Annotated in this window: 57 protein-coding genes and 1 tRNA gene (1 of these 58 only partly in view); 36 read left to right on the top strand and 22 right to left on the bottom strand. The window is 72.6% G+C overall.

What is annotated here, in order from left to right; genetic code table 11:
• Positions 1-161, bottom strand: the 5' portion of a protein-coding gene (locus ABD993_RS23420; RefSeq protein ID WP_345422376.1) for a CoA transferase. The gene continues 1,108 nt to the left of window position 1, outside the view; the window shows 161 of its 1,269 coding nt (coding positions 1-161); the start codon lies at positions 159-161; its stop codon lies off the left edge, out of view.
• 74 nt (positions 162-235) lie between these two features.
• On the opposite strand from ABD993_RS23420, the gene ABD993_RS23415 reads away from it, so the two are divergent.
• The 3 genes from ABD993_RS23415 (at position 236) to ABD993_RS23405 (ending at position 3,169) form a co-directional block, all read left to right on the top strand.
• On the top strand, positions 236-442 hold the full coding sequence (locus ABD993_RS23415; protein WP_345422373.1) for a DUF3046 domain-containing protein: 207 nt from the start codon (positions 236-238) through the stop codon (positions 440-442).
• 226 nt (positions 443-668) lie between these two features.
• A complete protein-coding gene (gene recA, locus ABD993_RS23410) occupies positions 669-1,715 on the top strand; it encodes a recombinase RecA (protein ID WP_345422370.1) in 1,047 nt (348 codons plus the stop codon).
• Positions 1,716-1,717: 2 nt separating this feature from the next.
• A complete protein-coding gene (locus ABD993_RS23405; RefSeq protein ID WP_345422368.1) occupies positions 1,718-3,169 on the top strand; it encodes a regulatory protein RecX in 1,452 nt (483 codons plus the stop codon).
• 82 nt (positions 3,170-3,251) lie between these two features.
• Here ABD993_RS23405 and ABD993_RS23400 read toward each other — a convergent pair whose 3' ends face one another.
• A complete protein-coding gene (locus ABD993_RS23400) occupies positions 3,252-4,193 on the bottom strand; it encodes a LysR family transcriptional regulator (protein WP_345422365.1) in 942 nt (313 codons plus the stop codon).
• 77 nt (positions 4,194-4,270) lie between these two features.
• Between ABD993_RS23400 and ABD993_RS23395 the strand changes: the two genes are divergently transcribed.
• From ABD993_RS23395 to ABD993_RS23370, 6 genes are all read left to right on the top strand, one after another.
• Positions 4,271-4,993: a succinate dehydrogenase cytochrome b subunit gene (locus ABD993_RS23395; RefSeq protein WP_345422362.1), complete on the top strand. Its 723-nt coding sequence runs from the start codon at positions 4,271-4,273 to the stop codon at positions 4,991-4,993.
• Between the two features lies 1 nt (position 4,994).
• Positions 4,995-6,938: a fumarate reductase/succinate dehydrogenase flavoprotein subunit gene (locus ABD993_RS23390; protein WP_345422359.1), complete on the top strand. Its 1,944-nt coding sequence runs from the start codon at positions 4,995-4,997 to the stop codon at positions 6,936-6,938.
• Positions 6,935-7,690 carry a succinate dehydrogenase/fumarate reductase iron-sulfur subunit gene (locus ABD993_RS23385; protein WP_345422356.1) on the top strand — a complete coding sequence of 252 codons (756 nt, stop codon included), beginning with the start codon at positions 6,935-6,937 and terminating at the stop codon, positions 7,688-7,690. Before ABD993_RS23390 ends, ABD993_RS23385 begins: the two co-directional genes overlap by 4 nt.
• 205 nt (positions 7,691-7,895) lie before the next feature.
• Positions 7,896-8,696, top strand: coding sequence for a hypothetical protein (locus tag ABD993_RS23380; RefSeq protein ID WP_425569113.1), 801 nt, complete (start codon positions 7,896-7,898; stop codon positions 8,694-8,696).
• Positions 8,697-8,700: 4 nt separating this feature from the next.
• Positions 8,701-10,605 carry a fumarate reductase/succinate dehydrogenase flavoprotein subunit gene (locus ABD993_RS23375; protein ID WP_345422353.1) on the top strand — a complete coding sequence of 635 codons (1,905 nt, stop codon included), beginning with the start codon at positions 8,701-8,703 and terminating at the stop codon, positions 10,603-10,605.
• Entirely contained in the window at positions 10,602-11,348 is a 747-nt protein-coding gene (locus ABD993_RS23370; protein WP_345422350.1) for a succinate dehydrogenase/fumarate reductase iron-sulfur subunit, read from the top strand. The genes ABD993_RS23375 and ABD993_RS23370 overlap by 4 nt, the downstream gene beginning before the upstream one ends.
• On the opposite strand, the gene ABD993_RS23365 is transcribed toward ABD993_RS23370, so the two are convergent.
• Both ABD993_RS23365 and ABD993_RS23360 read right to left on the bottom strand, forming a co-directional pair.
• Positions 11,338-11,460, bottom strand: a complete 123-nt coding sequence (locus ABD993_RS23365) for a hypothetical protein (protein ID WP_345422347.1) — start codon at positions 11,458-11,460, stop codon at positions 11,338-11,340. The two genes, ABD993_RS23370 and ABD993_RS23365, sit on opposite strands and share 11 nt — an antisense overlap.
• Positions 11,461-11,630: 170 nt before the next feature.
• Entirely contained in the window at positions 11,631-11,954 is a 324-nt protein-coding gene (locus tag ABD993_RS23360) for a hypothetical protein (protein WP_345422344.1), read from the bottom strand.
• A gap of 114 nt (positions 11,955-12,068) precedes the next feature.
• Here ABD993_RS23360 and ABD993_RS23355 point away from each other — a divergent pair, with 114 nt between their 5' ends.
• Both ABD993_RS23355 and ABD993_RS23350 read left to right on the top strand, forming a co-directional pair.
• Positions 12,069-12,386, top strand: a complete 318-nt coding sequence (locus ABD993_RS23355; protein WP_345422341.1) for a hypothetical protein — start codon at positions 12,069-12,071, stop codon at positions 12,384-12,386.
• Between the two features lie 211 nt (positions 12,387-12,597).
• The gene (locus tag ABD993_RS23350; protein ID WP_345422338.1) at positions 12,598-14,538 is read left to right on the top strand and encodes a S9 family peptidase; all 1,941 of its coding nucleotides are present in this window, start codon (positions 12,598-12,600) and stop codon (positions 14,536-14,538) included.
• On the opposite strand, the gene ABD993_RS23345 is transcribed toward ABD993_RS23350, so the two are convergent.
• The 4 genes from ABD993_RS23345 to ABD993_RS23330 all read right to left on the bottom strand — a co-directional run bounded on the left by ABD993_RS23345 (position 14,539) and on the right by ABD993_RS23330 (position 17,819).
• Positions 14,539-15,429 (bottom strand): amino acid ABC transporter permease, encoded by an 891-nt coding sequence (locus ABD993_RS23345; protein ID WP_345422336.1) that lies wholly within the window; start codon positions 15,427-15,429, stop codon positions 14,539-14,541.
• 25 nt (positions 15,430-15,454) lie between these two features.
• Positions 15,455-16,102 carry an amino acid ABC transporter permease gene (locus ABD993_RS23340; protein ID WP_345422333.1) on the bottom strand — a complete coding sequence of 216 codons (648 nt, stop codon included), beginning with the start codon at positions 16,100-16,102 and terminating at the stop codon, positions 15,455-15,457.
• 80 nt (positions 16,103-16,182) lie between these two features.
• Positions 16,183-17,064: a glutamate ABC transporter substrate-binding protein gene (locus ABD993_RS23335; protein ID WP_345422330.1), complete on the bottom strand. Its 882-nt coding sequence runs from the start codon at positions 17,062-17,064 to the stop codon at positions 16,183-16,185.
• Positions 17,065-17,090: 26 nt separating this feature from the next.
• Positions 17,091-17,819 (bottom strand): amino acid ABC transporter ATP-binding protein, encoded by a 729-nt coding sequence (locus ABD993_RS23330; protein ID WP_345422407.1) that lies wholly within the window; start codon positions 17,817-17,819, stop codon positions 17,091-17,093.
• A gap of 164 nt (positions 17,820-17,983) precedes the next feature.
• On the opposite strand from ABD993_RS23330, the gene ABD993_RS23325 reads away from it, so the two are divergent.
• Entirely contained in the window at positions 17,984-18,655 is a 672-nt protein-coding gene (locus tag ABD993_RS23325; protein ID WP_345422327.1) for a response regulator transcription factor, read from the top strand.
• Positions 18,652-20,055 (top strand): sensor histidine kinase, encoded by a 1,404-nt coding sequence (locus ABD993_RS23320; protein WP_345422324.1) that lies wholly within the window; start codon positions 18,652-18,654, stop codon positions 20,053-20,055. The genes ABD993_RS23325 and ABD993_RS23320 overlap by 4 nt, the downstream gene beginning before the upstream one ends.
• Positions 20,056-20,206: 151 nt before the next feature.
• Here the strand turns inward: ABD993_RS23320 and ABD993_RS23315 are convergent, their stop codons facing one another.
• Positions 20,207-21,166, bottom strand: a complete 960-nt coding sequence (locus ABD993_RS23315) for a TAXI family TRAP transporter solute-binding subunit (protein WP_345422321.1) — start codon at positions 21,164-21,166, stop codon at positions 20,207-20,209.
• A 101-nt stretch (positions 21,167-21,267) separates the two neighbouring features.
• Between ABD993_RS23315 and miaB the strand changes: the two genes are divergently transcribed.
• Entirely contained in the window at positions 21,268-22,737 is a 1,470-nt protein-coding gene (gene miaB, locus ABD993_RS23310; RefSeq protein WP_345422318.1) for a tRNA (N6-isopentenyl adenosine(37)-C2)-methylthiotransferase MiaB, read from the top strand.
• On the top strand, positions 22,734-23,219 hold the full coding sequence (locus tag ABD993_RS23305) for an Rv2732c family membrane protein (protein ID WP_345422315.1): 486 nt from the start codon (positions 22,734-22,736) through the stop codon (positions 23,217-23,219). Before miaB ends, ABD993_RS23305 begins: the two co-directional genes overlap by 4 nt.
• Here ABD993_RS23305 and ABD993_RS23300 read toward each other — a convergent pair.
• Positions 23,216-24,835 (bottom strand): DUF349 domain-containing protein, encoded by a 1,620-nt coding sequence (locus ABD993_RS23300; RefSeq protein ID WP_425569116.1) that lies wholly within the window; start codon positions 24,833-24,835, stop codon positions 23,216-23,218. The genes ABD993_RS23305 and ABD993_RS23300 overlap by 4 nt on opposite strands.
• A 440-nt stretch (positions 24,836-25,275) precedes the next feature.
• On the opposite strand from ABD993_RS23300, the gene ABD993_RS23295 reads away from it, so the two are divergent.
• The 6 genes from ABD993_RS23295 (at position 25,276) to ABD993_RS23270 (ending at position 31,393) form a co-directional block, all read left to right on the top strand.
• Complete coding sequence (locus tag ABD993_RS23295) at positions 25,276-25,959, top strand: class III extradiol ring-cleavage dioxygenase family protein (protein ID WP_345422312.1); 684 nt, start codon at positions 25,276-25,278, stop codon at positions 25,957-25,959.
• On the top strand, positions 25,956-26,855 hold the full coding sequence (gene miaA, locus ABD993_RS23290; protein WP_345422309.1) for a tRNA (adenosine(37)-N6)-dimethylallyltransferase MiaA: 900 nt from the start codon (positions 25,956-25,958) through the stop codon (positions 26,853-26,855). Before ABD993_RS23295 ends, miaA begins: the two co-directional genes overlap by 4 nt.
• Positions 26,852-27,697, top strand: a complete 846-nt coding sequence (gene dapF, locus ABD993_RS23285) for a diaminopimelate epimerase (protein WP_345422306.1) — start codon at positions 26,852-26,854, stop codon at positions 27,695-27,697. Before miaA ends, dapF begins: the two co-directional genes overlap by 4 nt.
• Positions 27,694-29,151 (top strand): GTPase HflX, encoded by a 1,458-nt coding sequence (gene hflX / locus ABD993_RS23280; protein WP_345422303.1) that lies wholly within the window; start codon positions 27,694-27,696, stop codon positions 29,149-29,151. Before dapF ends, hflX begins: the two co-directional genes overlap by 4 nt.
• Positions 29,152-29,269: 118 nt before the next feature.
• Positions 29,270-30,316: an SdiA-regulated/phytase-like domain-containing protein gene (locus tag ABD993_RS23275; protein ID WP_345422300.1), complete on the top strand. Its 1,047-nt coding sequence runs from the start codon at positions 29,270-29,272 to the stop codon at positions 30,314-30,316.
• A gap of 246 nt (positions 30,317-30,562) precedes the next feature.
• Positions 30,563-31,393 (top strand): universal stress protein, encoded by an 831-nt coding sequence (locus ABD993_RS23270; RefSeq protein ID WP_345422297.1) that lies wholly within the window; start codon positions 30,563-30,565, stop codon positions 31,391-31,393.
• Between the two features lies 1 nt (position 31,394).
• Here the strand turns inward: ABD993_RS23270 and lexA are convergent, their stop codons facing one another.
• On the bottom strand, positions 31,395-32,096 hold the full coding sequence (gene lexA / locus ABD993_RS23265) for a transcriptional repressor LexA (protein ID WP_345422295.1): 702 nt from the start codon (positions 32,094-32,096) through the stop codon (positions 31,395-31,397).
• A 307-nt stretch (positions 32,097-32,403) separates the two neighbouring features.
• Here lexA and ABD993_RS23260 point away from each other — a divergent pair, with 307 nt between their 5' ends.
• From ABD993_RS23260 to ABD993_RS23245, 4 genes are all read left to right on the top strand, one after another.
• Positions 32,404-32,928, top strand: coding sequence for a hypothetical protein (locus ABD993_RS23260; protein ID WP_345422292.1), 525 nt, complete (start codon positions 32,404-32,406; stop codon positions 32,926-32,928).
• 158 nt (positions 32,929-33,086) lie between these two features.
• Positions 33,087-33,671: a hypothetical protein gene (locus tag ABD993_RS23255; RefSeq protein ID WP_345422290.1), complete on the top strand. Its 585-nt coding sequence runs from the start codon at positions 33,087-33,089 to the stop codon at positions 33,669-33,671.
• A 672-nt stretch (positions 33,672-34,343) separates the two neighbouring features.
• Positions 34,344-34,847, top strand: coding sequence for a transcriptional regulator NrdR (gene nrdR / locus ABD993_RS23250; RefSeq protein ID WP_345422287.1), 504 nt, complete (start codon positions 34,344-34,346; stop codon positions 34,845-34,847).
• 124 nt (positions 34,848-34,971) lie between these two features.
• Positions 34,972-37,857, top strand: a complete 2,886-nt coding sequence (locus ABD993_RS23245) for a vitamin B12-dependent ribonucleotide reductase (RefSeq protein WP_345422284.1) — start codon at positions 34,972-34,974, stop codon at positions 37,855-37,857.
• A 106-nt stretch (positions 37,858-37,963) separates the two neighbouring features.
• Here the strand turns inward: ABD993_RS23245 and ABD993_RS23240 are convergent, their stop codons facing one another.
• Positions 37,964-38,959, bottom strand: coding sequence for an alpha/beta fold hydrolase (locus ABD993_RS23240; protein WP_345422281.1), 996 nt, complete (start codon positions 38,957-38,959; stop codon positions 37,964-37,966).
• A gap of 89 nt (positions 38,960-39,048) precedes the next feature.
• On the opposite strand from ABD993_RS23240, the gene ABD993_RS23235 reads away from it, so the two are divergent.
• A complete protein-coding gene (locus ABD993_RS23235; protein WP_345422278.1) occupies positions 39,049-39,507 on the top strand; it encodes an NUDIX hydrolase in 459 nt (152 codons plus the stop codon).
• A gap of 3 nt (positions 39,508-39,510) precedes the next feature.
• Here ABD993_RS23235 and ABD993_RS23230 read toward each other — a convergent pair whose 3' ends face one another.
• Positions 39,511-40,314 (bottom strand): transglutaminase-like domain-containing protein, encoded by an 804-nt coding sequence (locus tag ABD993_RS23230; protein WP_345422276.1) that lies wholly within the window; start codon positions 40,312-40,314, stop codon positions 39,511-39,513.
• Positions 40,315-40,364: 50 nt separating this feature from the next.
• Between ABD993_RS23230 and ABD993_RS23225 the strand changes: the two genes are divergently transcribed.
• Positions 40,365-41,342 (top strand): pirin family protein, encoded by a 978-nt coding sequence (locus ABD993_RS23225; protein WP_345422274.1) that lies wholly within the window; start codon positions 40,365-40,367, stop codon positions 41,340-41,342.
• 78 nt (positions 41,343-41,420) lie between these two features.
• Here the strand turns inward: ABD993_RS23225 and ABD993_RS23220 are convergent, their stop codons facing one another.
• A complete protein-coding gene (locus ABD993_RS23220; RefSeq protein ID WP_345422271.1) occupies positions 41,421-41,633 on the bottom strand; it encodes a helix-turn-helix domain-containing protein in 213 nt (70 codons plus the stop codon).
• 172 nt (positions 41,634-41,805) lie between these two features.
• Here ABD993_RS23220 and ABD993_RS23215 point away from each other — a divergent pair, with 172 nt between their 5' ends.
• The 3 genes from ABD993_RS23215 to ABD993_RS23205 all read left to right on the top strand — a co-directional run bounded on the left by ABD993_RS23215 (position 41,806) and on the right by ABD993_RS23205 (position 44,121).
• On the top strand, positions 41,806-42,468 hold the full coding sequence (locus ABD993_RS23215) for a transglutaminase-like domain-containing protein (RefSeq protein WP_345422268.1): 663 nt from the start codon (positions 41,806-41,808) through the stop codon (positions 42,466-42,468).
• A 56-nt stretch (positions 42,469-42,524) separates the two neighbouring features.
• Positions 42,525-43,412: a right-handed parallel beta-helix repeat-containing protein gene (locus ABD993_RS23210; RefSeq protein WP_345422265.1), complete on the top strand. Its 888-nt coding sequence runs from the start codon at positions 42,525-42,527 to the stop codon at positions 43,410-43,412.
• A 220-nt stretch (positions 43,413-43,632) separates the two neighbouring features.
• Complete coding sequence (locus tag ABD993_RS23205) at positions 43,633-44,121, top strand: DUF3145 domain-containing protein (protein WP_345422262.1); 489 nt, start codon at positions 43,633-43,635, stop codon at positions 44,119-44,121.
• Between the two features lie 52 nt (positions 44,122-44,173).
• On the opposite strand, the gene ABD993_RS23200 is transcribed toward ABD993_RS23205, so the two are convergent.
• From ABD993_RS23200 to aceE, 7 genes are all read right to left on the bottom strand, one after another.
• Positions 44,174-45,412, bottom strand: a complete 1,239-nt coding sequence (locus ABD993_RS23200) for a beta-ketoacyl-[acyl-carrier-protein] synthase family protein (protein ID WP_345422259.1) — start codon at positions 45,410-45,412, stop codon at positions 44,174-44,176.
• 64 nt (positions 45,413-45,476) lie between these two features.
• Positions 45,477-45,719 carry an acyl carrier protein gene (locus ABD993_RS23195; RefSeq protein WP_181782669.1) on the bottom strand — a complete coding sequence of 81 codons (243 nt, stop codon included), beginning with the start codon at positions 45,717-45,719 and terminating at the stop codon, positions 45,477-45,479.
• A gap of 37 nt (positions 45,720-45,756) precedes the next feature.
• Positions 45,757-46,743, bottom strand: coding sequence for a beta-ketoacyl-ACP synthase III (locus ABD993_RS23190; RefSeq protein WP_345422253.1), 987 nt, complete (start codon positions 46,741-46,743; stop codon positions 45,757-45,759).
• Positions 46,740-47,651: an ACP S-malonyltransferase gene (locus ABD993_RS23185; protein ID WP_345422250.1), complete on the bottom strand. Its 912-nt coding sequence runs from the start codon at positions 47,649-47,651 to the stop codon at positions 46,740-46,742. The genes ABD993_RS23190 and ABD993_RS23185 overlap by 4 nt, the downstream gene beginning before the upstream one ends.
• 141 nt (positions 47,652-47,792) lie before the next feature.
• Positions 47,793-49,046, bottom strand: a complete 1,254-nt coding sequence (locus tag ABD993_RS23180; protein ID WP_345422247.1) for a PucR family transcriptional regulator — start codon at positions 49,044-49,046, stop codon at positions 47,793-47,795.
• A 200-nt stretch (positions 49,047-49,246) separates the two neighbouring features.
• Positions 49,247-49,453, bottom strand: a complete 207-nt coding sequence (locus ABD993_RS23175; RefSeq protein WP_181778994.1) for a cold-shock protein — start codon at positions 49,451-49,453, stop codon at positions 49,247-49,249.
• 267 nt (positions 49,454-49,720) lie between these two features.
• The gene (gene aceE / locus ABD993_RS23170; RefSeq protein WP_345422242.1) at positions 49,721-52,516 is read right to left on the bottom strand and encodes a pyruvate dehydrogenase (acetyl-transferring), homodimeric type; all 2,796 of its coding nucleotides are present in this window, start codon (positions 52,514-52,516) and stop codon (positions 49,721-49,723) included.
• A gap of 224 nt (positions 52,517-52,740) precedes the next feature.
• Here aceE and ABD993_RS23165 point away from each other — a divergent pair, with 224 nt between their 5' ends.
• From ABD993_RS23165 to ABD993_RS23140, 6 genes are all read left to right on the top strand, one after another.
• The gene (locus ABD993_RS23165) at positions 52,741-53,178 is read left to right on the top strand and encodes a DUF3052 domain-containing protein (protein WP_345422239.1); all 438 of its coding nucleotides are present in this window, start codon (positions 52,741-52,743) and stop codon (positions 53,176-53,178) included.
• Between the two features lie 80 nt (positions 53,179-53,258).
• A complete protein-coding gene (locus tag ABD993_RS23160; protein ID WP_345422236.1) occupies positions 53,259-53,717 on the top strand; it encodes a peroxiredoxin in 459 nt (152 codons plus the stop codon).
• Positions 53,718-54,127: 410 nt separating this feature from the next.
• The gene (locus ABD993_RS23155; protein ID WP_345422233.1) at positions 54,128-54,391 is read left to right on the top strand and encodes a hypothetical protein; all 264 of its coding nucleotides are present in this window, start codon (positions 54,128-54,130) and stop codon (positions 54,389-54,391) included.
• Positions 54,392-54,715: 324 nt separating this feature from the next.
• Positions 54,716-55,213, top strand: a complete 498-nt coding sequence (locus ABD993_RS23150) for a tyrosine-type recombinase/integrase (protein ID WP_345422230.1) — start codon at positions 54,716-54,718, stop codon at positions 55,211-55,213.
• A 398-nt stretch (positions 55,214-55,611) separates the two neighbouring features.
• Positions 55,612-55,887, top strand: a complete 276-nt coding sequence (locus ABD993_RS23145; RefSeq protein WP_345422227.1) for a hypothetical protein — start codon at positions 55,612-55,614, stop codon at positions 55,885-55,887.
• Positions 55,888-56,030: 143 nt separating this feature from the next.
• A tRNA-Val gene (locus ABD993_RS23140) sits at positions 56,031-56,103 on the top strand.
• A 90-nt stretch (positions 56,104-56,193) separates the two neighbouring features.
• On the opposite strand, the gene ABD993_RS23135 is transcribed toward ABD993_RS23140, so the two are convergent.
• A complete protein-coding gene (locus tag ABD993_RS23135) occupies positions 56,194-56,460 on the bottom strand; it encodes a helix-turn-helix domain-containing protein (protein WP_345422224.1) in 267 nt (88 codons plus the stop codon).
• Between the last annotated feature and the right edge of the window lie 213 nt (positions 56,461-56,673).

The raw sequence follows: 56,673 nt of genomic DNA, 5'->3' as shown, positions 1-56,673 counted from the left end.
ACGGGGCGGTCGGTGGCGGCCAGCAGGGCCGCGCCGATGGTCGCGGTGCCGAACGCGGTGACCGGGAAGCGGCTGGCCAGGGTGTGCGCGGGACCGGTCGTCGTCAGCCGGGGGAGCTCGGCGGGGTCCCCGCCGAGGGCCGCCCAGACCTGCTCGATCACGGAGACGGATGCTACGCCGCGCCGTCGGTCCGGCCCTCCGTCGTGTCCGTCGGGCGGTGACTACCCTCGACCGGGTGCGACTGAGTCATTTCCGGTCCCTGCTGCACGACGAGTTCGGCGAGGCGCGCGGCAGCTCGCTGGCCCGCGACCACGTGTTCGCCGAGCTGGGCGGGCGCAGCGCCGAGCAGGCGATCGAGGCGGGGATCGACCCGAAGCGGGTCTGGGACGTCATCTGCACGGCCTACGACGTGCCCGCGGACCGGCGGCTGGGGCGGGACTAGGAGGTCCCCTGCCGCTGGGCGCGGGAGGATAGCCGATCGGCGTGTCGGACTCGGCCTCGAACACGTGTTCGTATAGCCTGCGTCCACAGAAAGCCTCGCCTGTGGATGGCGGGGACACGATTCCGAAAGTGTCGGTGGGACCCCATACGGTTCACCCGTGGCTCCCCGGAAGTCGTCGAACACGTCAACACAGACCCGCACCACCCCGACCGAGCGAGGTACTCAGATGGGCACTCCCGACCGCGAGAAGGCGCTCCAGCTCGCCCTCGCCCAGATCGAGAAGAACCACGGCAAGGGCTCGGTGATGCGCCTCGGCGACGACACCCGTCCGCCGATCGGTGTGATCCCCACCGGGTCGATCGCGCTGGACGTGGCGCTGGGCGTCGGGGGTTTCCCCCGCGGCCGCGTCGTCGAGATCTACGGCCCGGAGTCCAGCGGTAAGACCACCGTCGCGCTGCACGCGGTGGCCTCCGCGCAGGCCGCGGGCGGCACCGCCGCGTTCATCGACGCGGAGCACGCGCTGGACCCGGAGTACGCCAAGGCCCTCGGCGTGAACACCGACGAGCTGCTGGTCTCCCAGCCGGACACCGGCGAGCAGGCGCTCGAGATCGCGGACATGCTGATCCGCTCCGGCGCGCTGGACATCATCGTCATCGACTCGGTGGCCGCGCTCGTGCCGCGCGCCGAGATCGAGGGCGAGATGGGGGACAGCCACGTCGGCCTGCAGGCCCGGCTGATGAGCCAGGCGCTGCGCAAGATCACCGGCGCGCTGAGCACCTCCGGCACCACGATGATCTTCATCAACCAGCTCCGCGAGAAGATCGGCGTGATGTTCGGGTCCCCCGAGACCACGACGGGCGGCAAGGCGCTGAAGTTCTACGCCTCCGTCCGGCTGGACATCCGCCGCATCGAGACCCTGAAGGACGGCACCGACATGGTCGGCAGCCGCACCCGGGTCAAGGTCGTGAAGAACAAGGTGGCCCCGCCGTTCAAGCAGGCGGAGTTCGACGTGCTCTACGGCGTCGGCATCAGCCGCGAGGGTTCGCTGATCGATGTCGGCGTGGAGCAGGGCATCATCCGCAAGTCCGGTGCCTGGTACACGTACGAGGGCGACCAGATGGGGCAGGGCAAGGAGAACGCCCGCAAGTTCCTCAAGGAGAACCCGGACATCGCCGCCGAGGTCGAGAAGCGGATCAAGGAGAAGCTCGGCATCGGCGCGGTGCTGGACGCCGACGCCGCCGTCGAGCCGGTGCCCGCTCCGGTCGACTTCTGAGCGTGGCCCCCCGCACGACCCCCGGCAGGGTCGGCGAGGCGGCGCCCGCCCGGCACCGCCTCGCCATGGAGGACCTCGACCCGGCCCCCTCGGCGGAGGTCGTCGTCGCGTCGTTCGGGGACGATCCGGCCGGGCAGGACCGCTCCGGTCCCGGGACCACCCCGGGGGAGACCGAACCCCCCGCCGTCGCGGACTTCACCGACTTCCCCGTCCCTGCGGGCGGCGGCGGGACCGCCGCCTCCGCCGCCCCGCTCGACGCAGGTGGTGCCGGGGGTGGGACGAGTGCCGGCGACGGGGCCGGTTCCGCGAACGCCGCGGAGTCCGTGGCGGTGGCGGGAGTCGGTCACCCCGTCGGGCTCGGTGACCTCGCCGCCGTCGGCGGTGCGGTCGAGGGCCCGGGGCCTGCTGGGGCCGTCGGCGAGGCGGCCGTCGGTGAGGCGGCCGTCGGCGAGGACACCGAGGAAAGCGAGGACACCGAGGACCGCCGTCCCGGAGTCGCGGACTTCGACGGGCTCGACGCCGCCCCGGACCGGCAGCCGCCTGCCGAGCTGGGCACCCTCGGCGCGCCCGCAGGGGAGTCCCCGCAGCTCACGATGGACGACCTGCGCTTCGGACGCCGCGGCGCGCGCACCGACCGTCGTGCGCGCACCGACCGTGAGCTCCGAGCGGAGCGGGCGCGGGCTCGGGAGCGCCCCGGCCGCGCCGCCCCCGCGTCGGCAGGGGGATCGGGCGTCCGGGGCGGGACGGCGGAGCCGCGGTCGGAGCGCCTCCCGGACGACGCTCCCGCGCTGGACACCGCCGCCGCTGCCTGGGAGGCGGGGGAGTTCACCTCGATCGGCGCGGATCCGGAGCGCGCCGACCGGGCCCGGCCCCGGGGTCGCGAGCGGGGTCGCGCCCGACGGGCCGTGCCGGAGGAGCCCACCGAGGACACCCGCACGCCCGAGGAGCTGGAGGCCGCGGCCAGGGAGATCTGCCTGCGCCTGCTCACCGATCGCGCCCGCACGAAGCACGAGCTCGCCGCGCGGCTGCGGCAGAAGGGCATCCCGGACGAGGTCGCCCAGGGTGTCCTCGACCGCTTCGACGAGGTCGGCCTGATCGACGACGAGGCCTTCGCCGGTGCCTGGGTCCGCTCCCGACACACGCAGCGCGGGCTCGGTCGCCGCGCGATCGCGCAGGAGCTGCGCCGCAAGGGCGTCGCCGAGGAGATCGCGGACGAGGCGCTCACCGAGGTGGACGACGAGGCCGAGGCCCGGCGGGCTCGCGAGCTCGTCGACCGCAGGCTCCGCACCGTCACGCTGCGCGGCCCGGACGACCGCCGCAAGGTCGCCCAGCGCCTGGTCGGGATGCTCGCCCGCAAGGGCTATCCCGCAGGCATCGCCTACGGCGTGGTCCGCGCCGCCCTCGCCGAGCACGGCGCGGACGAGGACGAGCTCGGCCCGCCGGACCTCGACTGAGCCGTGCGGCACCCCGATCCACCCGGATCCATGATCACCACACCCCCACGCGGCCTCCGCGGTCCGGAACGCGGCGGATCGGTCAGGGGGAGGGGGCGCGGTGCAGCACCTGCACGTCCGCGGACATCCCACCCGCCGCGTCGACCGTGCTCACGTAGCTGAGCAGGACGTCGATGAAGGACTGGGCGGCGTGGGTGGGGGCGATGTCGGTGCGCCTCGCCAGCGCGACCGTGCGGTAGAGCGGCGGGGTCAACACCGTGCGGCGCAGGCGGGGCCGCCCCGCGAACACCAGGTCCGGCACCACCGCCACCCCGGTGCCCGCCTCCACGAGCCGCAGCACCGCGTCCATCTCCCCGCCCTCGACCGCGAACCGCGGGGTCACGCCGGCCGCGTGGTACGCCTGCAGCGTCACCTCCCGCAGGTCGTAGCCCTGCCGGACCATCACCAGCGAGCGACGGGACAGCTCGGTGATCGTCATCGAGCCACGCGAGGAGGGCGGGCGGCCCGAGCGGGGGGAGGCGACCGAGAGCCGTTCGCGCAGCAGCGGCAGCGTGTCCAGCGTCGGGTCGATCCCGGACGGCGGCACGACCACCAGTGCCACGTCCAGCGCGCCGCGGGCAAGCGAGCGGACCAGCGACTGAGACCCGTTCTCGGCCAGCTCGAGGTGGATCTCCGGGTAGCGCTCGTGGAAGAGCCGCAGCACCTCGGCGAACCAGCCGATACACATCGACGGGGTCGCGCCCACCCGCACCCGCCCCGTCCGCAGGCCCACCAGCTCCGCCACGGACTCCCGGGCGAGGTCCATGTCCGCCAGCATCCGACGGGCGAGCGGCAGCACCGCCTCACCGGCGGGGGTGAGCGTGACCGACTTCCCCCGATTGACCAGGGGGGCACCGAGATCGTCCTCCAACGCGCGGAGCTGGCGGCTGAGGGTGGGCTGGGCGACACCGGTCACATCCGCCGCACGAGTGAAGCTGCGCACGTCCGCGACCGCCACGAAGTACGCAAGCTGCTGAAGTGTCACAGGTATAGTCTACGTGCATAGATCATGGCGTCTCCATGCATTGGACGACACAACTCCTGAGTAGTGCACTGACGTCCGTGGCGACACAGGTGTCTACGAGGGGGAAGTCCCCCGCGACCCCGGCACGGCCCAAGCGGCCGTTGATCCCGGCGGTCCTGCTCAAGTTCGTGATGGCGCTGACCGGCGCCGTGCTGGTGCTGTACCTCGTGGTGCACATGATCGGCAACCTCCAGATCTTCTGGGGGCCCACGGCGCTCAACGGCTACGCGGAGTGGCTCCGCACGCTGCTCGAGCCCGTGCTGGGCTGGGAGGGCTTCGTCTGGGTCGTGCGGGTCGCGCTCACGGTGAGCGTCGTCGGCCACATCTGGGCCGCCACGCTGCTGGCCCTGCGGGCGAAGCGGGCCCGCCCGGTCAAGTACGCGGCAGGCAACAAGGTGAAGGGCAGCTACACCGCGCGCACCATGCGCTGGGGCGGCGTGATCGTCCTGCTGTTCATCATCTGGCACATCCTGGACCTGACCGCAGGCGTCGTGAACCCGAACGGCGAGCACCTCAAGCCGTACGAGAACATCACCGCCGACTTCACGCCGGACCGGTGGTACATCACCCTCTGGTACGTCCTGGCCCTGGTCGCCATCTGGTTCCACCTGCGGCACGGTCTGTGGAGCGCGATCCAGACCCTCGGCAGGTCGAGCAACCGCCGCGAGAAGACCCTGAAAGCCGGCGCGACGGTGTTCACCACCGTGCTGATCGTCGGTTTCCTGATCGTCCCGATCTCCGCCACGTTCGGATGGATCTGACATGAGCTACGCCGACTACTCCGTCGGGACCCCCGTCGTCGACAAGGCCGCTCCCGACGGTCCCATCGAGACCCGCTGGGAGCGCCGCAAGTTCAGCGTCAAGCTGGTCAACCCGGCCAACAAGCGCAAGGTCAAGATCATCGTCGTGGGCACCGGCCTGGCCGGGGGCGCGGCGGCGGCGACCCTGGGCGAGGCGGGCTACCACGTCACCAGCTTCTGCTACCAGGACAGCCCGCGGCGCGCGCACTCCATCGCGGCGCAGGGCGGCATCAACGCGGCGAAGAACTACCGCAACGACGGCGACAGCGTCTACCGGCTGTTCTACGACACCGTGAAGGGCGGCGACTTCCGCGCCCGTGAGTCGAACGTGCACCGCCTGGCCGAGATCTCCCGGCAGATCATCGACCAGTGCGTGGCGCAGGGCGTCCCGTTCGCCCGCGAGTACGGCGGCCTGCTGGACACCCGCTCGTTCGGTGGGGTGCAGGTCTCCCGCACCTTCTACGCCCGCGGCCAGACCGGCCAGCAGCTGCTGCTCGGCGCCTACCAGGCCCTCGAGCGCCAGATCCACGCCGGCACCGTGAACATGTACCAGCGCCACGAGATGCTGGAGCTGATCGTGGTCGAGGGCCGGGCGCGCGGCGTCGTGGTCCGGGACATGGTCACCGGCGAGATCTCCTCGCACCTGGCGGACGCCGTCGTCCTCGCGACGGGTGGCTACGGCAACGTCTTCTACCTGTCGACGAACGCCAAGGGCTGCAACGTCACCGCCAACTGGCGGGCGCACCGCAAGGGCGCGCTGTTCGCGAACCCGTGCTTCACCCAGATCCACCCGACCTGCATCCCGGTCTCCGGCGACCACCAGTCGAAGCTGACCCTGATGTCGGAGTCGCTGCGCAACGACGGCCGCGTCTGGGTCCCGAAGCAGCTCGGCGACACGCGCAGGCCGTCGGAGATCCCGGAGGCCGAGCGGGACTACTTCCTCGAGCGCAAGTACCCGAGCTTCGGCAACCTGGTCCCGCGCGACATCGCCTCGCGCGCGGCCAAGGAGGTCTGCGACGAGAAGCGCGGCGTCGGTCCGTCGGGCCTCGGCGTCTACCTGGACTTCGAGGACGCGATCACGCGCCTGGGCCGCAAGGCCGTCGAGGCCAAGTACGGCAACCTGTTCGAGATGTACGAGCGCATCACGGGGGAGAACCCCTACGACACGCCGATGCGCATCTTCCCCGCCGTGCACTACACGATGGGCGGGCTGTGGGTCGACTACGACCTGCAGAGCACCATCCCCGGTCTCTACGTGGCGGGCGAGGCGAACTTCTCCGACCACGGCGCGAACCGGCTCGGCGCCTCGGCGCTGATGCAGGGCCTGTCGGACGGCTACTTCGTCCTCCCGGTCACGATCGGCGACTACCTGGCGTCGAACACGCTGCCGGAGGTCCCGGCGGACGCGCCCGAGGTCCTCGAGGCGGAGACCGCGGTCAGGGAGCGCATCGAGAAGCTCCTGTCGATCGACGGCAACCGCACCGTCGACTCGTTCCACCGCGAGCTGGGCCACATCATGTGGGACTACTGCGGCATGGAGCGGACCGAGGACGGCCTGCTCAAGGCGATCGACCTGCTCGCCGAGCTGCGGCGCGAGTTCTGGAGCAACGTCAAGGTCCCCGGCGTGGGGGCGGAGCTCAACCAGAGCCTCGAGAAGGCCGGCCGGGTCGCCGACTTCATCGAGCTCGGCGAGCTCATGTGCCTGGACGCCCTGGCACGCCGCGAGTCCTGCGGCGGCCACTTCCGCGCGGAGAGCCAGACGGAGGACGGCGAGGCCCAGCGGGACGACGAGAACTTCTCGTACGCCGCCGCGTGGGAGTACACGGGTGCGGGCTCGGCCCCGGTGCTGCACAAGGAAGAGCTGAACTTCGAGTACGTCCACCCGACCCAGCGGAGCTACAAGTGAAGGTCAACCTGCGCGTCTGGCGCCAGAAGGACCCGGTCGACAAGGGCCGCATGGTCGACTACACCGTCGACGACGCGTCCGAGGACATGTCGTTCCTCGAGCTCATCGACGTGCTGAACGAGAAGCTGATCCTGTCCGGCGAGGAGCCGGTCGCGTTCGACCACGACTGCCGCGAGGGCATCTGCGGCATGTGTTCGATGGTGATCGACGGCCAGCCGCACGGCCCCGAGCGCTCCACCACCACCTGCCAGCTGCACATGCGGAAGTTCAACGACGGCGACACCATCACCGTCGAGCCCTTCCGTGCGGGCGCGTTCCCGGTGATCAAGGACCTGATCGTCGACCGGAACGCCTTCGACAAGATCATCCAGGCGGGCGGCTACATCTCGGCCAACACCGGCTCGGCCCCCGAGGCGCACTCCACCCCGGTGCCGAAGGCGGCGGCGGACCGCTCGTTCACCGCGGCGGCCTGCATCGGCTGCGGCGCGTGCGTGGCGGCGTGCCCCAACGGCTCGGCGTCGCTCTTCCTGGGCGCCAAGCTGACCCACCTCGGCGAGATGCCCCAGGGCCAGCCGGAGCGCTGGGACCGCGTCGTGAACATGGTCGAGACGCACGACGACGCCGGCTTCGGCGGGTGCACCAACACCGGAGCCTGCGCCACGGCCTGTCCCAAGGAGATCCCGCTCGACGTGATCTCCCAGCTCAACCACGACTACCTCAAGGCGACCGTCGGCGGGCGGCGCAAGAAGTAGCCGGAGGGATCCACAACTGCACAAGGCGAGCCCGGTTCCCCCTGGTGGGGGCCGGGCTCGTCGTGTTGCGTGAGTGAACGGGTACGCAGTGTGACCTACGTCTCGACCGGCCGATTGTTCCTGACCTGACACACGTCACGTGTGACCTCCGTCGTACGCTCCGTGTGATCCGCACGACAGGCAACGACGCCGAACGAGGGACTACGTGTCATCCACCACTGACATGGGTGCCGGCCGCGCACAGATCGCGGCCCGGACGCTCCGTACGGACCGCTGGTGGCTCCCGCCCCTGCTCAACGTGGCAGGGCTCGGGGCCTGGGTGCTCTATGCGACGGTCCGCGCGTTCATGCAGAACTGGTACTTCGTGCCGGAGTACAACTACCTCACGCCGTTCTACTCGCCCTGCGTCTCGTACGGGTGCGTGGAGCAGGCGGCCCACCTCGGCCGGTTCGTGCCGGACGTCTGGTTCCTGCCGTACGCGCTGATCAGCCTGCCGTTCCTGTTGCTGTTCCGGCTGACCTGCTACTACTACCGCAAGGCCTACTACCGGGCCTTCTGGGGCAGCCCGCCCGCCTGCGCGGTCGCCGAGCCGCACGGCAAGTACACCGGCGAGACCCGCTTCCCGCTGATCCTGCAGAACCTGCACCGCTACTTCTTCTACGCGGCGGCGCTGATCTCGATCCTGAACACCTACGACGCGGTGATCTCGTTCATCAAGTCCGACGGCTCCTTCGGCCTCGGTCTCGGTAACATCATCATCGTCGCGAACGTGGTGCTGCTCTGGCTCTACACCGCCTCGTGCCACTCCTGCCGCAGCATCATCGGCGGGCGGCTCAACCACTTCTCGAAGCACCCGGTGCGCTACAGGGCCTGGGGCTTCGTGACCAAGCTCAACGGCAAGCACATGCAGCTGGCCTGGACCACGCTCGCCAGCCTCGCGATCACCGACGCGTACATCATGTGCGTGTCCGCGGGCTGGATCTCCGACCTGCGGATCGTGGGGTGATCTGATGACCGAGAACATCGAGACGCACGAGTACGACGTCGTCGTGATCGGCGCCGGGGGTGCGGGCCTGCGGGCGGCGATCGAGGCCAGACTGCAGGGCAAGCGGGTCGCGGTCATCTCGAAGTCGTTGTTCGGCAAGGCCCACACCGTGATGGCCGAGGGCGGCTGCGCGGCGTCGATGGGCAACGTCAACCCGAACGACAACTGGATGGTCCACTACCGCGACACCATGCGCGGCGGGAAGTTCCTCAACAACTGGCGGATGGCGGAGCTGCACGCCAAGGAGGCCCCGGACCGCGTCTGGGAGCTGGAGACCTACGGCGCACTGTTCGACCGCACGCCGGACGGCAAGATCAGCCAGCGGAACTTCGGCGGGCACACCTACCCGCGGCTCGCCCACGTCGGCGACCGGACCGGGCTGGAGCTGATCCGCACCCTGCAGCAGAAGATCGTCTCGTTGCAGCAGGACGACTACAAGGTCACCGGCGACTACCAGTCCCACCTGCGCGTCTTCCACGAGTGCACGATCACCGAGCTGCTCAAGACGGACGGCCGGATCGCAGGCGCCTTCGGCTACTTCCGCAACGACGGCCGGTTCGTCCGCTTCGACGCGCCCGCGGTCGTCATGGCGACGGGCGGGGTCGGCAAGAGCTACCAGGTCACGTCGAACTCCTGGGAGTACACCGGGGACGGACACGCCCTGGCCCTGCGCGCAGGCGCCACGCTGATCAACATGGAGTTCCTGCAGTTCCACCCGACGGGCATGGTCTGGCCGCCGTCGGTGAAGGGCATCCTGGTCACGGAGTCGGTCCGCGGCGACGGCGGTGTCCTGCGGAACTCCGAGGGCGAGCGGTTCATGTTCTCCTACGTCCCGGACGTGTTCAAGGAGCAGTACGCCACCACCGAGGAGGAGGGCGACCGCTGGTACACCGACCCAGACAACAACCGGCGCCCGCCGGAGCTGCTCCCGCGTGACGAGGTCGCGCGCGCGATCAACTCGGAGGTCAAGGCGGGCCGGGGGTCACCGCACGGCGGGGTGTTCCTGGACATCGCCTCCCGCAAGACGCCGGAGGAGATCCTCAAGCGGCTGCCGTCGATGTACCACCAGTTCAAGGAGCTGGCGGACGTCGACATCACGAAGGAGCCGATGGAGGTCGGCCCCACCTGCCACTACGTGATGGGCGGCATCGAGGTCGACCCGGACACCGGGATGTCGAGCGTCCCGGGGCTGTTCGCGGCGGGGGAGTGCTCGGGCGGGATGCACGGCTCGAACCGCCTGGGCGGCAACAGCCTGTCCGACCTGCTCGTCTTCGGGCGGCGGACCGGGCTGTACGCGGCGCAGTTCTCCGAGGGCCCGCGGCCCGCGGTGGATCCCGCGGAGATCCAGGCCGCGGTCGACCGGGCGCTGCTGCCCTTCTCGACCGCCACCGACGGGGGTGAGAACCCGTTCGTCGTGCAGCTGGAGCTGCAGAAGACCATGCACGAGCTCGTCGGCATCATCCGCAAGGAAGACGAGATGGAGATGGCGCTCAAGAAGCTCCAGGACATCGCGACGCGGACCCGCACCGTCACCGTCGAGGGGCACCGGGAGTTCAACCCCGGCTGGCACCTGGCACTGGACCTGCGGAACATGCTGCTGGTCTCGCTCTGCGTGGCGAAGGCGGCGGTGGAGCGGCAGGAGAGCCGCGGCGGACACACCCGGGACGACTTCCCGGTCATGGACTCGGACTGGCGGCACGTCCTGCTGGTGTGCAGCGCCCTGGGCGAGGACAACGTGGAACTCACGCGCAAGGAGCAGATCCCGATGCGGCCCGAGCTGCTCGACCTCTTCGAGCTCGACGAGCTCAAGAAGTACTACACCGGCGAGGAGCTGGGCGGGCACCGCGCGGACCAGGGGGAGAAGGCATGAGTCACTGGCACCACTTCCGGGTGTGGCGCGGCGACCAGGGCGGCGGCAAGCTCGAGGACTACCCCGTCGAGGTCAACGAGGGCGAGGTCGTCCTCGACATCATCCACCGCCTCCAGCAGACCGAGGCGAACGACCTGGCCTGCCGCTGGAACTGCAAGGCGGGCAAGTGCGGCTCGTGCTCGGTGGAGATCAACGGCAAGCCACGGCTGGCCTGCATGACGCGCATGTCGACGTTCGCCGACGACGAGGTCGTCACGGTGACCCCGCTACGGACCTTCCCGGTGATCCGGGACCTCGTCACGGACGTCGAGTTCAACTACGTCAAGGCCCGCGAGGTCCCCGCGTTCGCCCCGCCGGAGGGGGTCGCGCCGGGTGAGTACCGGATGCAGCAGATCGACGTGGAGCGGAGCCAGGAGTTCCGCAAGTGCATCGAGTGCTACCTGTGCCAGAACACGTGCCACGCGGTGCGGGACCACGAGGAGAACAAGGAGGCGTTCTCCGGCCCGCGGTACCTCATGCGGATCGCGGAGCTGGACATGCACCCGCTCGACGCCGCGGACCGCAAGGACATGGCGCAGGACGACCACGGGCTCGGCTACTGCAACATCACCAAGTGCTGCACCGAGGTCTGCCCCGAGCACATCAAGATCACCGACAACGCGCTGATCCCGATGAAGGAGCGCGTGGTGGACCGCAAGTACGACCCGATCGTCTGGCTGGGCAACAAGCTGTTCAGGCGCTGACCAGGGCGTCCACGACCCGGTCGAGGAGCGCGATGCCGGGGGCCGCGGCCGTCCGGTCGGCCATCGCGCGGGCGGCGGTGCGGTAGCGGTCCTCGTCCAGGACCGCCCGCACCGCCTGCCGGACCTGCGCGGCGGTGGGCGTGGGCCGGTCGTCCAGGCACGGGCCAGTCGTGGATCTCGCGGTACATCTCGTCGGTGATCCGGCTGACCGGGGCGAACACGACCCGGCCGGCGAGGGTGGTGACCAGGGGCGCCTGCGAAGCGGGACCCGCGGTCGAGCCGCTAGAGCCCCATCTGCCTGCGCAGCTCCTCCAGCTTGGCCCTGCCCTTCTCCTCGCGCTCGGCGAACTTCTTCTCCGCCTCCTCGACCTCGGCGGTGCGGAGCTCCTCCCAGCCCATGGCCGTCGCGGAGCGGCCCTCGATCTTGTCCCGCACGTAGTCCAGGGTCGGGACGCCCTGGTCGGTGTAGTCGGTGGGGACGAACGGCGGTGGGGTGAGCGCGGCGGGCTCGGCGGGCTCGACGATCTCGGCGTCGATCGGCTCGAGCTCGGCGTCCGGCGCCGCCCGGGGCTCGGACGGCTCGGGGACGGCGGGCTGGTCGGGCATGGCGGCCTCCCTGGGGTCGCGCTCCACGCTACCGGCGCACGGTGAGGCAGCGCCGAGACCACCGATCCCCGGCGGTGCTGCTCCCCGACGGCTCGTCGATCCATAATCCGTGTCGTGCGGGTGCGTGAGGTGGTCGTGGTGTTCGACTCGGGCTGTCCCCGCTGCTCCCGGATCGCCCGCGAGCTGCCGCAGTGCGTGACCGTGCCGGTGCGGGCTCGGGCGTGCCGGGAGCCGCGGCTCGCGGAGATCTACCCCAACCTGCCCGCGGCGGTCGCGGGCTGCGACACCCCGGCCGTCGGGATCCTGCGGACCGACGGGCAGGTGCGGTGGTGGGCGGGGCTGCGCGGGGCCGTCGGGCTGCTCCCCGTGCTGCGCCTCGGTGCCCTGCCCCGAGCGCTCACCCTGCTCCGGGAGGCCGCGCGCCCCCGATGATCCACGCCCGGGGAGCGACGCGGTCGATTCCCGACCGCTCGGCTCCCGGACGGTGGATCATGCGTTGGTGCCGTGAAGTATGCACGTTTCGTGCTCACAGCGTGGCCCACACCGCGTTCAGTGCACGCAACCGGCGATCTCGCCGCGCCGGCGGCACGAAACGTGCGCTCTTCGGCGCCCCTGCACCACGTCGGGGACTAGCGTGGCCGTCGTGAGCACCGTGCTGCCCTTCGGGTCCTGGCCGACCCCGATCACGTCCGAGCTCGTCGTCACGGCCGCGGTGCGGGTGTCCGGCGCGCGCACCGACGGGGACGCGGTCTACTGGGCCGAGGCGCGCCCGTCGGAGGGCGGGCGGACCCAGATCGTGCGCCGCGACCCCGACGGCACCACCACCGACCTGCTCGCAGAGGGCTTCGACGCCCGGACCGGCGTCCACGAGTACGGCGGCGCCGCCTGGTGGGTGCGCGCGGGCGTGGTCTGGTTCGCGAACTGGACCGACCAGCGCCTCTACCGGCTGGCCCCCGGCGGCGCCCCGGAGCCCCTCACCCCCGTGCCCGCGACACCCCGCGCGGACCGCTACGCGGACGGACATCTGCACGAGGACTCGCTGCTGCTGATCCGCGAGCGCCACGACGGCCCGAGCGCCGCCGAGGTGCGCAACGAGATCGTCCGGATCGCCGCCGACCGACCCACCGACGAGCCGGAGGTGCTGGTCAGCGGGCCGGACTTCGCCACGAGCCCGCGGCTGTCCCGGGACGGCGTGCGGCTGGTCTGGATGCAGTGGGACCACCCGTCCATGCCGTGGGACGACGTCGTCCTCATGGGACGCAACCTCGAGACCGGGGACGAGGCGTTCATCGCGGGCGGGCCGGGGGAGTCGGTCGCCGAGCCGCAGTGGCAGCCGGACGGCTCGCTCTGGTTCCTCTCCGACCGCACCGGCTGGTGGAACCTCTACCGCTGGGTGCCAGGTGAGGACATCACCCCCGTCGTCGTGCTCGACGCGGAGATCGGTGTCCCCGGCTGGCAGCTCGGCAGCTCGCGCTACGCCGTGCTCCCCGGCGGCCGGGTCGTGTTCGCGCGCTGGTCGAAGGGCTACGACGGGCTGGCCGTCCGCGAGCCGGACGGTGAGTTCACCGAGCTGGACCTGCCGTTCTCGGCGATCGGCTCGGTCGCGCCGTACGGGGTGGGCAGCGTCGTGATCGTCGCCGGGACGCCCACCGAGGAACCGGGTGTGCACGTGGTCAGCGTGGACGGGGACGTCGAGACCCTGGCCGCCCCCCGCGACCTGGGGATCGACGACGGCTACCTCTCCGTCCCCGAGGCCGTCTCCTTCCCGTCGGTGACCCCCGCCGGTGAGCCCCGCACCGCCCACGCGCTGTACTACCCGCCCGCCAACCCCGACCACGAGGGACCCGCGGACACCCTCCCGCCGCTGCTCGTCGTCATCCACGGCGGTCCGACGGCGGCCGCCGTGCCGGTGCTGTCGGTGTCCGTCCAGTACTGGACCAGCCGCGGGTTCGGCGTGGTCGACGTGAACTACGGCGGGTCCACGGGCTTCGGCCGCGCCTACCGCGACCTGCTCAAGGGCGCCTGGGGGATCGTCGACGTCGCGGACTGCCTGGCCGCGGCCCGCTGGTTGGCCCAGCGCGGCGTCGTCGACGGCACGCGCCTGGCCATCCGTGGCGGCTCGGCGGGCGGCTACACCACCCTGGCCGCGCTGGCCAGGGCCGACACCCCGTTCTCGGCGGGAGCGGACCACTTCGGCGTCGCCGACCTGGAGGCGCTGGCCGCGGACACCCACAAGTTCGAGAGCCGCTACCTCGACGGGCTGATCGGGCCGTACCCCGCGGCGCGGGAGACCTACGTGGAACGCAGCCCGATCCACCACGTCGAGGACTTCCACACCCCGCTGATCGTGCTGCAGGGCGCCGAGGACGCCATCGTCCCGCCCAACCAGTCCGAGGCGATCGTCGAGGCGCTGCGGGCGCGCAAGGTCCCCGTCGCCTACCTGCTGTTCCCCGGCGAGCAGCACGGCTTCCGCCGCGCGGAGAACATCCGCCGCGCCCTGGACGCGGAGCTGAGCTTCTACGCCCAGGTCTACGGGTTCGACGCCCCGGAGGGCATCGACCCCGTCGACGTGGAGAACCTCTAGTCAGTCGCCGAACGTGCCGCCGCCGCCCTGTGCCTGCGCGGCGGCCACCTCGCGCTCCTCGGTCTCCTCGGTCGCGGCGGCGCGGGGGCTGCGGCGCAGGCGTCGCTCCAGCAGCTTCGACAGCCCGGACAGGATCAGGCACATCGCGATGTAGATGACCGCGACGACCATCGCGACCTGCAGGATCGGGGCGCCGAGCTGGCCCTGGCTGCCCAGGAAGCGCGCCTGGTAGAGCAGCTCCGGGTACAGGATGATGTAGCCCAGCGCGGTGTCCTTGAGGACCACCACGAGCTGGCTGAGGATCGTCGGCAGCATCGCGCGCAGGGACTGCGGGAGCAGGACGTTCGTCATCACCTGGGTCTTGCGCATGCCCAGCGCGTAGGCGGCCTCGCCCTGGCCCCTCGGCAGCGCCCGGATGCCCGCGCGGAAGACCTCGGCGAGCACCGAGCCGTTGTAGAGCATCAGGCCGATGACGACGGCCCAGTAGGCCGGGATGTCGACGCCGAGCCCCCGGCTCACGCCGAAGAACAGGATGAAGATCAGGACCAGCAGCGGCAGCGCCCGGAACAGCTCGATGACGGCCGTCGAGGGCACGCTGAGCCACTTGTGCTCGGAGAGCCTGCCCGCGGCGAACACCGCCCCGAAGGCCAGCGAGAGGACCGCGGCGGCGGCGAAGGCCGACAGCGTGTTCCCGAGCGCCCCCAGCAGGATGTACTGGATGTTGACGTAGGTGATCCACTCCCACAGCCGCGCGTCGAACTGGCCGGTCACGATGAAGCGGTAGATCACGAACGCGGCGATCGCCAGCACCACCGCGGTGCCGACGACCCCGAGGGTCAGGTTGCGGGCGCGGGCCTTGGGGCCCGGGATGTCGTAGAGGACCGCGGTCACGAGGCGCTCCCAGGGATGTGCGTGCTCATCGGGACGGGCTCCAGCGTCGGTCGAGGTTGCGCTGCAGCAGGGTCAGCGGCACCACGAGGATCAGGAAGCCCAGCGCCACCCAGAGCAGGCCGACGAAGACGTTGTAGCCGCGCTCGGAGAGGTTGGCGTAGATGCCGCCCGCCTCGATCACCGAGAAGCCCGCCGCGATCGTGGTGTTCTTCAGCAGCGCGATCATCGTGTTGGTCAGCGGCGGCACCACGGACCGGATGGCCTGGGGGAGCACGACCTGGCCCATGGTCTGGCCGAAGGTGAAGCCCAGCGCCCGGGAGGCCTCGGCCTGGCCGACCGGCACTGTGTTGACGCCGGAGCGGACGACCTCGCAGACGAATGCCGAGGTGTAGAGGATCAGGCCGATCGAGGCCCGCCAGAAGAACGAGATGTCCGCGATCTCGAGCCGCGGGTAGGCGAAGGCGAAGAAGAACAGCACCAGCGTGAGCGGGGTGTTCCGGATCGTGTTGACGTAGACCGTGCCGAAGGAGCGCAGCACCGGGATGGGGCTGACCCGCATGGCGGCCAGGATCGTGCCGAGGATCAGCGAGCCGATCGCCGCGACGACGAACAGCTCGATCGTGCCCAGGAAGCCCACCCCGTACAGGGGCAGGTTGTCGAACAGGACGTTCACCGCAGGCCGCTCCTTCTCCGGTGCGCAGGACGCCCCCGGCGGCGGGTCGCGGTCGACCCGCCCCCGGGGGCGTCAGGGGCTCAGTACCGCTGGATCGCGGGCGGCGAGGCCGGCGAGCCGGACTTGCCCAGGGTCTCGTCGTAGATCTTCTGCCAGGTGCCGTCGTCGTACGCGGCCTGCAGGATGTCGTTGATCTTCCCGCGGAGGGCGGCGTCGTCCTTGTTCAGACCGATGCCGTAGGGCTCCTGCGAGAAGGTCTCGCCGACGACCTTCAGCTTGTCCGGCTGCTGGCTGGCGTAGCCCTTGAGGATCGCGTCGTCGGTGGTGACGGCGTCGACCTGGTTGGACAGCAGCTGGTCCACGCACTGGGTGTAGGTCTGGAACTCCACGACCTGGTCGGTCAGCTGCTGGTCGCGGACCCGCTGGATCGGGGTGGACCCGGTGACCGAGCAGACCTTCTTGCCCTTGAGCGTGTCCTTGCCGGTGATCGCGGTCTCGTCGGCCCGGACCAGCAGGCCCTGGCCCGCGACGAAGTACGGGCCCGCGAAGGAGACGAGCGTCTTGCGCTTGTCGTTGATCGTGTAGGTGCCGACGTAGTAGTCGACCTCGCCGCGGGAGATCGTGTCCTCGCGCGCCGCGGACGGCACCGTCTTGTAGGTGATCTTGTCGGTGCCGAAGCCGAGCTTGGCCGCGACGAGCCGGGCGATCTCGATGTCGAAGCCCGAGTACTCGCCGGTCGTGGCGTCCTTGAAGCCCAGGCCGGGCTGGTCGTCCTTGACGCCGATGACGACCCCGCCGCGCTGGGTCATCGCGGTGAAGGTCGCCGAGCCGGGGACCTGCACGCCGGCGGCGGGGGCCTCGGAGACGACCGGGCCGGTGGCGCCGGGGCTGCCCGACTGGCCACACGCGGTCAGGGTGAGGGCGGCCGCGGCCAGCCCCACCACGAGGGAACGCAACTTCATTCGGGACTCCTGTGTGTGGGGGTCGGTCAGTGGGAGAGGATCTTGCCGAGGAAGTCCTTGGCGCGGTCGCTCGTCGGGTTGGTGAAGAAGTCGTCCGGGGTGGAGTCCTCGACGATCTCCCCGTCCGCCATGAAGACCACCCGGTGCGCGGCGCGGCGGGCGAAGCCCATCTCGTGGGTCACCACGAGCATGGTCATGCCCTCCTTCGCCAGCGCGGTCATGACGTCGAGGACCTCGTTGACCATCTCCGGGTCCAGCGCCGAGGTGGGCTCGTCGAAGAGCATCACCTTGGGATTCATGGCCAGCGCGCGGGCGATCGCCACGCGCTGCTGCTGCCCGCCGGAGAGCTGCGCCGGGTACTTGTCCTTCTGGTTCGCGATGCCGACCCGCTCGAGCAGGCGCATCGCGTTCTTCTCGGCCTCGCCCTTGTTCTGCTTGCGCACCTTCAGCGGCGCGAGCATGACGTTCTCGAGGATCGTCTTGTGTGCGAACAGGTTGAAGCTCTGGAACACCATGCCGACGTCCGCGCGGAGCCCGGCGAGCGCCTTGCCCTCGGCGGGCAGCTCCTCGCCGTCGATCGCGATGACCCCGCTGTCGATGGGCTCGAGTCGGTTGATGGTGCGGCACAGTGTGGACTTGCCCGACCCCGACGGGCCCAGCACCACCACGACCTGCCCCGCGTCGACCTCCAGGTTGATGTCCTTCAGCACGTGCAGCTCGCCGAAGTGCTTGTCGACGGTGGCCATGCGGATCATGGGGGTACCGGTCTGTGTCATGGGCGGTCTCCAGTGCTGATGGTCGGCTTCGCAAGCTCCGCCTCCGGCATGGCGGGACGCTAGGGCGAATCGGACATGCGAGTCCATCACCTTGGGCAACCTTTAGGGTTTCGCTCTGATAACAGTCGCGGGGAGGTCGGGAAGTGCACATCCTGCTGGTGGAGGACGACGACCGGGTCGCGGCCGCGCTGCGCCCCGCGCTGCACCGGCACGGGATGACCACCACCCGGCTGGACCGCGGGCGCGAGGCCGTCGAGCACCTCGCGGGGGTGGACGTGGTGCTGCTCGACCTGGGCCTGCCGGACGCGGACGGCGTGGACGTCTGCCGGGCGATCCGTGAGGCCAGCGACGTCCCCGTCATCGTGGTGACCGCGCGGGGGGACGTGGAGGACCGGATCGTCGGGCTGCACTCCGGGGCGGACGACTACGTGGTCAAGCCCTACGACGTCGGCGAGCTCGTCGCCCGCATCCACGCGGTGCAGCGCCGCCGCGGCCCCGAGGCGGCGGAGCAGCAGGGCGACCGGGTCGTCACCACCCCCGACGGCGTCGCGATCGACCTGGGCAGGCACACCGTGACCGTGGACGGCGCCGAGGTCACGTTGACGCGCAAGGAGTTCCAGGTGCTGGCCCTGCTGGCGTCCGCGCGCGGAACGGTGTGCACCCGGACCCGCATCGTCGCCGAGGTGTGGGGGCGGAGCTGGCCCGGGGCCAACCGCACGCTGGACGTCCACGTGGCCACCCTGCGCACGAAGCTCGGTCGCCCCGAGCTCGTCCAGACCGTGCGCGGGGTGGGGTACCGGCTGGGGACCGCTTGAGGAGCAGGCTGCTGGTCATCGTCTGCGTGCTCGTCGGGCTGCTGGCCGTCGGGCTGGGGGTGCCGCTCGCGCTGGCCAACTCCCGTGCGGCGCAACAGGAGCTGTTCATCGACCGGCTCACGGACACGATCTACTTCGCCTCCCGCGCGCAGCGGCCGATCACCGAGGACACCGCGCCCGGGCTCGCCGAGGAGCTCGCCCGCTACGACGAGGTCTACGGGGTCGCGGTGACCGTCGTCGACCGGGCGGGGACGACGGTCGCGGCGTCGCGTCCGGACCCGCCCGTGCTGGACGAGGACGGCCGGGAACGCCTGCAGGTCGCGTTGGCCGGCCGCCGGTCCGCGGCCCCGCCGCTGATCTGGCCGTGGGACACCCGGCCGCTGGTCCTGGCCGAGCCGGTGCTCGTCGACGGCGAGGTGCGCGGCGCCGCCATCTCGGTCTCGCCGACCGGTGCGCTGCGGGCCGCCGAGGTGCAGGTCTGGTCGCTGGTCGCGGCGCTGGTGGTGCTGGCGGTGGCGCTCGGTGTGCTGGTCGCGCTGCCCGTGACCCGGTGGATCCTGCGCCCGGTCCGCAGGCTGGACGAGGGCACCGGCCGGGTCACGCGGGCGGTGCTGGCCGGGCGGCCCGCCGAACCGGTGTCCGACGGGTCAGGGCCGCCGGAGCTGCGCAGGCTCACCCTGTCCTTCGACCGGATGGCCGAGTCGGTGACCCAGGCGCTGAGCACCCAGCGGGCGTTCGTCGCCGACGCCTCGCACCAGCTGCGGAACCCGTTGACCGCGTTGCGGTTGCGGCTGTCCAACCTGGAGGGACACGTCGGCGGTGGGGACGCCGTCGAGCAGCACGGGGCGGCGATGGAGGAGGCCGAGCGGCTCTCCGGGGTGCTCGACGGGCTGCTCGCGCTGGCCCGCGCGGAGCGGGACGCGGGCGTGGACCGGGAGGCGGACGTCCCGGTCGATCCCGCCGTGGACGACCGGCTGGACGCCTGGCGCCCGCTGGCCGACCACACGGGCCTGCGGCTGCTGCGCGGCGGGGTCCGGGGGCTGTGGGTCCGGATCGCGCCCGGTGGCATCGAGACCGTGCTCGACGCCCTGCTGGACAACGCGATCAAGTTCACCCCGCCCGGCGGGTCGATCACCGTGACGGTGCGCCCGGTCCGGGGCGCCGAGCCCGCCGCGGTGGAGCTCGCGGTGATCGACACCGGCCCGGGCATGGCGCCGGACGAGCTCGACCGCGCCACGGACCGCTTCTGGCGGGCTCCCGACCAGTCCAACGTGGATGGATCCGGGCTGGGCCTGGCCATCGCCGCCCGGACCGTCGAGCTGGCGGGCGGCACCCTGACCCTCGACCTCCCCCCGGGCGGCGGGCTCAAAGTCGCCGCCCGCCTCCTCCGCGCCCCCTGACCCCCGGGGTCCGCGCCGAGATGTCGGACTCGCCCGCCGCGGTGCCGGACTCGCGGGTTGCGGTGTCGGACTCGCGGGTGGGGGCGCGGGTGTCCGCGAGTCCCCCGTTCTCGACGCGCGAGTCCCCCACTCCCGACGTCCGAGTCGGACGTCAGGCGACCTTGCCCTCGCGGTAGAAGCGTTCGGCGCCGGGGTGGAGGGGGACGGGTTGGGTGCCGATGGCGGAGCGGGGGTCGATCGTCAGCGCCGCGGGGCTCGCGGCGGTGAGGCGGGCCTGCTCGGCGAACATCGACCGCAGCAGGGCGGCGGCGAGATCGGCGTCGAACGAGGCGGGGACCAGCAGGAAGTTGCGGACGAAGAGCGTCGCGACGGGCGTGCCGATGTCGTAGGCCGAGGCGGGCACCGTGCCGGGGGAGTAGACGGGGTAGCGGGCGCGGACGGGTTCGAGCAGGTCGGTCAGGTCCAGCAGGCGGATCGGGAGGGCGGCCGCGAGGTCGGTGATGCCCGCCGTGGGGAGTCCGCCGGACCAGAAGAAGGCGTCCACGGTGCCGTCGCGCAGGGCGGTGATGGAGTCGGCCAGGCCCAGCTGCCGGGGGCGGACGCCGGTGTCCGGGTCGATGCCCGCGGTGGTCAACAGCCGTCGGGCGATGCCGTAGTAGCCCGAGATCGGGGTCCCGACGGCCACGGTCGCACCGCGCAGGTCCGCGAGCAGCCGGGCCGCCGAGTCCCGCCGGACGACGACGTGCACCGCGTCGTCGTAGATGCGGGCGAGCGCGCGGGGGGAGCGGGGGTCGCCGGGGGCGTCGTCCGCCTCCCGCTCGGCGGCGGTGTCCACCTGGCTGAACGCGATGTCCGCGGTGCCCGCCGCCAGCCGGTCGAGGTTGTCCACCGAGCCCGCGGTGGTGAGGACCTCGGGGGCGGCGTCGAGGCGCTCGGCCCAGACCGCGGCCAGGGTCCCGCCGAGCCGGTAGTAGACACCCGCGCCGACGCCCGCGGCGATCGCCAGCCGCCTGCCCGAGTAGGCGGGGGCACAGCCCGCGAGCGCGGCCGTCGCCGCGAGCCCGGCCAGGACCCGCAGCGCGGACCGGCGGTCGAGTGCGCGGGGGTCCACCGCGGCATCCTCCCGGACCGGGGCGGTCGCTGTCTCGTTGTGCAGGCGCGTGCCGACGGTCGGCTCCGCGGGCTCCCCCGGCGGGGCATACCCTCGGGGGCGTGACCCGCAGCTACAGCATCCGGACCTACGGGTGTCAGATGAACGTGCACGACTCCGAGCGGATGGCAGGGCTGCTCGAGTCCGCGGGGTACGCGCGTGCGGAGAACCCCGAGGCGGCGGACGTCGTCGTGTTCAACACCTGCGCCGTCCGGGAGAACGCGGACAACAAGCTCTACGGCAACCTCGGCAGGCTGCGCCCGGCGAAGACCGCGAACCCGGACATGCAGATCGCCGTCGGCGGGTGCCTGGCCCAGAAGGACCGCGACACGATCACGCGCAAGGCGCCCTGGGTGGACGTCGTGTTCGGCACCCACAACGTCGGGTCGCTGCCCACGCTGCTCGAACGGGCACGGCACAACTCCGAGGCCGAGATCGAGATCCTGGAGTCCCTCGAGGTCTTCCCGTCCACGCTGCCCGCCCGCCGCGAGTCCGCCTACGCCGGGTGGGTGTCGATCTCGGTGGGCTGCAACAACACCTGCACGTTCTGCATCGTGCCCGCGCTGCGCGGCACGGAGCGCGACCGGCGCCCCGGCGACATCCTCGCCGAGGTCGAGGCGCTCGCCGCGGACGGCGTGCTCGAGGTGACCCTGCTGGGACAGAACGTGAACGCCTACGGCTCCGAGTTCGGGGACCGGCGGGCCTTCGCGAAGCTGCTGCGCGCCTGCGGGTCCGTCGACGGTCTGGAGCGCGTCCGCTTCACCTCCCCGCACCCGCGGGACTTCACCTCGGACGTCATCGCCGCCATGGCCGAGACGCCGAACGTCTGCCCCCAGCTGCACATGCCGCTGCAGTCCGGCTCCGACCGGGTGCTGCGCGCGATGCGCCGCTCGTACCGCTCCTCGCGCTTCCTCGGCATCCTGGAGGAGGTGCGGGCGTCGATCCCGCACGCCGCGGTGTCGACGGACATCATCGTCGGGTTCCCGGGCGAGACCGAGGAGGACTTCGCGGCCACGCTGGACGTCGTGCGGGAGGCGCGCTTCGCGCAGGCCTTCACCTTCCAGTACTCGCAGCGCCCCGGCACGCCCGCGGCGGACCTGCCGGACCAGCTGCCCAAGGCAGTCGTGCAGGAGCGGTACATGCGGCTCGTCGAGCTGCAGGAGCAGATCTCCTGGGAGGAGAACCGGCGCGTCGAGGGTCGCGAGGTGGAGGTCCTCGTCTCCACCGGCGAGGGTCGCAAGGACGGCGCGACCCACCGCATGAGCGGCCGGGCGCGGGACGGGCGGCTGGTGCACTTCGCGCCCGGGACGGCCGAGCCGCGGCCGGGGGACGTCGTGACCGTGCGGATCGACTACGGCGCGCCGCACCACCTGGTGTCGGACGGCGGGGTGCTCACCCACCGCCGGACGCGGGCGGGGGACGCGCACGAGGCGGGCCTGCGGCCGGGCGGCGTCCCGACCGGACTGGGCCTGCCGAGCTTCGGGAAGCCGGCCCCGGAGCCGGTCACGGCGGGATGCGGAGTGCAGTCATGAACGAGAAGGCGCCCTGGGAGCACGGCGGCGGCGAGCTGTCCGCGCTGGAGAGCGAGCTCGCCGGGGTCGCCCGGCGGGTGGAGCGGCGGATCGACCCGGGGGTCGCGGCGCTGGTGGCGGCGGTCGGGGTGCTGGCCGTCGTCGGGGGGCTGCTGCTGCCCTGGGTCGGCTCGACGGCGGGCTGGCAGCTGCTGGTCGGGGCGCAGTACCTCGGCCCGCTGCCGCGGCTGTCCACGATCACCGCGACGGTGTTCGGGCTGGTCACCGGGGTGCTCGCGCTGACCACCCGGCTCTGGGCGCTCGCCTGGGTCTCCGCGGTGGGGTCCGGGATCGCCACCGTGAACGGGATCTGGGCGATCTGGACCCGGCAGACCGGGGCCTTCGAAGGCATCGACGGCCCGGGCCCCGGCCTGATCCTCACCGTGCTCGCGACGGCGCTGCTGACCTTCACCTGGGCGAAGATCTCGCTGCAGCGCCGCTAACGCTCCTGCACCGCGGCCACCGCGGCGTCGAGCCACTCCCGCCACTGGGCGGCCTGCGCCTCGGCCTGCTGGGCACGCTTGGCGTCCCCCGCGGCCCGGGCCTTCTCGGCCTGGGCCTCGAACTGCTCGACGCGGTCGCGGAACTGCGCCACCCGGGCCTCGGCCTCGGGGTCGGTGCGCCGCCACTCGCGGTCCGCGGCCTGCCGGACGGCGTCCTCCACCGCGCGGAGCCGCTGGTCCAGCGGGCGCATGTCGTCCCGGGGAACCTTGCCGATCTCCTCCCAGCGCTCCTGGATGGACCGCAGGGCGGCCCGGGCGTGGTCGGCGTTCGACGTGTCGATCTTCTCGGCCTCGTCCAGCAGCCTGCGCTTGGCCTCGGCGTTCGCGGCGAACTCGGTGTCCCGCTCGGCGAAGACCGACGCCCGGTGCTGGAAGAACGCGTCCTGCGCGCCGCGGAACCGCTGCCAGAGGTGGTCGTCCGCGTCCTTCTGCGCGCGACCCGCGGCCTTCCACTCGGTCATCAGGTCGCGGTAGCGCGCGGCGGTGGGGCCCCAGTCGTCCGAGCTCGAGAGCGCCTCGGCCTCGGCGACCAGCTCCTCCTTGCGCGCCTTGGCGGCGCCGCGCTGGCGGTCCAGGTCGGCGAAGTGCGAGCCGCGGCGCCGGTTGAAGGCCTCGCGGGCGCGGGAGAAGCGCTTCCACAGGGCCTCGTCCGTCTTGCGGTCGATGCCCTTGATCGTGCGCCACTCGTCGAGGATGGCCTTGTAGCGGTCGCCCGCCTGCTTCCAGTTGCTGGACTCCTCGGCCATCGCCTCGGCCTCGACGGCGAGCTCCTCCTTGCGCGCGACGGCGGCCTGCCGCTGCTGGTCGCGGGCGTCCCGGGCCGCGCCGACGGCGTCCTCGGCCATCCCGACGAGCTCGTCGAGCCGCTTGCGCAGCCCCTCGACGTCCCCGACGACGGAGGCCTCGTCCAGCCCCTCGCGCAGCGCCTTGGCCCCGGACAGCGCGTGCTTGGGGTCGCCGCCGCCGCTGCCGAGGCGGGCGACCAGCAGCTCGGTCTCGGCGAGCAGGTCGTCGAAACGGCGGGCGAAGTGGGCCAGACCCTCCGCGGGCTCGCCCGCCTGCCAGGACCCGACCTGCCGCTCGCCCTCGGCGGTGCGCAGGAAGATCGCGCCCTCGGCGTCGACGCGGCCCCAGCGGGACGGGTCGTCCGAGGCGGACGGGACGGGGGAGGGCTGGGCCGCCACGACGGCGGGGGCGGGCGCGGAGACCGCGGGGCGGGCCGCGGCGGGTGCGGGGCTCGGGCGGGCACCGGGCGGCGGGCCGGGGCGGGCGCCCGGGGGCGGGCCGGGGCGGGGCTTGGGCGGGGCGGGCCTGGGGGTGCTCGGCGGGGAAGGGTCGTGCTCCGTCGGGGCCGCCGCGGATGCGGGGGTCTCGGCGGTGGGCGCGGGCTCCGCGGGGGCGTCGGCGGATGCGGGGGCGTCCTCGGGGGCGGGGGTCTCGCTCGTGGGCTCGGCCGGAGCGTCCTCCGTCGTCCCGGCGCTCGACGGCCCGTGCTCGGGGTCGGTCGCCGCGGTCGCTCCACCCGGCGTCGCGGCGGGGGAGTCGGCCTCCCGCACGGTCCCCTCGGCCTGCGTGCCGTCCTCCGGTCCGGTCTGCTCCGACACGGTCGTCCTCCCTCGTTCGGGCCCGCCGGGCGGCGGGCGCCCCGCCGAAGGGCGGGGCCGTGCGCGAACCGGCCGGTCGCACCGCGACCACCGGTCGGCGGAATTCAAACAGGTCAGCGGGGCCGGGGGAACCGGAGCGCCCCGGACGAGGCCGCGACCGGGCGCCTCGGCGCGACGAGCCGCGCCTGGTGCGACCCTCCGATCCCGCACGACGACGGAGCGTGATCGCCGCAGGGGAGTCGCCACCGTCGTCGTCGTTTCCGTGCAACCAGCGCTGGTGGCGCAGCACGGACGGCACGTCATCGGCGATCAAGCCGCGCTGTGCGCACGAAACGTGTCCTCGGGTGGGCGTCCGGGGCGAAGGCGGTGCGGGAAGCCAATAGGGTCGGAGCGTGCCGTCTCTGGTCGTCGTGGTCCCCCAGCCGCCGCTCCTCGTGCCCGAACTCGCGGGCGGGGCGACCGGCGAGCTCGAGGACCTCCGCGCCGCCGTGCGCGGGGCCGCCGCGCGGTTGGCCGCGGTGACCACCGACTGGGTCGCGGTCGGCGCCGACACCGTGCGGCGGACCGTCGAGGGCGCCACCGGGACCTTCCGCGGGTACGGCCGTGACGTGCGGGTCTCGCTCGCGCCCGAGTCCGGCACGCCCGATCCCGAGCTCCCCCTGCCGCTGCTGGTCGCAGGCTGGATGCGCCCCGACGGCGTGCGGATCCGCGGGGAGCTGGTCGCCGAGGAGGCCCCCACCGAGGACTGCCTGCGCCTGGGCCGCGCGCTGGCGGGGTCCGCGGGGCTACTGGTCGTCGGGGACGGCGCCGCGTCCCGCACCGAGAAGGCCCCCGGCCACCTGGACGAGCGCGCCGAACCGTTCGACGACGCCGTCGTCAAGGCGCTGGAGAACGCCGACGCCACGGCCCTGGCCGCGCTGGACCCCGCCCTGGCCCGGGAGCTGTGGGCGGTCGGCCGCGCGCCCTGGCAGGTCCTCGCGGGGGCCGCGGAGGGGCGGGACTGGCGCGGGGAGCTGCTGTACACCGGTGCGCCGTACGGGGTGGCGTACCACGTCGCCGTCTGGACGCCGCTGTGACCCGACTGGTCTGCGTCGTCGGGCCGACGGCCACCGGCAAGTCCGACCTCTCGCTCGACCTCGCCGAAGCGCTCGACGGCGAGATCGTCAACGCCGACGCCATGCAGCTCTACCGCGGCATGGACATCGGCACCGCCAAGCTGCCCGTCGCCGAGCGGCGCGGGATCCCGCACCACCAGCTCGACGTCCTGGACGTCACCGAGCCCGCGTCCGTGGCCGCCTACCAGCGGCACGCCCGCGCGGTGATCGCGGCGCTGCTCGCCGCGGGCCGGACGCCGGTACTGGTGGGGGGCTCGGGGCTCTACGTCCAGGCCGTCGTCGACGACCTGGAGTTCCCGGGCACGGACCCCGCGATCCGCGACCGCTGGGAGGCCGAGCTGGCGGCGGTCGGGGCGCCCGCGCTGCACCGGCGGCTGGCCGAGGTCGATCCCGCCGCGGCCGAGCACGTGCTGCCCAGCAACGGGCGGCGGATCGTGCGGGCACTGGAGGTCGTCGAGCTGACCGGGCGGCCCTTCCGCGCGACGCTGCCCGGGCAGCGGGTCCCGCGCTACGACGCCGTCCTGCTCGGGGTGGACCGGGACACCGCCGAGCTCGACGACCGGGTCTCCCGCCGGGTGGACCTCATGATGTCCGCGGGCCTGGTCGCCGAGACCGAGAAGCTGCTCGCCCAGGGGCTGCGCGAGGGGCGCACGGCCTCCCGCGCGCTGGGGTACCAGCAGGTCGTCGCCGAGCTGGACGGTCCCCGGGACTTCGCCGCGGCCGCCGCGGAGACCGTCCGCGCCACCCGCCGCTTCGTCCGACGCCAGCGCTCCTGGTTCCGCCGCGACCCCCGCATCCACTGGCTCGACGGCGCCGATCCGGAACTGTCGGCACGGGCTCGTACGCTGGTCCGGTGATTCCGTTCGTCAAGGGCCACGGCACCGAGAACGACTTCGTCGTGCTCCCGGATCCGGAGGCGCGCCTCGACCTCACCGCCGAGCGGGTCGCCGCGCTGTGCGACCGGCGCCGCGGCCTCGGTGCGGACGGGGTGCTGCGAGTCGTGCGTTCGGCCGCGCTGGGGCTCGAGGGTCCCGAGTGGTTCATGGACTACCGCAACGCGGACGGGTCCATCGCCGAGATGTGCGGCAACGGGGTGCGGGTGTTCGCGCGCTACCTGCAGCTCGGCGGCTGGGCGGGCGGCGAGGTCGGCACGCGGGCCGGGGTCAGGGACGTCACGTTCGAGGGGGACCGGGTGTCCGTCGAGATGGGCCCGGCACTGGTGTTCGGCGAGTCGGTGGCCCGGGTCGGCGGGCGGGAGTTCGCGGGGATCGCCGTGGACGTGGGGAACCCGCACCTGGCGTGCGTGACCGACGAGGACATCGCCGCGCTGGACCTCACCGAGCGCCCGTGGCGGGACGAGGCGGTGTTCCCGAACGGGGCGAACGTCGAGTTCATCGCGCCCGCCACCACGGAGCCCGTCGCGATGCGCGTGCACGAGCGCGGGGTGGGGGAGACCCGGTCCTGCGGCACTGGCACGGTCGCGGCGGCGCTGGCCTCGCTGCGGGCGGCCGGGCGGGAGTCCGGCAGGCTCGCCGTCGACACGCCGGGGGGCAGGCTGGAGGTCACCGTCCGCGGCGGCGGGGAGTCCACGGCCCTGCACGGGCCCGCGGTGCTGGTCGCGTCCGGCGAGCTGACCCGGGCCTGGTGGCAATCCACCGGACAATCCGCCGATTCCGTGGGACACTCGGTTGCACGATGACTGATTCCCCCCTGATGTACGACCCCCGCAACCCGTCGACGGGTGAGCTGGAGCTCGAGGAGCGTTCCTCGCTCCGGCGGGTCGCAGGACTCTCCACCGAGCTCACCGACGTCACCGAGGTCGAGTACCGGCAGCTCCGACTCGAGCGCGTGGTGCTCGTCGGGGTGTGGACCGAGGGTTCCTCCGAGCAGGCGAACGCCTCGCTCGTCGAACTGGCCCGGCTGGCCGAGACCGCGGGCTCGGAGGTGTGCGACGGGCTGATCCAGCGGCGCCAGAAGCCGGACCCGGCCACGTTCATCGGCTCCGGCAAGGTGGACGAGCTGCACGTCGCGGTCGAGGCCGCGGGCGCGGACACCGTGATCTGCGACGGCGAGCTCTCGCCCGGCCAGCTCCGCCAGCTGGAGGAGCGGCTCAAGGTCAAGGTGATCGACCGGACCGCGCTGATCCTGGACATCTTCGCCCAGCACGCCCGCTCGCGGGACGGCAAGGCCCAGGTCGAGCTGGCCCAGCTCTCCTACCTCCTCCCGCGGCTGCGCGGCTGGGGTGAGGCGCTGTCCCGCCAGGTCGGTGGCCGGGCAGCGGGCGGTGTCGGCATCGGTGGCCGTGGTCCCGGTGAGACCAAGATCGAGCTGGACCGGCGCCGGATCCGCACCCGCATGTCCAAGCTGCGCCGCGAGATCACGGCGATGTCGCGGGTGCGAGACACCCAGCGCGGCAGCAGGCGCCGGAGCGAGATCCCGTCCGTCGCCATCGTCGGGTATACGAACGCGGGCAAGTCCTCCCTGCTCAACGCCCTGACCGGGGCCGGGGTCATGGTGCACGACGCCCTGTTCGCCACCCTGGACCCCACCACCCGCAAAGCGGAGACGCCGGACGGGCGGGCCTACACGCTGACCGACACCGTCGGGTTCGTGCGGCATCTGCCGCACCAGCTCGTCGAGGCGTTCCGGTCCACGCTGGAGGAGGCGGGCCAGGCGGACCTGCTGGTCCACGTGGTGGACGCGTCGGACCCGCTGCCCGAGGACCAGATCGCCGCCGTTCGCAAGGTGCTCGTGGAGATCGGCGAGGAGCAGGGCGGCACCATGCCGCCCGAGCTGCTCGTGGTGAACAAGACGGACGCGGCGGGCGACCTCGCCCTCGCGCGCCTGCGCCACCTGCTGCCCGATGCCGTGTTCGTCTCCGCGAAGCGGGGCGAGGGCATGGCACGGCTCCGTTCGGTGATCGCCGACCGGCTGCCGCGGCCGGAGGTCGACCTCGACCTGCTCGTTCCGTACACCGAGGGCGGGCTGGTCGCGCGGCTGCACTCCGAAGGCGAGGTGCTGTCGTCGGAGCACGTGGCCGAGGGGACGAAGCTGCACGTCCGCGTCGGCCCCGAGCTGGCCGTGGCGGCGGTGCCGTACGTGGTGGGCGGAACACCGGCGCAGCCCGTTCCCGCCGCGAGCGCGATCGGCTGAGCACGCTCCACCGGCCCGTCAGGGTGGATGATCCACGATCGGGGCGCGGGACGGTCGCTGAGCGACCGCCTCGCTCCCGAGACGGGGATCATCGCGTGGTGAGCGGGGGTGGCGGGTCGTGAGGGCTCGCCTCGTCGCGGCGGTGCTGGCCTCGATGGTGGTCGGGCTGCTCGCGGCGCCTGCCTCGGCGTCGGCATCCCCCGCCGTACCCCAGGACCTCTGCACGGTGACCGAGCCCCGGCTCGCGGAGCTCTCGGGCCTCGCGGTGCGCGGTGACGAGATCTGGGCGATGTCGGACGGTGGCACCCGGGCCACGGCGTACCGCCTCGATCCCGCGGACTGCACGATCATCGACACCGAGCGGGCCGACCTGGACCCGTTCGACGCCGAGGACCTCGCCCTCGGCCCGGACGGCGCCTTCTGGATCGGGGACACCGGGGACAACAACCGCCGCCGCGAGACCGTCGCGCTGCTGGTGCTGCCGCCGCGCGGTGACCCCCGCCTGCACCGGCTCACCTACCCGGACGGCCCGCACGACGCCGAGGCCCTCCTGATCGGCGCGGACGGCGTGCCCGTGATCGTCACCAAGGAGGTCACCGGGATCGCCGGGGTGTACCGGCCCGCCGGGCCGCTCGCCGAGCCGGGTCCGACCCCGCTGCTGCGCGTCGGGTCCGTCGGGTTCGCCCGGTCGGACACCGTCGGCGGGCCGGTCGGCGCGGTGGGAGCCCTCACCGTGACCGGCGGGGCGGTCTCGGCCGACGGCAGGGTGGTGGCGCTGCGGACCTACACCGACGCCTGGCTGTACCGGGTGCCCCCCTCCGGGGACCTCGTCGCGGCCCTGCAGACCACGCCACGGCAGGTGCCGTTGCCGGACGAACCGCAGGGCGAGGCGATCGCGTTCCTGCCGGACGGCACGCTGCTCTCCGGTTCCGAGACCCGCGGCCGCAGCGGGCGTCTCCGCGCGGTGCCGGGCGCGGTCGAGGCCGCCCTCGCGGACGCGCCGTCCGAGTCCGCCCCTCCCGAGTCCGTCCCGCCACCGCCCGTCGCGACCCCGCCGGAGCCGGCGCCCGAGTGGCAGCCCGCCGTCCTGGGTGTGGGTGCGGTGGTCCTGGTGCTGGTCGCGGCGGCCGGGGCCATGACCCTGCACGCCCGACGGCGGGGATGACGGCGGCCTCGCGCGTCCAGCATCGTCGTGCCGCCGGCGTCGGCACGCCCGGCCGGAAGGCCGAGGCGCTGGACGGGTCCGTGCCGGTCGTCCGCCGGGCAACGACGAGCCCCGCGCAGCCGAATGCGCTCGGGCGACGATCGCGGCAGGTGGTGTCGCCGGTGTGGCGTGCGCGCCCTGTGACGACCGCGTTAAGGCCGGTTCGGCGACGGCTGTGGGCGGCCCCGCGCCGCCTACGCTGACCCGGTGCCGATCGTGACCGCCTACGAGGACACCCCCGGCGGCCACGACGCCCTGGTCCTGGGGGCGCAGCTCGCCCGCCTGACCGGGCTGACCGCCGTCGTCGCGACGGTGTACCCGACGGACGGGATGGGCTACTCGGCGCTCGCCAGGGACCCGCGCTGGCGGGAGAAGGCCGAGGAGGTCGCCCGCGCCCGGTTCGGCCGCGCCCGCGAGCTCATCGGCGGGCGCGAGTGGGGGAGCGAGCCGGAGTTCGCGCCGCTGGGTCCGGGGCCCGCCGCGGTCGTGCTGGCCGATCACGCGGAGGAGGTCGGCGCGGCCGTGCTGGTCGTGGGGTCGACCGGGCACGGGCTGCTCGGCAGGCTCGCCCCCGGCGGGACGGTGCAACGCCTGCTGCCCGCCGCGCGCTGCCCCGTCGCGATCGCGCCCCGCGGGTACCGGCACACCGCCGCCGCCGGGATCACCGTGATCAGCGTGGCGTACGACGGCACCCCGGAGGCCGATCGCGCCGCGGTGCTGGCGGTGCACCTCGCGGGCCGGACGGGTGCCGCGCTGCGGTTCGTGGTGGTCGCGGCGTCCGAGGCGGACGTGCCCGCGGCTACCGAGACCGCCCACAAGGGGATCGCGAAGGCGCCGGTGGAGATCGACGCGCTCACGGACGTCGTCGTCGGGCGGTCGGTGGCGGTCACCCTGGCCGACCTGCCCGAACGCACGGACGTGCTGGTGGTCGGCTCGCGCGGCTACCCGATGATGCGCCGGATGCTGCTGGGCGGGGTCGCAGGGGTGCTGGTGCGCACCGCCCGCTATCCCGTCATCGTCGTCCCGGCGCCGGACTGACCTACAGCCTGCGCAGGACCGCCACGACACGGCCGAGGATGGTCGCCTCGTTGCCGTCGATGGGCTCGTAGGCCGGGTTGGCGGGCATCAGCCAGATCTGCCCGGCGGTGCGCTTGAACGTCTTCACCGTGGCCTCGCCGTCGATCATCGCGGCGACGATCTCGCCCTGCTCGGCCACCGGCTGCTGCCGCACGACGACCCAGTCGCCGTCGGTGATGGCCGCCTCGATCATCGAGTCGCCCTTGACGTTGAGCAGGAACAGCTCGCCCTCGCCGACGATCTCGCGCGGCAGCGGGAACACGCTCTCCACCGCCTGCTCGGCCAGGATCGGCCCACCGGCGGCGATGCTGCCCAGCAGCGGGACGAACGCGGGAGCGGGCCGTTCGACGACGTCTCCCTGCTCGGGGGCCTCCTCCTCGGGGCTGCGCACGTCCACCGCGCGGGTGCGGTTGGGGTCGCGGCGCAGGTAGCCCTTGCGCTCGAGGGTGCGCAGCTGGTGGTGGACCGACGAGGTGGAGGTCAGCCCCACCGCGTCCCCGATCTCCCGGACGCTGGGCGGGTAGCCGAAGCGCTCCACCCAGTCGCGGATCACCTCGAGCACCTTGCGTTGCCGGGGGGTCAGTGTCGTCGGGTCCGCCGGCGGGTCGGGGAAGGCCCGCACCTGCCCGGGCTCGCCTCCGGTGCCGGACTCGTCCCGTGCCATCTCCCTGCCGCCTCCTCGTGTCCCTGTGTCGCTGTGTCGCTGTGTCCCGGTGTCGCTCGGGTGCCCGCTCGATCCGGGCGGGCGCGGTCCCCGAACCGGGGGAGCCCACCGCCGTGGCGGTCCGTCGGGTTCGGACGGTAGCCCGGATCCGGTCGATCGCCAAACACATGTTCGAACGACACGCCGAAAGTGTCGGCGCGGGGAGGTGACGCGCGTCGGTCGCGATGGTACAAACTCGCACGGACGTTCGAATCGAACATGTGTACGAGTCCCGGGTCCGACCGGGACGGGGCGGGAGGGATCGGCGATGAACCGGTCGACGGCGGTCATGGAGGTTCCGGTGGTCCCGGTGGTTCCGGTGTCGGGTCCCTCGGCGCGGGTGCGCGCGGTGCGGTCGACCGTGGAGCTCCGGCCCCGGGCGGTGCAGCCGACGTCCGCGCTGCGGTCGGTGCGGTCGGTGCCGTCGGTGCAGGCAGTGTCGGCGCGGGTCGTATCGACGCGGGCCGTCGTCGCGCGCCCGGTGTCCGCCCGGCGGTACGCCGTCCGGCGGGCGGTCGCCGTCGCCGTGCTCGGAGTGCTGTCGATGCTCGTCGTCGTGGTGCTCGGGGTCGTCGCCGAGGCGGCGGGCGCCGCCCAGGCCCGGGCGGAGGTGCCCGCGGGGAGTGTCGTCGCCGCGGTCCGGCCGGGGGAGACCGTCTGGGAGCCGGCCCGACGGGCGGCGCCGCGGGCGCGGACGACCGCCGTGGTGGAGCGGATCGTGGCGGACAACGGCCTGACCGGGCCCGTGGACTCCGTGCTGCCCACCGGTCTCGCGCTGCGCGTACCGGCCTGAGGATCCGCCTCCGCCGCAGGTCGGGGCACCCCTGGGGAGGGCGGGACGCGGCAGCGCCCGTTTTTGTCGGTGCCCGTTGGTAGACATCGCACAGGCGTTCGATCGACGGCCCGGACATCCGGTTCGGGCGGGGTCGGCGCGGGGCTGGGGAGGCCGTCATGGATCTCGGGAACGCGGTGCGGCGGGTCGAGCGGACCGGTCGCGGGAGCGGCGCGGAGGGCGGGCTCGCGGGCCGGGCCGAGAGTGCGGTGCGGCCGGTGCGCCCGGTCGACTGCGTCCTCCCTCGCGGCCGGGGGCGTGCGGCGGGCTCCGCGGCGGTCGGTCGTGCCGTCCACGGTCGGCGAGCAGCGGGTGTCCGTCGCGAGTCGGTGTCGTCGGGCGGGCAGCGGGTGGTCGGGGCGTACGTGTCCGGGGCCCGTGCGCAGGCGCTGCGCACCGTGGACCGGTCCGGCGCGCCCGTCCTGCCGTCCGGCTCGGGGGCGGCGGCGCCCGCGCCGCTCACCCGGGGAGTCCGGGGCTGCGGGTCCGCGGGCCGCCGGTCCTCCACGATCGGCGGCCCGTGTGTGCCGGTCCGCCGCGTCCGGCTCGGCCGCGGCGACCGACCCGGCGGCGCGCGCAGGCTGGCCGGTGAGGTGCGCGCGGGCCTCGCGGACCGGGTGCTCGCCACGGTGGCGGTCGCGCTCGGGTCGACCACGGTCGTCGTCGTCCTGGGGCTGCTGGCGGACCTGGCCGCCGCGCGCTGACATGGCGGCGTCCCGAGCGCCCTCGCGGGGCGCCGCGAACCCGTCCAGCGCCCGCAGGTCCGTCACGGCTCCCCCCGGCTGTCGTGGATCCTGCGCGGTGCCGCCGATCGTCGCGGAACCCGAGCTGTGCCCGCGGATCGTGGTGGAACCGTCCGTGCGCCCGCCGGCTGTCGCGGAGCCCGTCCGCGGTAGTGTTCGGCGCGGCGTGCGGTGCGTGGGGCGCCCGGGGTTCGTGAGCGATCGTGTGGGTGGCGGTCGCGGCACGGACGGCCACCGTGCGTGTCGGTCCGCGGAGGCTGCGCGACGCGCCCGCGTCCCCGACACGCCGCCTGCGGTACACCTTCTCGCTCCCCGCACCCGCGCGGCGTGTCGTCGACGCGACGAGCGGTACCGGCGACGCGCCCGGCCGGGCCGGAGCCGATCACCGCGCAGCGGCACCGGTCGTGACCAGCGGGGCGTCACGGGGTGTCGTCGAGCGGGCACGGCGGCACCCGGTGGCCGCCCGGGCGGGCCCGCGTGACAGGTTCACTCCCGATCGGGCGAAAGCGGTGCGAGCACGGGGCCCGGAGATGGCGAACCCCTAGATGTTGTGGTTACATCCGTGTCGTTCGCCTACAGCTTGGGTTTCACCCGGGCTCGTCGGAGTATGGTGGAGGAGAGGGAGGGATCGACATGCGATGCCCGTTCTGCCGCCACTCGGACTGCAAGGTGATCGACTCCCGTGAGGTCGAGGAGGGCGCGGCGACCCGTCGTCGGCGCTCCTGCGCGGCCTGCGGGAAGCGGTTCACCACCGTCGAGGAGGCCGTCCTCGCGGTGCTGAAGCGCAGCGGTGTCACGGAGCCGTTCAGCCGGGACAAGGTCGTCAGCGGCGTCCGCCGCGCCTGCCAGGGCAGGCCGGTGGACGAGGACGACCTGCAGCAGCTCGCCCACCGTGTCGAGGAGGCCGTCCGGGCGGGCGGGACCGCGGAGATCCCGAGCCACGAGGTGGGGCTCGCGATCCTCGGTCCGTTGAAGGAGCTCGACGAGGTGGCGTACCTGCGCTTCGCGAGCGTGTACCGCTCGTTCTCGTCCATCGAGGACTTCGAGAAGGAGATCGCCGACCTGCGGACGGCTGCCGGGGAAGCAGCCGCATCCCGGGGGAGCGGTCCGGACGGCGCGAACCTGCCGACCGGATAGCGACACCAGGGGCCGACCCGTACCCAGGGTTGAAGCGCTGTGGCGTTCGAGCCGACCCCGCACGGAACACCCGCCGCCGCCCCAGCCGGTGGCAGGTGACACGCGGATGCGAATGAGGGAGAGCATGACGGAGACCGTCGGGGCGGAGCCCAGGGAGAACACCGTGGACGCGGTGGCCAAGGGGTCCGCGGGGGGCACGGGACGGGGGCGTGCGGCGAAGGCCGCCGCCAAGGCGGGCAGGCGCGGCCTGACCGTCGAGCGGCTGTACACGACCGCCGGGGTGCACCCGTACGACGAGGTGACCTGGGAGCGCCGGGACGTCGTCATGACGAACTGGCGGGACGGCACCGTCAACTTCGAGCAGCGCGGTGTCGAGTTCCCCGACTTCTGGTCGCTGAACGCCACGAACATCGTGACCAGCAAGTACTTCCGCGGCGCCGTCGGTTCCGCGACGCGGGAGTCGAGCCTGCGCGCCCTGATCGACCGGGTCGTCGGCAGCTACCACCGCGCCGGTGTGGAGCACGGCTACTTCGCCACGGACGAGGACGCGGACATCTTCGCCCAGGAGCTGACCTGGATGCTGCTGCACCAGGTGTTCAGCTTCAACTCGCCGGTGTGGTTCAACGTGGGCACCGCCTCCCCGCAGCAGGTCAGCGCCTGTTTCATCCTCTCGGTCGACGACACCATGGAGTCGATCCTGAACTGGTACCGCGAGGAGGGCCTGATCTTCAAGGGCGGCTCCGGGGCCGGTCTCAACCTCTCGCGGATCCGGTCGTCGAAGGAGCTGCTCTCCAGCGGCGGCACCGCGTCCGGCCCGGTCTCGTTCATGCGCGGGGCGGACGCCTCCGCGGGCACCATCAAGTCCGGTGGCGCGACCCGCCGCGCGGCCAAGATGGTCGTGCTGGACGTGGACCACCCGGACATCGAGGAGTTCGTCGCGACCAAGGCCAAGGAGGAGGCCAAGGTCCGCGTGCTGCGAGACGCCGGGTTCGACATGGACCTGGGCGGCTCCGACATCACCTCGGTGCAGTACCAGAACGCCAACAACTCCGTCCGCGTCACGGACGAGTTCATGCACGCCGTCGAGGCGGGCACCGACTTCGGCCTCCGCTCCCGCACGGACGGCGAGATCATCGAGCGGACGGACGCCCGCACCCTGTTCCGCGGCATCGCGCAGGCCGCGTGGGAGTGCGCCGACCCGGGCATCCAGTACGACGGCACGATCAACGACTGGCACACCACGCCCGAGTCGGGCCGGATCAACGCCTCGAACCCCTGCTCGGAGTACATGCACCTGGACAACTCCAGCTGCAACCTGGCGTCGCTGAACCTGCTCAAGTTCCTCGGCACGGACGGGCTGTTCGACGGCGACAGGTTCGCCAAGGCCGTCGAGCTGATCATCACCGCGATGGACATCTCGATCTGCTTCGCGGACTTCCCCACGGAGCCGATCGCGGAGACCACGCGGAAGTTCCGTCAGCTGGGCATCGGCTACGCCAACCTCGGCGCGCTGCTCATGGCCACCGGCCACGCGTACGACTCCGAGGGCGGCCGCTCGCTCGCCGCCGCCATCACCTCGCTGATGACGGGTGCGGCCTACAAGCGGTCCGCCGAGCTCGCAGGCGTCGTCGGCCCGTACGAGGGCTACGCCCGCAACGCCGAGTCCCACCAGCGCGTCATGCGCAAGCACGCCGCGGCGAACGACGGCTACCGCAGCTTCCCCGCCAGCTCGGCGATCCAGAAGCTCGCGACCATCACCTGGAAGGACGCGCTGGCCACCGGCGAGCGCCACGGCTGGCGCAACGCGCAGGCCTCCGTCCTGGCCCCCACGGGCACCATCGGCCTGATGATGGACTGCGACACGACCGGCATCGAGCCGGACCTGGCGCTGGTCAAGTTCAAGAAGCTGGTCGGCGGCGGCTCCATGCAGATCGTCAACCAGACGGTCCGCCGGGCCCTGGACCAGCTCGGCTACCAGCCGGAGCAGGCCGAGGCGATCGTCGAGTACGTGGCCGAGCACGGGCACGTCGTGGACGCGCCCGGCATGAAGCCGGACCACTACGAGGTCTTCGACTGCGCCATGGGCGAGCGGGTCATCGCCGCCATGGGGCACGTACGGATGATGGCGGCGGTCCAGCCGTTCCTGTCCGGCGCGATCTCCAAGACGGTCAACATGCCCGAGCAGGCCTCGGTGGACGACGTCGAGAAGATCTACCTCGAGGGCTGGCGGCTCGGGCTCAAGGCCCTGGCGATCTACCGGGACAACTGCAAGGTCGGCCAGCCGCTGTCGGCGGGCAAGAAGGCGCGCGAGGACAGCAGGGCCGAGGCGGAGCCGACGGTCGTCGTCGAGCAGCGGCCGGTCCGCAAGCGGCTGCCGAAGAAGCGCCCGAGCGAGACCACGTCGTTCGCCGTCGCGGGCGCCGAGGGCTACCTGACCGCCGGGTCCTACCCGGACGACGGGCTGGGCGAGATCTTCGTCAAGCTCGGCAAGCAGGGCTCGACCCTCGCCGGTGTGATGGACGCCTTCTCCATGTCGATCTCGGTCGGCCTGCAGTACGGCATCCCGCTGGAGTTCTACGTCTCGAAGTTCTCCAACCTGCGCTTCGAGCCCGCGGGCATGACGGACGACCCGGACGTCCGGATCGCCACGTCCGTGCTGGACTACCTGTTCCGCCGCCTCGCGCTGGACCACCTGCCCTACGAGAAGCGCGCCCAGCTGGGCATCTTCTCCGCGGCGGAGCGGTCGGCGCAGGTCGAGCAGGACTACAGCGCCCCGGCCGAGCTGGACATCGAGACGGTGCGGTCCACGGTGGACGTCACACCGCCGTCGAGCACCCCGGCGGGCGTCGACCCGGCGCCGGTCGAGGTCGGCAGCTCCACCGAGCTGCTGGAGCTGCGGTTGGGCAAGGCGGCCGACGCGCCGCTCTGCCTGACCTGCGGCACCAAGATGCGCCCGGCGGGCTCCTGCTACCTCTGCGAGGGCTGCGGCTCCACCAGCGGCTGCAGCTGACCACCGCGTGACGACGGCCCGTCCCTCCACCCGAGGGGCGGGCCGCCGTGGTTCCGGCCGCCTCCGCGCTGCACCTCCTCCTCCGGGAGAGCACGCAGGAGGGCGGCTAGGTCGCGGAGCGCTCGGTGCGGGGCTCGGGGATCGCGGGTTCCTCGGGGGACATGCGCAGCAGCTGTCGCCACTGCTCCGGGCTCCACCGGGCCGGGACCGTCGTGTCCAGGAACTCCTCGAGCAGACCCACGAAGCGAGCGGGGTCGGTGTGGAAGGGGAAGTGGCCCGCGTCCGGGAAGATCTCGAACCGGCTGCCGGGCATGGCCTCGTGGGCGCGGTACCCGTGCTCGACGGGCACGATCGCGTCCCGCTCGCCCCAGACCAGCAGCGTGGGCATGCCGCGGGTCAGGTAGCAGCGGTCCAACATGGTCACGACCTGGCCGCGCCAGTCGACGACCGCGCGCAGCGTGCGGATGAACGCGGCGCGGGCGGTCGCGTCGGGCAGGGCGTCGACGATCCGGAGCATGTCCGGGGCGTCTCGGCCCAGGTCGGCCCCGAGGGCCCGCACCAGCGAGACCGCGGCCCCGACCTGCCACCGCATGGTCGGCAGCCGCAGGGCGTGGAGCGCGAGCTCGGCGCCGGGCAGGCTCATCAGCCGCAGCACCGGGTTGACCTCGGGGCCTGCGCCGCCGCTGCCGATCAGCACGAGGCGCTCCGTGCGGTCGGGGAACTGGTAGGCGAACTGCATCGCGACGCCGCCGCCGAGCGAGTGTCCCACCAGCGTCGCGCGCTGCACGCCGAGGACACCCAGCAGGTCCCGCACGCCGTTGGCGTAGGCCGCGACGGAGTAGTCGGCGCGCGGTTTGTCCGAGTGCCCGTGGCCGAGCAGGTCCGGCGCGATCACCAGGTGGTGCCGGGCGAGCGCGGGGATGATCGGCTCCCAGGTCGCGGAGCTGTCCCCGATGCCGTGGACCAGCACCACCGCGGGCCCGGCCCCCGCCACCCGGAACGCGCGCCGGTAGCCGTGCACGGTGCGGAAGCGCAGGTCGGCGTCTCGCGGCGGCACGGCGCCGAGGCGGCCGCCGGTGGGCCGGTTCTGTGGGCGGGGCATGGCACTCCCGGGTGGGCTACCCGGGTGACGCTAATCCCGTCGCATTACCGCCGTGTTGCCCTGCCGTACGCGCCTCCTACGGTGATCGGGTGAGCACACGATTCAGCGTGGTCCCGGCGGCGTACGTGATCCTGCGGCGGGGTGACGAGGTCCTGCTGCAGCTGCGCCGCAACACCGGGTTCCGGGACGGGTTCTGGGCCTGCGCCGCGGCGGGCCACGTCGAGCGGGGGGAGTCGGTGCTCACCGCGGCCGTCCGGGAGGCGCGCGAGGAGCTCGGGGTGGGGATCGACCCCGCCGACCTGGAACCGCTCACCACGGTGCACCGCACGCAGGGCAACGGCGAGCCGATCGACGAGCGCGTCGACTTCTTCTTCGCCTGCCGTCGCTGGGCGGGGGAGCCGCACCGGGTCGAGGAGGAGAAGTCCGCGGCGGTGCAGTGGTTCCCGCTCGACGCGCTGCCGGATCCGGTGGTGCCGCACGAGCTGGCCGTGGTCGAGGGGCTGCGGGGCGGCCTCCCGGCGATCACGACCGCCGGCTTCCCGAGCTGAGCGCTACGCCAGCACGACCTCGGCGTCGAGGTCCTCGCGGGGCAGGTCGTCGACGATCGCCATGACCTGCATGGACGTCAGCTCCACGGTGCCGCGGTGGGTGGTGAGGAACGCGGTGTCCGCGGCGTCTCGGCCCGTGCAGATCCGCAGCATGGACTCCCGGGGGGCGAGGCCGGTCGCGTCCACCAGCCGCCAGACCGAGCCGTTCCACGCCTCGACCACGGCGTGGAAGTCCATCGGGAACAGTCCCGGCGCGTAGACGGCGACCAGCCGCGCGGGGATGTCCTGCGCCCGCAGCAGCGTGACGACGAGGTGCGCGTAGTCCCGGCACACCCCCTCGCCGAGCAGCAGGGTGTCCACGGCGTCGTCGGTGGGCTTGGAGGAGCCGCTGATGTACAGCAGCCGGTCGTGCACCCAGTTCCGGACGGCGGTGATCCGTGCGTCGGTGCCCTCGATCCCGCCGAACTCGCGCGAGGCCGTCGACAGCAGCCGGTCCGACGGGCAGTACCGGCTGGGCCGCAGCATGACCAGCTGGTCCATCTCGGGGGACGACGGGGGCTCGGGCGTCGCGCGTCGCCCGTCCACCTGGGCGACGTACTCGATCACCAGGGTGCCGGGGTCGCACTCGAGCAGCTGGGTGCGGCCCCCGTAGCCGGCGTCGAACTGCGGCGGTGCGGGCAGGACGGTGTCGTCGAGGGTCAGGGTGAGCCGTTCGGCCGTCGCGCCCTGCGCCACCGCGATCTGCAGCGCGAACAGCGCGGGCTCGGTCACGGAGAGCTGGAGCCGGGCCGTCACGTCGCGTCGCATGCGCAGATGGTGTCAGGGTCGGGGGAACGTAGGGTCGGGGCGGGGGTGCCATGAGTGATGTGACACGTGATCCGCGGGTGACCGTCTGCGCCGCGGAGGCGACGGCCGGGCCGGTCAGGGAGCTGGTGGAGCCGCGCCGGGTACAGCTCGGGGAGAGCACCGAGGTACGTCGGCTGCTGCCCAGCCTGGGCAGGCGGATGGTCGGGGCCTGGTGCTTCGTCGACCACTACGGCCCGGACGACGTGGCGGCCGAGCCGGGGATGCAGGTGGCGCCGCACCCGCACGTCGGGCTGCAGACGGTGAGCTGGCTGCTCTCCGGGGAGGTCCACCACCGGGACTCGCTCGGCAGCTCGGTGCTGGTCCGGCCGGGCGAGCTCGGGCTGATGACGGCGGGGCGCGGGATCGCGCACTCCGAGCAGTCGCCGGACCCGCACACGCCGATCCTGCACGGCGCCCAGCTGTGGGTGGCGCTGCCGGGGGAGGAGCGGGCCGTCGCGCCCCGGTTCGAGCACCACGCGAACCTGCCGGTGCTCATCGAGCCCGGCCTGCGTGCCACCGTGCTGCTCGGGGAGCTGGGCGGTGCGCTGTCGCCGGGGCGGGTGCACAGCCCGCTGCTCGGGGTGGACGTCGCGCTCGCGGCGGGGACGGCGCGCACGCTCCCGCTGGAGCCGGACTTCGAGCACGCGGTGCTCACCGTGGGGGGCGCCCCCGAGATCGACGGGCGGGAGGTGGGGCCCGGAACCCTGCTGTACCTGGGCAGCGGGCGTCGGGAGCTGCCGGTCGCCGCGGGTCCGGAGAGCAGGTTCCTGCTGCTCGGGGGTGTCCCCTTCGCCGAGCAGCTGGTGATGTGGTGGAACTTCGTGGGCCGCAGCGGCGAGGAGATCGCCGAGGCCCGCGCCACCTGGCAGGAGGAGGCCGCGCGGCGCGCGGGGGGCCGGTTCGGGGAGGTCCCGGGTTACGAGGGTGACCCGCTCAGCGCCCCCGAGCTCCCCCCGACCCCGCTGCGCCCCCGCGGCCGCGAGCGCTGAGACGCGAACGGCACCCCCGCTCGCTGAGCGGGAGTGCCGTGGGGGACCGGCGCCGCCACCGCACGGCGCCGGAGGCGGTCAGCCCGCCTCGTACCGGGCCGCCGCGATGTGCCGGTCCACCGCGCCCTGCTGCACGCGGAAGGAGCGCCCGAACCGCACGGCGGGCAGCTCGCCGCTGTGCACCAGGCGGTACACCGTCATCTTCGAGACCCGCAGCCGCTCGGCGACCTCGGCCACGGTGAGGAAGGGGGCGCCGATCATGTCCGGTTCGTCCCGGTCTCCTACAGCCATCCCGCGTGCCCCTCCGCCTCATCTGTCACCAGTGGTGTTGTTGTGACGGAAGAGTAGTGGACCCAGTGTCACCGACTGGGCGATCGATGCTTCCCGAAAGGGTGGAAACGGGCGCGACGGACACGGAAAGTCATATGACGAATGCGGACCGTATCGGCCTAGCCTGGGACGGGTGACCGACGCCGTTCTCCCCGAGCACCTCGCGCCCGCCGACTTCGTCGACTCGGACGCCCCGGAGGTCCAGGCCTTCGCCGCGCGGGCCGCGGCGGGCGCCACGGACCCGGTGGAGGTGGCCGCCCGGTTGTTCGCCGCCGTCCGGGACGGGATCTGGTACGACCCGTTCGACATCTCCGCCGATCCCGCCGACTATCGCGCGAGCGCCATTGCCGCCGCACCGCGGGCGTGGTGCGTGCCGAAGGCGGTACTGCTCACCGCGGCCGCGAGGGCGTGCGGCATCCCGGCGCGGGTCGGGTTCGCGGACGTCCGCAACCACCTGACCACGCCCAAGCTGGCCGCCCGCATGGGCACGGACCTCTTCGTCTTCCACGGCTACACCGACCTGCACCTCGGCGGTCGCTGGGTCAAGGCCACCCCCGCCTTCAACGCGGAGCTGTGCGCGCGGTTCGGCGTCGACCCGATCCCGTTCGACGGGACCGCGGACGCCCTGATGCACGAGTTCTCCGGGGACGGCAGCCGGTACATGGAGTACGTCCACGACCGGGGCGTGTTCACCGACCTCCCCTTCGACCTGCTCTTCCGCACCTTCGACGAGACCTACGGTCCCGGACGGATGACCGGCGCGGACAGCGGCCCCGCGGACACCTTCAGACGCTGAGCGACACGCCGTCGCGACTAGGCCGTTCGGACTAATTCTCTGGGTACCCTCCGCGCATGATCCTGGTCCGGGCCGCCCTCGGCGCCCTCGTCGCGGCGACGGTGACCGCCGGCGTGGCGGTGGGCGTCGGCCGGGACGTCGCACCGGCCCCGGAGTCGCCGCTCCCCGGCTGCGCCGCCGCCGGCGCCTACGTCCCGCCGCCCCCGGGCAGCGTCGGCGTCCCCGCCGGACTGACGCTCTGCCCGGTCCGCGTGGCGCTGGAGGTCCACACGCCCGGAGCGGTGCTCGACGGGCTGGACCTCGTCGGTGGCGTCGTCGTCGCAGCCCCGGACGTGGTCCTGCGGCGCAGCCGGATCACCGGGGACGGCACTACGCCCGCCGGGGTCCGGACGGTCGGCGCGGGCTCGGTGCGGATCGAGGACAGCACGCTGACCGGCGACTTCACCGACGCCGCCGTGGACGGACCGGCGTGGGTCGCCGAGCGCATCGAGATCACCGGGGTCGCCGCCGACGGTGCCCGGCTGGGGCCCGGCGCCACCCTGCGCAACAGCTGGCTGCACGACTTCCGCCCGCGGGCCGACCGGGAGATCGACGCCGTCACCCTCGCGGCGGGCGACGGCGGGGACGCCCTGGTCGAGGACAACCGGGTCCGGCTCGGCCGGGGCCCGGGGCTGGGCAGCGCCGTCCTGGTCGATCCCGCGGTCGCGGCCCACCACGAGAGCGACGACGGGCGGCAGCGGAGCCGCAGGGGCCCGGTCGTCGTCCGGGGCAACGAGCTGGGCGGGGGCGAGTACACGCTGCTCCAGGACGCCGCGGAGGGCTCGCCCGTCCGGATCACCGGCAACCGCTTCCACCGCGACGCCGCCGCCGCGACCGTCCGGATCCGCGGCGCCGCGGTGCTGGCGGACAACCTCTTCGTCGACGGCGGCGAGGTCCGGAGATGACCACGCGGCTGATCGCCGTAGCTGATCGACACTCCCGGCCGCGCGCGACACGCCGCCCCGACCGCGTCGTGCTGGCAGAGATCGCGGGGATCGGGCAGAGTGATCACGCACAGTCAAGTGATCGAAGCCGGAGGCCGGGGAGAGGACCCGGAGAGACCGTCGCGGATGCGCGTGGACGTTGGGGAAGACGATCCACGTCTGTCAGAAGCGGAGGTCTGCAGTGAGCACACGCGGCGTTGTCCACGTCCACTCGTCGCCGACTGCGGTCTGTCCGCATGTCGAGTGGGCGGTGTCCGGCGTGCTCGGGACTCGGGTGTCGCTCCACTGGAGCGCGCAACCGGCGGTCCCGGGCCAGATGCGTGCCGAGTTCAGCTGGTCCGGTCCGGTGGGCAGCGGCGGCGCCCTCGCCGGTGCCCTGCGGGCGTGGCCGATGCTGCGCTTCGAGGTCACCGAGGAGGCGAGCTCCGGCGTCGACGGCCAGCGGTTCTGCCACGTCCCCGGCCTCGGCCTGTGGACGGGCCGGATGAGCGCCAACGGCGACGTCATGCTGGGTGAGGACCAGATCCGGACCCTGATGGCGGAGGGCCCGGCGGGGACCCTGCAGCAGCGCCTGAGCCACGCGCTGGGCGAGGCGTGGGACGAGGAGCTGGAGTCCTGCCGCTACGCGGGCGACGGCGCCCCCGTCACCTGGCTGCACCAGGTCGGCTGAGCACGGGGGAACGGGCCCCGGACGATCGTCCGGGGCCCGTTTCCCGTGGGTGCTACTTGGTGAACAGCACGCTGGTGTTGTGCCCGCCGAAGCCGAACGAGTTGTTCACCGCGGCGGCCAGCTCCATCTTGCGCGGCTCACCGGACACGACATCCAGCTCGACGCCGGGGTCCTTGTCCTGCAGGTTGAGCGTGGGCGGGATGATCCCGTCGCGCACGGACAGCAGGGAGATCAGGCCCTCCACCGCGCCCGCGCCGCCGACGAGGTGCCCCAGGGCGCCCTTCGGGGCGGTGAGCACCGGCTGGTCGCCCAGCGCCTTGCGGATCGCCCGGGCCTCGCCGACGTCCCCGACCACCGTGGAGGTGGCGTGGCAGTTGACGTGCTCGATGTCCGAGGGCTCCAGCCCCGCGGTGCGGACCGACGCGAGCATCGCCCGTGCCTGGCCCGTGCCCTCGGGATCGGGTCCGGTGATGTGGTAGGCGTCGGAGGTGATCCCGATGCCCGCCAGGGTGCCGTGCACCGTGGCGCCGCGGGCCTCGGCGAACTCCCGCCGCTCCAGCACCATGAGCCCGGCGCCCTCGCCGAGCACGAAGCCGTCCCGGCCGGTGTCGAACGGCCGGGAGGCCTCCTCCGGGGCGTCGTTGCGCTGGGAGAGCGTGCGGGCCTGGACGAAGCCCGCCACCGTGATCCCGGTGATGCACGCCTCGGCGCCGCCGGCGACCACGACGTCCACCTCGCCCGCTTTCAGCATCCGGTAGGCCCAGATCAGCGCCTCGCTGCCGGACGCGCAGGCCGAGCAGGGCGCGTGCACCCCGCCCTGCGCTCCGATCTCCAGACCGACCATCGCCGCGGGCCCGTTCAGCATCAGCATCGGGACCGTCAGCGGCGAGACCTTGCGCACCCCGCCCGTCTCGAGCAGGTCGTCCTGGTCGAGCAGGGTGACCGCCCCGCCGACCCCGCTGCCGATGACCACGGCCAGCCGGACGGGATCGACCTTCGGGTCCTCACCCTCGGCGGTGGCCAGGCCTGCGTGTGACCAGGCCTCACGGGCCGCGATCACCGCGACCTGCTCGACCCGGTCCATCCGCCGGGCCTGCACGCGCGGCAGCACGTCGGTGGGCTCCACGGCGAGCTGGGCGGAGATCTTGACCGGTAGGTCCTGCTTCTCCGTCCACGCCCCCCGCGTCAGCCCGACGCCGGACCTGCCCGCGAGGAGCGCGTCCCAGGTCGACGCCGCGTCGCCGCCGAGCGGTGTGGTGGCGCCGTAGCCGGTGACGACGACGTCGGTCATGTGCTGCCTTCCTGGTGGACGGGTGGTGCGGTCGTGCGTGGACTCTGTGGGAGTGCCCGGGGTGTTACTGGTTCTTCTCGATGTACGAGACGGCGTCGCCCACGGTCTTCAGCTCGGCGAGCTGGTCGTCCGGGATCTTGACGCCGAACTTGTCCTCGGCCTGGACGGCGATCTCGACCATCGACAGCGAGTCGATGTCCAGGTCGTCGACGAAGGACTTGTCGGCGGTCACCTCGGCGGTGTCGATGCCGGCGACCTCCTCGACGATCTCGGCGAGGCCGGACAGGATCTCGGCGGTGTCAGCCACTTCGGGTGTGCTCCTTCTGGTCGGTTCGAGGGGAAATCTAGGGGATCCGGACGACCTGGCCCGCATAGGACAGGCCCGCCCCGAAGCCTACGAGCAGCGCCGTCTCGCCGGAACGGACCCGGCCCGCGGCGCGCATGTGGTCCAGGGCCATCGGGATCGAGGCGGAGGAGGTGTTGCCGGAATGGACGATGTCGTCCGCCACCCGCAGGTCCTCGCGGGCACCCTCCTTGCGGAGCTTCTTGGCCACGGCCTCGACGATGCGCAGGTTGGCCTGGTGGGGGACCAGCACGTCGATGTCGGCGAGGGTGATCCCCGCCCTCGCCACGGCGTCCAGCGCGACGGGGGCGATGCGGGTGGTGGCCCACCGGAACACCGCCTGGCCGTGCTGCCAGAGCTTGTGGGTGCTCTCCTCCAGGATGCGGATGGTGGTGGCCTGGTCACCCGCGGAGCCCCAGGAGACCGGGCCGATGCCGACCTCGTCGGCGCTGCGCGCGGCGGTGACGACGGCGGCGCCCGCGGCGTCGGCGAAGATGATGCAGGTGGAGCGGTCGTCCCAGTCCACCCAGTCGGACAGCTTCTCCGCGCCGACGACCAGCACGTTCTTCGCGGTGCCCGCGCGGACGAGGTCCGCGGCGGTGCCCAGGCCGTAGCAGAAGCCCGCGCAGGCGGCGTTGAGGTCGAAGGCGGCGGGCGCGCTGATGCCGATCCGGTCCGCGGTCTGCGCGGCGGCGTTCGGGATCGGCGCCGTCATCGTGCAGGTCGCGACGATCACCGTGTCGACGTCCGCGGCGGCCAGCCCGGAGTCCTTGAGCGCCCGCGAGCCCGCCTCGACGGCCATGTCGACCAGCGAGGTGTCCTTCTCGGCGATCCGCCGCTCGACGATGCCGACCCGGTCCCGGATCCACTGGTCGTTCGTCTCGACGCGCCGGGCCAGGTCGTCGTTCGTCACGACCTGCTCGGGCTGGAAGCTCCCCAGACCGATGATCTTCGCGCCCGGGGTGGTGGCCTGCAGGCGGAGGTTCACGCGAACTCCTCGATGAGCGCGGCGGCCTTCTCCAGGTCGTCCGGGGTCTTGAGCGCCAGCGTCTTGACGCCCTTGAGGTCCCTCCGGACCAGTCCGACCAGGGTACCCGCGGGGGGCAGCTCGATGACCGCCGTGACGCCGAGCGCGCCGAGCGCGGCCATGCAGGAGTCCCACCGCACCGGCCGGGTGACCTGCGCGACGAGCAGGTCGAGGGCCTGGGGGCCGGACTTGACGACCGAGCCGTCCGAGTTGGTCAGCAGCGGCCGGGCGGGGTCGCCGGGGGACAGCTCCGCGGCGGCGACCCGGACGGCGTCCTCGGCCGGTCCCATGAACCGGGTGTGGAACGCGCCCGCGACGGGCAGCACGGCGGCGCGGCGCGCGCCCTCCGGGGGGTTCGCGGCGAGCTCCTCGATCGCCGACTGCGGGCCCGCGGCGACGATCTGACCGGCGCCGTTGCGGTTCGCGGGATCGAGACCGAGCTCGGCGAGGCGGGCCAGCACGACCTCCTCCTCACCCCCGAGGACGGCGGCCATCCCGGTGGGCTCCGCCGCACAGGCGGCGGCCATCTCGCGGCCGCGGATCGCGGCGAGGCGGACGGCGGCGTCCGGGGTCAGCACCCCTGCGACGGCAGCGGCGGCGAGCTCCCCGACGGAGTGGCCCGCGACCGGCGCGGACTCCGGGACCGACAGCCGCGCGGCGGCCAGCAGCGCGTTCACGACGACGAGGGGCTGGGTCACCGCGGTGTCCTTGATCTCGTCCGCGTCGGCGGTGGTGCCGAGGCGGGCGACGTCCAGGCCGATGGCCTCGGACCAGGTGGCGACGGTGTCGGCGGCGGCGGAGTCCTCCAGCCACGGCCCGAGCATCCCGGGGGACTGGGATCCCTGACCGGGCGCGAGCAGAGCGATCACAGCAGCAGAGCCAACACTGCGAAGCGGCGGAACGGAACACCGCCGCGCACCACGATGGTGTCGTCGATTTGTGGGGAACCTCCAACGGCGAGGAGTGGGCCGTCGTCGCCGCGATCACCGCCGCGGCAGCTCTCGCGCAGGTCAGGACCCGGTCGGAGGGTCCGCCAGGCGCCCTGCGAGCAGGGCGGTCCGGAGCACGTGGGCGTCCCTCGGATCGGTCGCGGAGCGTCCGGTGAGTTCACTCACCCGGCGGAGGCGATACCGCACCGTGTTGGGGTGGACGAACAACGCGCGGGCGCACGCTTCGAGCGATCCGCCGCCCTCCAGATAGGTCGCCAGCGTGCGCAGCAGCTCGCCGCCCGCCGCGTCGAGCGGGGCGATCACGGTCTCGAGGAGCACCCCCAGCGCCGTGGGGTCGCCGGAGACGGCGCGTTCGGGCAGCAGCTCGTCCGCCTCGACCGGCCGCGGTGCCGCCGGCCACGCGGGCGCGGCCCGCAGCCCGGCCAGGGCGGCCCGGGCCGAGACGTGCGCCGCCGCCAGGTTGGCCGCCACCGGCCCGACGACGACCGGTCCCGGCCCGAAGTCCGCCACGATCGGCGCGATCGGGCGCTCGCCCGCGGGGGGCCGCTCGTCCGGCGCCGGGTGCCCCCGCGGCTCGGTGAGCAGCAGCACCAGCCTGCTGCCCTGGACCCCGACCAGCACCGAGCGGCCGACGCGGGTGGCGTGCCTGCGCATCCCGGAGAGCACCTCGGCGGCCTCGACGCCCGCCTTCTGCGGGTCCCCGCGGTCCTCCGGGGGGCTGCCGACCATGACCCGCAGCGGCGCGGCGGCGTCCCAGCCCAGGGTGGCCGCGCGCGAGACCAGCGCGTCGTCGGTGTCCCCGCGGACCACGCCGTCGACGACGAGGGCCTCCTGCCGGGCATCCCACGCACCGCGCGTCTCGGCCGCGTTGGCGTAGACGGTGGCCGCCGCGAACGCGATCTCCCGGCCGAACCGCAGCACGGCCTCGACGAGGATGCGGTACTCGGCGTCGTCCGCGGCCAGCGGGGGCAGCCGCTCCTCGAAGACCTCGGTGGCGATCCGCACGAGGTCGACGGTCTGGCGCAGGGAGAGTCGGCGGGCCAGGTCGCGGGGGGCGATCCGGAAGGCCTCCGCGGTCAGCCGCATGGTCTCCGAGCCGCTCGTCTCCGCGGGCTCACCCAGCCAGGCGACGAAGTTGGCCACCCCGGTCTGGGTCACGAGCAGCACCCCGGCCCGCTGGTCGGCGGGCAGCCGGGCGAACCACGGCTGGCCGTCCTCCATGGCCGACAGGCAGGCGGCCGCGAGATCGCCGGTCGCCCGTTCCAGGCGGCGCAGCGTCGCGGCGGAGACCGCCTGGACGTCGGACAGGGTCATGCGCCGAAGCATGACACGCACCCGCGCGCGGCGGGCACGGTCCGGACATCGAGAGCCGGGGTGACCGGATCTCGCTGGTCACCCCGGCTACCGACGACGTACGGATCGTTCGCTGACACGCACCGCGAGGAGGCAGAAAGCGGAACGGGTTGTGCGCCGGTGGGTGGTGGGGAACCCCGGAGGGTTCCGGTGGTCCGGGTTCAGCCGATCGGCGTCACTCCGGTGGCCTGCGGGCCCTTCTGGCCCTGCTCGATGTCGAAGGACACACGCTGTCCCTCGTCGAGGCTCTTGTAGCCGTTCACCTGGATCGCGGAGTAGTGCACGAACACGTCCGCCCCACCACCGTCGGGAGCGAGGAAGCCGTAGCCCTTCTCGCTGTTGAACCACTTGACGGTGCCCTCTGCCATTCTTGCTCTCCTCGTGCGTGCTCACGGGGCCCTCGCCCCGGGAAAACGCCGACGAGCCGCTACTGTCCGCGGTCCCGTCGGGACGCCGTTCCACCGGGTGGGTCGGCGTCGGGCGGAGCGTAGCGTGATTCTCGTCGCTTGCCGAGAGGACTTGACCTGCTTATTCGTCCCGGAACCGGGATGAAACACAGGGGTGGGCACCCCTCCGGAGGCGCAGGGCCGTTCGGGGGACGCGGACCACCGGTCGGGCGATCCGCGCCCCGCCCGTCAGGCGACCCCGGAGTCCGAGGTCTGCGGCCCGGCGGCCATCGGGTCGTCGATCCGGTACTTCGCGGCCGCCTCGGCCGCCGCACCCTTGTCCACCTCGCCGCGCGCGGCCAGCGTGGACAGTGCGCCGACCACGATGGACTCGGCGTCGACCGCGAAGTGCCTGCGCACCGCGGGCCGGGTGTCCGAGAGCCCGAATCCGTCCGTGCCGAGCGACAGGAACGGCGCGGGCACCCACTGCCGGATCTGGTCCGGCACCGCCCGCATCCAGTCCGACGACGCGATGACCGGGGCGTCCGACCCGCCGAGGGCCTGCGTGACGTACGGGACCTTCGGCTCGGCGTCCGGGTGGATCAGGTTGTGGTGCTCGGCCTCGACGCCGTCTCGGCGCAGCTCGCCCCAGGACGTCACCGACCAGACCTCGGCGCCCACGCCCCACTCCTCGGCGAGGATCTCCCGCGCCCGGATCGCCCACGGCAGCCCGACTCCCGAGCCCAGCAGGCGGACCTGGGGTCCGTCCGCCCTGCCGGTCTCCAGGTAGCGGTAGACGCCCTTGAGCACGCCGTCGACGTCCAGGTCGGCGGGCTCCGCGGGCTGCTGGTACGGCTCGTTGTAGACCGTCAGGTAGTAGATGACGTTCTCCGGGTCCTCGCCGACCATCCGGCGCAGCCCGTCCTTGACGATGTGCGCGATCTCGAACCCGAACGCCGGGTCGTACGCTGCCACGGCCGGGTTGGTCGCGGCGAGCAGCAGCGAGTGTCCGTCGTTGTGCTGCAGGCCCTCGCCGGTCAGCGTGGTCCGCCCCGCGGTGGCGCCCACGAGGAAGCCGCGGGCCATCTGGTCCGACGCCGCCCAGATCGAGTCGCCGGTCCGCTGGAAGCCGAACATCGAGTAGAAGATGTAGACCGGGATCATCGGCTCGTCGTGCGTGGCGTACGAGGTGCCTACGGCGGTGAACGAGCCCACCGAGCCCGCCTCGTTGATCCCCTCGTGCAGGATCTGGCCCTGCTCGGACTCCTTGTACGCCAGCATGAGGGAGGCGTCCACGGAGGTGTACTGCTGCCCGTGCGGGTTGTAGATCTTCTGCGTCGGGAACATGGAGTCCATGCCGAACGTGCGCGCCTCGTCCGGGATGATCGGCACGATCCGGCCGCCGATCTCCTTGTCCTTGACCAGGTCGCGCAGCAGCCGGACGAACGCCATCGTGGTGGCGACCTCCTGCTTGCCCGAGCCCTTCTGCACGGCCTCGTAGACCTTGTCCCCGGGGAGCACGAGCGCCTTCGAGGTCGTCCGCCGCGAGGGCAGCGCCCCGCCCAGCGCCCGGCGCCGCTCCTCCATGTACCGGATCTCCGGCGCGTCCGCCCCGGGGTGGTAGTACGGCGGCAGGTACGGGTCCGCCTCGAGGGTGGCGTCCGAGATCGGGATGCGCTGCTCGTCCCGGAACTGCTTGAGGTCGTCCAGGGTCAGCTTCTTCATCTGGTGCGTGGCGTTGCGCCCCGCGAAGTGCGAGCCCAGGCCGTAGCCCTTGATCGTCTTGGCCAGGATGACGGTCGGCTGCCCGTTGTGCTCGGTCGCCGCCTTGTAGGCCGCGTGCACCTTGCGGTAGTCGTGCCCGCCGCGCTTGAGGCCCCAGATCTCGTCGTCGCTCAAAGGCTCGACCAGGGACTTGGTCCGCGGGTCGCGGCCGAAGAAGTGGTCCCGGACGTACGCGCCGTCGTTCGCCTTGTAGGTCTGGTAGTCACCGTCCGGCGTGGTGTTCATCAGGTTGATCAGGGCGCCGTCGCGGTCCGCGTGCAGCAGCGCGTCCCACTCGCGGCCCCAGATGACCTTGATGACGTTCCAGCCCGCGCCGCGGAAGAAGGACTCCAGCTCCTGGATGATCTTCCCGTTGCCGCGCACCGGCCCGTCCAGCCGCTGCAGGTTGCAGTTGACGACGAAGGTGAGGTTGTCCAGCCCCTCGCCCGCAGCCACCTGCAGCAGCCCGCGCGACTCCGGCTCGTCCATCTCGCCGTCGCCGAGGAACGCCCACACGCGCTGGTCCGAGGTGTCCTTGATGCCGCGGTCGCGCAGGTAGCGGTTGAACCGCGCCTGCATGATCGCGTTCATCGGGCCGAGGCCCATGGAGACGGTGGGGAACTCCCAGAAGTCCGGCATCAGCCGCGGGTGCGGGTAGGACGGCAGCCCGTGGCCCGGCCCGCCGTGCGACACCTCCTGGCGGAACCCGTCCAGGCGGTCCTCCGACAGCCTGCCCTCGAGGTACGCGCGGGCGTAGACCCCGGGGGAGGCGTGGCCCTGGATGTAGATCTGGTCCCCGCCGCCCGGGTGCTCCTTGCCGCGGAAGAAGTGGTTGAAGCCGACCTCGTACAGCGTGGCCGACGACGCGTACGAGGAGATGTGCCCGCCGACACCGATCCCGGGGCGCTGCGCGCGGTGCACCGTCATCGCGGCGTTCCAGCGGATCCAGCGGCGGTAGGAGCGCTCGGCGTCCTCGTCACCGGGGAACCACGGCTCGCGGTCGGTGGGGATGGTGTTGACGTAGTCGGTGCTGGTCAGCGAGGGCACCCCGACGTGGCGCTCGCGCGCACGCTGCAGCAGCCGCAGCATGAGGTAGCGGGCGCGCTGCTGCCCGGCGTTGTCCAGCGCGGCGTCGAACGAGTCGAGCCACTCCGCCGTCTCCTCCGGATCGATGTCCGGGAGGTGGGCCGCGAGGCCGTCGCGGATGACGTGGACGCGGCGGGGGCTCTCGCCTCCGCCGTCTCCGCCGAAGCTGTCGCCGGTGGTGCTCTGGCCGGTCAAGGGGTCTCCCTGTGTGGCTCGTACGTGGGTCCGTCCAGTCTCCCCGCGCCTCGGCCCCGGTGCGCGCCGGAGGATGCGGGTGACGGCCCCTATCGTGCCCCTCGTCGCGAGATCACGGTACGGCGGTTGCGCAGGGGACCGTGGTCGTGTTCGGATTCCGCATCCGAACGAGAGTGCAGGCGGCGCGAGGACGTGTCGCCGACGACAGGGAAGCAGGTGCAGGCGTGGTCGCCGCGGAAGATGCCGGACGATCGTCCGACATCGCGGGCAAGCTCGGCGTCGAGCCGGGCATGGTCGTCCAGGAACTGGGTTACGACTCCGACGTCGACGATGCGGTGCGAGACGCCGTCGAGGGCGTCACGGGCGAGGAGATCCTCGACGAGGACGCCCAGGAGGTCATCGATCTGATCATCCTCTGGTTCCGGGAGGGCGACGGCGATCTCGTCGACACCCTCGTGGACGCCCGGGGCATGATGTCGGACGAGGGCACCATCTGGGTGCTCACCCCGAAGACGGGGCGTGACGGGCACCTCTCGCCCAGCGAGATCGCCGAGGCCGCTCCCACCGCGGGCCTCGCGCAGACCTCGAACGTCACCCTCGGGGACTGGGTCGGTGCGCGGCTCGTGCCGCCGAAGGCCAACCGGAAGCGGCAGCCCACCTGATCCCGATGGTGGCCTAGGCTCGGGGGGACAGGCCCACCGGAGATCTCCGGTGGGCTCCCCGCACGCCCGTGAGGAGCCGCATGTCCGTCGAGGTGGGATCCGTCGCCCCCGACTTCACCCTGAAGGATCAGGACAAGCAGGACGTGAGCCTGTCGTCGTTCCGCGGCGACAAGGCCGTCCTGGTCGTGTTCTACCCCTTCGCCTTCTCCGGGATCTGCACCGGTGAGCTCTGCACCGTCCGGGACGACCTGTCGACCTTCCAGAACGACCGGGTCCAGGTCCTGGCGGTGTCCACGGACCCGACCTTCTCGCTGAAGGCCTGGGCCACCGCGGAGAACTACACCTTCCCGCTGCTCTCGGACTTCTGGCCGCACGGCGAGACCGCGAAGGCCTACGGCGTGTTCAACGAGGGCGCGGGCATGGCCGTCCGCGGCACCTTCCTCGTCGACACCGAGGGCAGGGTCGCCTTCGCCGAGGTCAACCAGCCCGGCGAGGCCCGCGACCAGGAGGCCTGGAAGAAGGCCATCGCGGCGCTCTAGAGTCGGAGCCCCCGGCTCGCCGGGGGCCACCCGGGCGCAGAGCGCAGCGTGTCGACCCGCAGAGGGGCGGCGGTCTCGGCGACGCGTGGAAGGCTCCACCATGGGCCCGCTCTCGGCCATGCCGAATGCGCTCGGTCGTCGTTCGTCCTGTCGCTGGGAGAATGGTCGTGGCGAGCCCACGACCAGGGACGCCTGGAAGAGGACGAGAGCGGCGCTGTACCGTCGTGGACGCCGAGACCGGCACATGGGCGTGTAGCTCAGCGGAAGAGCACCTGGTTTACACCCGAGTCGTCACTCCTTCGAAAATCACTGTAGCCACCCCCTCTGAGCTGCGGAGATGTCGTCTCCGCCTTCGCGTCTCCGCAGCTCGTGGCATCCTTTGTGGCATCAGTGGGTCGTAAACTCGTGCCATGGCCGAGCTGAAGCGGCCCCGCAGACGGCAGCGGGGGAGCGTCGAACAGCTCCGCAGCGGGGCGTTCCGTGTCCGCGTGTACGCGGGTATCGATCCGGTCAGCGGTAGGAAGCACTACCTTAAAGAGACGATCCCCGCGGGCCTGAGAGCCGCCGCCGAGGCGGACAAGGTGATGCGTCGGCTCGCCAACCAGGTCGACGAGCAACGGCAACCGCGAACCTCCGCGACCGTCGATCAGCTTCTCGAGCGTCACCTTGAGTAGGTCGACGTCGCGCCGACCACGAAGGTCACGTACACGAAGTTCGTCAAGAAGCACATCCGCCGATATCTCGGGAGGATCAAGGCCGGGGCGGTCGGAGCTGAGCACCTCGAGTCGCTCTACGCCGAGCTGCGCCGCTGCCAGGTCCACTGTGAACGCGGTGAGCCGAGGACGGACCATCGGACGGTCCGACCGCATGAGTGTGACGACCGTTGCCGGCCGCACGTATGCCTCCCGCTCGCCCCTTCGACGATTCAGCAGATCCATTTCCTGTTGAACGGCGCCTTCCAGAGGGCCGTCCGATGGAATTGGGTCTCGCTCAACCCGGTGCAGCTCGTGGAGCCGCCGTCGCGGCTCCCGCCGGATCCGGACCCGCCGACCGTGGCCGAGGCGGTTCGACTGCTGGACGAAGCCTGGCTGGATCCGGACTGGGGCACGTTGGTGTGGTTCACGATGACGACGGGTCTCCGTCGCGGCGAGCTGTGCGGGGTCCGCTGGTCGCAGGTCGACCTCGAGCGGGGTGCCGTGACCATCAACCGGGCAATCGCCAGGTACGACGGAGTCCTCGTCGAGAAGGACACGAAGTCCCATCAGAAGCGGAGACTGGCCCTCGATCCGCAAGCGATCGAGATTCTCAAGGAGCACCGGGCGCGAGCGGTGGAGCGCGCAGCCTCCCTCGGGCTCACGCTGCGGCCCGACGCCTTCTTGTTCTCGCTTGCACCCGACAACTCAACGCCGATGAAGCCGGCGACAGTGGGCCAGCGCTCCTCACGGATGGCTGCCCGAGTGGAGATCGACACCCACCTGCACTGCCTACGACACTGATCAGCGACGGAGCTGATCGCTGGCGGCGTCGACATCCGTACCGTCGCGGGCAGGCTAGGCCATAGCGGCGGCGGTATCACCACCTTGCGGGTCTATGCGGCCTGGGTCGCCGAGGCCGATCAGCCTGCTGCGAAGGGACTTGCCTCGCGGTTGCCCGAGCGCCCTCGAGTGCGGTCGCACGAGGAGCGGGTGGTCGCGTCGCCCAAAACCCCGCGTGAGCTTCTGGCGGTCCGACTCCGAGAGTCGATCGTGTCGGGGGCTGTCGGCATCGACGAGCACCTCCCGGGCATCAAGACACTTGCGGCCGAGCACGACGTCGCTGTCAGCACGGTGCACCGAGCGTTCGAGCTCCTGCGCGAATGGAAGCTCCTCGATGGCCCCCGGGACAACGCCCGCTCGTGGTCCGCGTCCCGGAGACGATCGCGGTCGATGTGCCCACGGCGACGGTGGCGGTCGCGAGCCCTCAGAGTCCCGTCACGGAGTTCGAGCTGCGCCACCTCGGTCAGACGGTGACGCGCTTCAGCATGAGTGTCGACCAGACCGACGCCACCGTTCTCGACAAGGTGCTGCGCAAGGCCGCGCGGCGGACGGGCAGGACTGATCCGGTAGACGAGCTCGAACTCGCCATCCTGCGTCCGGGAGAGCCCGTGAAGATCTTCGCCGTTCTCGACTGATCGGCGCTACTCAAGGACCGCACCCGCAAGGGTGGGGCGAGCGGTCGTGTAACGTCCGCGTGAGTGTGGCGAGCTGAAGCAGGGGACGTGTGGAACTCCTCCGACACGGCGCTGTAGCGTCAGGGACGCCGTCACAGGCATAGGGGCGTGTAGCTCAGCTGGAAGAGCTCCTGGCTTACACCCAGGCGGTCGCAGGTTCAAGTCCTGTCGCGCCCACTTTTACAACTCGTCGCCATTGTTCCGAGCCATGCCGCGACGATTTACTGATCGTCGGCACGGGACGGCCCGACGTCGACGTCGCGGGTGTCATCGAACTGGGTGTGGGGAGCTCTCACCGAGCTCGCGCTGAATGCGTTGTCGGGCGAGGATGTCGGCGACGTCGAGACACCTGCCGCTCTCCGTCGCTGCCTCGATCATCTGGTCGATGGCTTTCGCGGGGATGACGTACCGGCCCCGGATGCGGACTGCGGGAAAGGCGTCATCGCGGATCGCTCGATACACGGTGGCCGTATCGACGCGCAGCAGCGCGGCGGCTTCGGCGACGGTGTGGAACAGCGGAGTAGCGGACGGCATCGAAGGTCTCCTTCTGCTGACTGGAGACGAATCTGCCTACCGCTGACGCGGAAGTCGTGCAGCGTCGCGTCGCTCCGATGCACAGGGTGTCGACGAGCGCCCCTCCTGCGTCGCCGACCTGCCTCGTCCAATCCGGTTCGTGCACCCCTCGCTGCGTAAGCAACACCACCTCGGTTCCGACGAGGTCGTTCTGTGTCCTCCGCCGCTGGACCT

The sequence above is a fragment of the Pseudonocardia xishanensis genome, from assembly GCF_039541715.1.
Taxonomy (GTDB): domain Bacteria; phylum Actinomycetota; class Actinomycetes; order Mycobacteriales; family Pseudonocardiaceae; genus Pseudonocardia; species Pseudonocardia xishanensis.
This window is presented reverse-complemented; position numbering and strand designations above follow the sequence as displayed.

Coding starts and splice junctions, on each gene's coding strand:
- recA (WP_345422370.1), top strand. CDS start 669: ATGGGCACTCCCGACCGCGAGAAGGCGCTCCAGCTCGCCCTCGCCCAG.
- ABD993_RS23175 (WP_181778994.1), bottom strand. CDS start 49,453: ATGGCAGAGGGCACCGTCAAGTGGTTCAACAGCGAGAAGGGCTACGGC.
- ABD993_RS23230 (WP_345422276.1), bottom strand. CDS start 40,314: ATGCGACGCGACGTGACGGCCCGGCTCCAGCTCTCCGTGACCGAGCCC.
- ABD993_RS23245 (WP_345422284.1), top strand. CDS start 34,972: ATGACGGAGACCGTCGGGGCGGAGCCCAGGGAGAACACCGTGGACGCG.
- ABD993_RS23220 (WP_345422271.1), bottom strand. CDS start 41,633: ATGGCTGTAGGAGACCGGGACGAACCGGACATGATCGGCGCCCCCTTC.
- lexA (WP_345422295.1), bottom strand. CDS start 32,096: ATGGCACGGGACGAGTCCGGCACCGGAGGCGAGCCCGGGCAGGTGCGG.
- ABD993_RS23305 (WP_345422315.1), top strand. CDS start 22,734: ATGAACGAGAAGGCGCCCTGGGAGCACGGCGGCGGCGAGCTGTCCGCG.
- ABD993_RS23160 (WP_345422236.1), top strand. CDS start 53,259: ATGTCCGTCGAGGTGGGATCCGTCGCCCCCGACTTCACCCTGAAGGAT.
- ABD993_RS23180 (WP_345422247.1), bottom strand. CDS start 49,046: ATGACCCTGTCCGACGTCCAGGCGGTCTCCGCCGCGACGCTGCGCCGC.
- ABD993_RS23135 (WP_345422224.1), bottom strand. CDS start 56,460: ATGCCGTCCGCTACTCCGCTGTTCCACACCGTCGCCGAAGCCGCCGCG.
- ABD993_RS23330 (WP_345422407.1), bottom strand. CDS start 17,819: ATGATCCGCATGGCCACCGTCGACAAGCACTTCGGCGAGCTGCACGTG.
- nrdR (WP_345422287.1), top strand. CDS start 34,344: ATGCGATGCCCGTTCTGCCGCCACTCGGACTGCAAGGTGATCGACTCC.
- ABD993_RS23260 (WP_345422292.1), top strand. CDS start 32,404: ATGAACCGGTCGACGGCGGTCATGGAGGTTCCGGTGGTCCCGGTGGTT.
- ABD993_RS23360 (WP_345422344.1), bottom strand. CDS start 11,954: ATGCCCGACCAGCCCGCCGTCCCCGAGCCGTCCGAGCCCCGGGCGGCG.
- ABD993_RS23225 (WP_345422274.1), top strand. CDS start 40,365: ATGAGTGATGTGACACGTGATCCGCGGGTGACCGTCTGCGCCGCGGAG.
- ABD993_RS23240 (WP_345422281.1), bottom strand. CDS start 38,959: ATGCCCCGCCCACAGAACCGGCCCACCGGCGGCCGCCTCGGCGCCGTG.
- ABD993_RS23390 (WP_345422359.1), top strand. CDS start 4,995: ATGAGCTACGCCGACTACTCCGTCGGGACCCCCGTCGTCGACAAGGCC.
- ABD993_RS23375 (WP_345422353.1), top strand. CDS start 8,701: ATGACCGAGAACATCGAGACGCACGAGTACGACGTCGTCGTGATCGGC.
- ABD993_RS23155 (WP_345422233.1), top strand. CDS start 54,128: ATGGCCGAGCTGAAGCGGCCCCGCAGACGGCAGCGGGGGAGCGTCGAA.
- ABD993_RS23335 (WP_345422330.1), bottom strand. CDS start 17,064: ATGAAGTTGCGTTCCCTCGTGGTGGGGCTGGCCGCGGCCGCCCTCACC.
- ABD993_RS23200 (WP_345422259.1), bottom strand. CDS start 45,412: ATGACCGACGTCGTCGTCACCGGCTACGGCGCCACCACACCGCTCGGC.
- ABD993_RS23370 (WP_345422350.1), top strand. CDS start 10,602: ATGAGTCACTGGCACCACTTCCGGGTGTGGCGCGGCGACCAGGGCGGC.
- ABD993_RS23255 (WP_345422290.1), top strand. CDS start 33,087: ATGGATCTCGGGAACGCGGTGCGGCGGGTCGAGCGGACCGGTCGCGGG.
- hflX (WP_345422303.1), top strand. CDS start 27,694: ATGACTGATTCCCCCCTGATGTACGACCCCCGCAACCCGTCGACGGGT.
- ABD993_RS23210 (WP_345422265.1), top strand. CDS start 42,525: ATGATCCTGGTCCGGGCCGCCCTCGGCGCCCTCGTCGCGGCGACGGTG.